This is a genomic window from Nonomuraea fuscirosea (genome assembly GCF_003001935.1).
Classification (GTDB): domain Bacteria; phylum Actinomycetota; class Actinomycetes; order Streptosporangiales; family Streptosporangiaceae; genus Nonomuraea; species Nonomuraea fuscirosea.
The window spans coordinates 113,345-171,015 of record NZ_PVNG01000017.1 but is presented as its reverse complement, the minus strand read 5'-3'; the positions used below and the strand labels follow the sequence as shown (position 1 = coordinate 171,015).

Genomic DNA, 57,671 nt, shown 5'->3' with positions numbered 1-57,671 from the left:
GCCGAACAGGCCGCGGGCGCCGTAGCGGTGGCGATCGGAGTAGGCGGAGAAGGTCACGCCGTCCCTGGTGGCCTCGTACGTGCGGACGAAGCCGAGCCCCCCGCGCGTGCGGCCGTCCCCGCCGGAGCCGGGCAGCAGCGCGAACTCCGTCACCCGGAAGTGGGAGTAGTCGATCTCCAGTGCTTCGACGGGAGCGCTGGAGCAGTTGGAGATGGGATTGTCGAGGCCGTCGGCCCCGTCGCCGGCCGGGCCCGCGCCCCACCCGCCGCCGAGTACCTCCATGACGACCGCGTATTCATGGTTGTCGGGATCGAGGTAACTGAGCGCCGCCGCGCTCGTGGTGTCGTAGCCGGTGGCGACGACCCGGTCGGGCAGGGCCTCCGCGAGCGCCCTGATGACGGCGTCGAAGGCGCGGCTGGCCGGGGTGAGCCTGGCGCGCACCGCGGCGGGCGCGGCCGGGTTGAGAATGGACCCGTACGGGGCGGTGACCGTGATGGGCCGGTTGCAGCCCTCGTTGAAGGGGATGTCCTTGTCGCGCAGCAGGCCCCTGATCGCGCTCTGCACGGAGGAGACCGTGGAGGCGAACGGGCAGTTGACGTTCGCGGGGACCTGCGGGTCTGTTCCGGCGAAGTCGACCTCCAGGTCCGAGCCGCGCACCCGCACCGCGACTCTGACGTGGTGCCGGTCGCCGCCCCAGGTGGAGGCGTCGATGATCTCCTCGGCGGTGTAGTCGCCGTCGGGGATCTCGGCGATGGAGTCGCGTAGCCGCCGCTCGGCGTAGTTCTGCAGTTCGTCCATCACCGCGGCGGTCAGCTCGAAGCCGTGCCTGGTGACCAGCTCCCGCAACCGTTCCGCGGCCACGTTGCTGGCCGCGAACTGCGCGTTGAGGTCGCCGACGACCAGGTCGGGGACGCGGACGTTGAGGCGGAAGAGCTGCTCGACGAAGCCGCCGTGCCAGTCGCGTGAGACGGAGAACGGCCGGCCGGGCAGGCGCAGCCCCTCCTGGAAGATCTCCTTGGCGTTGACGGTCAGGCCGGGTTCGCCGCCGCCGATGTCCACGTGATGGGCGACGCTGGCGCCGAACCCGGCCAGCCTGCCCTGGTGGAAGATCGGCGTGAACAGGTAGATGTCCTGCAGGTGCTGGCCGCCGCGGAAGGGGTCGTTGTAGAGGATCGCGTCGTCGTCGGTGAGGGTGGCCGGGTCGATCTCGGCCAGCACGGCGGCGATCGCGTGGGAGATGCCCGCGGCCATGATGGGGATGGCCTCGGCCTGGCTGACCACGTTCCCGCGCGGGTCCACGAGCGCCACCGCGAAGTCGCGGGCTTCACGGACCACGGAGGAGAAGGCGGCGCGCCGCAGGTTCGCGGCCATCTCGCGGGGAACGGCCGCCAGGGCGGTGCCGACGATGTTCAGGGTCACGGGGTCGACGGGCATGTCAGGCTCCTCGAGTCAGCCGGAGGTTGGTGGCTTCGTCCACGGTGGCGGCCCAGCCGGGCGGCACGTAGGTGGTGGAGGTGTCCTCCTCGACCACCGCCGGTCCCTCGACGCTGAAGCCGGGCGGCAACGAGGCGCGCCACACGAAGGCGCACACGCGCTCCTCGCCGCCGATGACGACCGGCAGGGCCTCGTGCCGCTCGCCGGGTTCCACCGCGACGGCGGGCAGGCTCGTGTCGGTACGCGGCACCCGCAACGTCAGCCGGTAGGTCACTACCTGCACGGCTTTGTCCGGAGTGCTGTGCCCGTAGCGCTGCGCGTGCGTCTCGTGGAACAGCCGAGCCGCCTCCTGCGGGCTCACGCCGGACGGCACCGGCAGGGTGAGCTCGAATCCCTGCCCTCGGTAGCGCAGGTCCAGCTCCTGCTCGACGACCACGCCCTCCGGGCCCACACCCTGCTCGGCCAGTTCGGCCATGCCGTCGGCGAGCAGCTCGCCGAACACCTCGGCCAGCTCGCCGGGTGCCAGTCCGTCCAGCTCGTCGACCCGCGTCACCGCGAACCGGCGCTGGAAGTCGGAGCTGAGCAGGCCGTAGGCGGACATGAGGCCGGCGTGCGGGGGGACCAGCACGGTGGTGATGCCTAGTTCGTCGGCGACCGCCGCGGCGTGCAGCGGGCCGGCGCCGCCGTAGGCGACGAGGGTGTGCTCGCGCGGGTCGTGCCCGCGTTCGGTGGAGACCAGGCGGATGGCGCCGGCCATGGCGACGTTCGCGATGCGGAAGATGTCCTCGGCGAGCTGGCCGGGCGTCCGTCCGAGCTCTGCCGCTACGACACCCAGCGACGAGAGCGCGGCCTCGCGGTCCAGGGTGTGCCGGCCGCCGAGGAAGTGGCCGGGGCGGATCAGGCCGCGCACCACGTTCGCGTCGGTCACCGTCGGTTCGGTGCCGCCACGGCCGTAGCAGGCGGGTCCCGGATCCGCTCCCGCGCTGCGCGGTCCCACCTGGAGCATGCCGCCGGGGTCGAGCGCCGCGATGCTGCCGCCTCCGGCGCCCACGGTGGCGATGTCCACCATCGACAGCTTGACCGGGATTCTGTCGATCATCGACTCGGTGGTGATCTGTGGCCTGCCGCCGGTCACCAGGCAGACGTCCGTGCTGGTGCCGCCCATGTCCATGGTGACGATGTCGTCGATCCCGGCCGCCGTGGCGACCGCCACCGCCCCCGCCACGCCGGCCGCCGGGCCGGACAGCAGGACGTGGATCGGACGTCGCCGCACGTAAGCGGCAGGCACGACACCGCCGTTGGACTGCATCATCGACAGCTCGCCCATGCCGCGCTCGGCCAGGGAACGTTCCAGGCGGCTGAGGTAGCCGTCGACGGTCGGCTTGACGAAGGCGTCCACCGTGGTGCTGCTGGCCCGCTCGTACTCGCGGAACTCGGCCACGACCTCGCTGGACAGCGACACGTCGAGCGCGGGTGCGATCTCGGAGACGATCTCGCGTACGCGCTGCTCGTTGGCCGGGTTGCGGTAGCTGTGCAGGAAGCACACCGCGATCGAGGTGACGCCGAGCGCCGCCAGCTCGGCGACCGCGTCACGTACCGCCCGCTCGTCGAGCGCGATGAGCGGCTTGCCGCCGGCGTCCAGTCTCTCGGGCACCTCGCGTACCAGCTCGCGGCGCACCAGGGGGCGCGGCTTGCGGTAGTGCAGGTCGTACATGACGTCGCGGTCGTGCCGCTGCAGTTCGAGCACGTCACGGAAGCCCTGGGTGACGATGAGGCCCAGGCGCGGGCCCTTGCGTTCGAGCACGGCGTTGGTCGCCACAGTGGACCCGTGCAACAGCGGCGCGCCCCGCAGATCGACGGCCTGGAGAGCGCCGATCGCCTCCAGCACCGCGAGCGAGGGGTCGGAAGGAGTGGAGAACACCTTCCCCGTCGCCGCGAGCCGCCCGGAATCGTCCAGCAACACCAGGTCCGTGAAGGTGCCGCCGCACTCCACCCCGAGTCTCATCGCGTTCCTCTCTCTTGGATGGAGAAAAGGTGACACGGACCACCATCTGCGGCAATACGTCATTTACCCTATGGAGATGCCGCACCGACCGAGCTATGAGGAGGCGTCCGACTGCCCGCCGGGCATGGCGCGCGTCTCCGCCGACGGCCAGGTCGAGCGCCTTGACCACGCCGGACCCGACCTGCGCGGCCGGCCGCTGCTGGCACGGGCCGCCACGGCACTGCTGCGGTCGGGCCGGGACGCGGTCACGTTTGTCGCGATCGAGCCGGGCACCGGCTCTCCGGCCGCCGAGAGCGGTGAGGTCTGGTCACACGTCTGCATGACGGTCACCCGGGAGACGGGCGACGTCGTGGTCACGGCGGCGCAGGTGAGGCCGCCGTACGGGCTGACGCCGCGCGAGCTGGACGTGCTGACGCTGCTGGCGGGCGGCCTGACGAACACCGCGGTCGCCCGGTACCTCGGCACCAGCCCGCGCACGGTGTCCAAGCAGGTGGAGAGCGTGCTGGCCAAGCTCGGGCAGGCGACGCGCAGCGGCGTGGCCGCCTTCGCCGTGGATCACGGGCTGCTCAGGCTGCCCGTTCCCGGCCCGTGCCCCGAGCTGACGGCGCTGGCCGTGGGCGCGGTCGACCGGCTGATGCGCGAGCCCGGGCCGCTGCCCCGGTTCGCCACCGCCGGTGTCGCGCCGCGCAGATCCCCGACGCCCTACGAGATCGGACTGCTGCTGCCGCTGGTGGGAGCGTCGAGCCAGGACGGCGAGCAGATGCGGCGCGGCGCCGAACTGGCCGTCGAGGAGCTGAACGCGCGCGGCGGCGTCGCGGGCAGGCCGCTGCGCACGTACGTGAGCGCGGTGGACTCGCTCGACGCGGACTCGGCCGCCGCGGGGCTGGCGGAGCTGGCGGCCAGGCAGGTGCCGGCCATCGTCGGCGGCTACCTGCTGACCGACGAGCGCGCCTCCTACGAGCTCGCGGCCGACTACGGCGCTCCGTACCTGAACATCGGCACCAGCGACCTGCAGGCCGAGTGGGTGCGGGACGAACCGGGCAGATTCGGGCGGATCTTCCAGACCGGCCCCACCCGCGGCAACTACGGCAAGGGCTTCGCGCGCTTCCTGCGCGGAATGCGGCTGCGCAGGCGCAGCGTCGGGTTCGTGGAGACGACGATGCCCGACACCCAGACCTTCAGCGAGGAGACCGTCCGGCTGGTCGAGCGGGCGGGGCTGAGCATCGACTTCCTCATCCGGATGGAGCCGCCGTACGACGACTGGAGCCGGGTGCTGCGGACGATCCGCGAGCACGCACCGGGCTCGGTGATGGTCACCCACCACCTGCCGGAGCAGGCGGCGGCGTTCCAGCGCGCGTTCGCGGAAGAGCCCGCGCCGACGCTGGTCTACATGGTGTACACGCCTGCCGTGCCCCAGTACCTGGAACTCGCGGGCCAGGCGGCCGAGGGCGTGGTCTGGGCGACCGTCACCGGCCGGTACGGGGACAGCCGCGGGCGCGCGTTCGCCGAGCGCTTCGCCAGGCGGTACGGAACGGCGCCCGGCAGGTCGGCGGCCAGCGTGGCCTACGACCAGATCAACCTGCTGGCTCTGGCCTGGTCGGCGCACGGACGCCCGCACGACTTCGGGCGCGTGGCCCGCAATCTACGCACCATGGTCTACCGGGGAGTGAACGGCGCCTACGACCTCGACAGGGGCGGGCAGACCAGCGCGGCCTTTCCCGACGAGATTCCCGACCCCTCGCTCGGACAGGCTCATCTGGTCTTCCAGATCCAGGACGGGCGGCATCGGGTCATCGCGCCGACACCGTACGCGGAGTCGACGTTCCGCCTCCCGCCGTGGATGCGCGCCGGCTAGCTTCTCGCGCCTTTCCGCGCGGGACCACCGGGCCCCGCGAGAACAACATGAAGCCGAAATCGAACTTTCGGCGCGGTCACCGCATCTTGCTGTCCGGGAAGGTTGGGCCGATCCCGCTGCCGGGACGGTCGTGCCTGATCAGGACCACGGGAACAGCCGCGAAATGAGGTCGTAGTGAACCAGCCCATGGCTGACGTACGGGACATGTTCATGGTGCACACGATGATGCGCCGGGAGTTCGGGCTTCTTCCCCAGCTCGTACGCGAGGTGACCGCGGGCGACACGCATCGCTCGACGGTGGTGGGGAGGCATGCCGCGCTGATGTGTGTCGTCCTGCATCTGCACCATGAGGGAGAGGACCTCATTCTCTGGCCGCTTCTGCTGGAGCGCGGTGGTGCGCAGGCCTCGATCTTCGTGCCGAAGGTGGAGGATCAGCACCACGGGATCGAGGCCGCCCTTGAGGAGGTGAAGGAGCTGTTGCCGGCGTGGACGGCCACGGCTCACAACGGTGAACGTCTCGCTGAGGCCTTCGAGGTGCTGCGCGACCGGCTGCAGGAGCACATGGCCGTGGAGGAAGAGGAGATCCTTCCGCTGGCCGCGAAAGTCGTCACCGCCGCGGAATGGGCCCAGCTCGGTGAGCACAGCCTGTCGAACAGCCCCAAGAAGGACCTGCCCCTCGTGTTCGGCATGGGCATGTACGAGGGTGATCCCGACGTGGTCAAGGAGGTGCTCTCTCATGCGCCGCCGGCGGCCCGGCTCATCATGCCGCTGCTGGCCCCGCGCCTGTACGCTCGCCATGCCAAGCGCCTCTACGGCACCGCCACCCCGCCCCGTGCGGGTCGGCTGTGAGGCCGCCGCAGAGCGGGCGGGGTGGCGGTGCCGTACGTCCGCGGGCAAGAGGACCTTGGTCACCATCGCGTCAGGCCGCTGCTCACCGGACGGCCGTCCACCTGCCTCCCTTGAGGACCAGCACCGCCGCCGCGGCGAGCGTCCAGGCGGCGATCACGGCCAGGTCGGCCCACGGCCATGGCCGGCCGACCGGGTCCAGCACGGCGAGCAGCGTGTGGGAGAGGTGCTTGAGCGGGAAGAGGTCGCCGATGGTGCTCAGCACTCCGGGCAGCTCTCCGCCCATGACGAACACGTCGGAGACGAAGGCCAGCGGCAGGAAGGTGCCGAGGGTGAGTGCGCCGACGGTCTGCTGTTTGCGGACGAACGCCACCACCAGCGCGCCGAGCACCGTGAAGCACGCGACCCCGGCGACGATCGCGCCGAGCATTCCGGCGATCATGGCGGGCTCGATCCGCACCCCGAAGCCGAGGATGACCGCGATGACGACAGCGACCGCGGCCATGATGACCGCGACCGAAGGCTGGTCGAAGTACGACCCGTGGACGGGGAACAGCTGCCAGCCGAGGTTGGAGATCGCGTGAAAGAGCGTCACGGCGAAGACACTCCTGCCGGTGTTGTCGTACAGCAACACCATGATGACCCGCGCCGCCACGGTAGCCAGTGACCACCAGGCGATCCACGACAGGGCCCGGTGCGCCTGGAGCAGGGCGGGCCAGTGCCAGACGGCCCACACCACGCCCACGATGAGGGCCGTTCTCAGCGCGCCGCACCGTTCCCGCAGCGCATCGACGGCGTAGGCGGACCAGCCGAGCTCCTCGCACAAGGCGCTCATGAAGAACGCGGCCGCCATCGCCAGTACCGGCACCAGAGCGATCCGCAGGACCGGCACCTCGATCCCGATCAGCCGAAGGCGGATGAACGAGGCCACCAGCACGGCCGGGTACAGCAGCAGGATGGGAACGTACCAGCCCCTGTGCTCGATCCTGTGGAAGTCAAAAGATCGCCGCAGCAACGCTCCCACGCCGGCCCCGCCACCGCGCCGATACTCGAGGATCACCGCGGCGGCGACCGGGCAGACCGCCGCGAGCGCGGTCAGTGGCAGGCCGGGCAGGATCTGGGTCCCGGCCACCGTTCCGAGGACCAGGAACGGGACGGTGAGCAGAAAGACCAGAGCGAAGAACGCCACGCTACGCACGACTCGCGGCTCCTTCACGCCGACAGGAAGGAGGAAGCCGCCGGCGGTCACGCCGGAAGGAACCGAGACCACGGGAACCGACATCACGTCCTTGGCCTTCATCCTCGTGGCCTTCGGGAGCAGGAACGGATCGAGGAGTGGGCGATGACGAGACTACGACACCCGCCGGGGCCGAGGACAGCGTGGCGGCCCAGAGCCCTGGCTCCGGGAAGGGCCGCGGAGCCGTCAAGCCACGGGCACGCGGCTCCGCGCGAGATCCGGGACGCGTAGCCGCATGAGCGAGACGCCTATGCCGTAGGTGACGAACCAGCCTTCCGGCACAATTTCGATGACGCGGCACGACGCCCGCCGCTCGCTGGGCGGCATGCGGGCCAGCTTCCTCCCGACAGCGCCGCCCTCCAGGCTGCCCGCCGGGTGCACGACCGCTGTCCCGTGGAAGCTGACGGTAGCGGGCGGGATGGGCACGAGGAGCGACATGAGCCCGCCCCTCCGTATCGGCACCGTCACCGAGACCTGCCCGCCGATCCCGATGTGCCGGGCCTTCCAGCTGTCGGCCGCCACGACCACGTACATCCGGTGATCGGCGATCATGTAGAGGACGCCGCTGGAGCGCGGCCTCCCCTCCGGGGTGACGTGCCCGACGACCGCGAACGACGCTCTGCCCAACTCCCGCCACACCTCCTCGCTGGTCAGCCTTGGAGCGAGGCCCCAGCCGTCCGCTCCGGCAGCATCTCGAGGCTCGACGGCTGTGGACATGACGCACTCCTCTCACTCTCGGCACGCCGTTACGGGAGCCGTACGTAGCCGTGGCGGGACTTCCACACGAAGTACTTCTCGAACATGAGCTTCGCGAGATGCGACTGCGGCCTCGGGATCATGACGCCGAACTTGCGCGGCGGCAGCATCCGGTCGGCCAGGATCATCACCCCGTTGGCGCCGGCGTCCATGACGCAGACGGCTAGGATGGCGGTGGTCCAGGGCACCTGCACCGCGGCGGCGACCCCGACCGGGTAGACCTCGGGGTAGGCGAGGGACTGGTAGGTGTCTCGTACCGGCACGAACCCCTTGTCATCGGCCAGACCGGGCACCGCGGCCACCACGTCCTGGCCGGTGAAGGGCGGCACGATCATCGCGTACGCATAGTGCAGATCCTGCCCGTCGGCCAGTCGCAGCTTGCCCGGCGCGCGCTCCTGCATCGCCACCCCGGTGACGGTCTGGATGCCTTCTTTCTTGCAGAACATCCTCAGCAGCTTCTCGCCGCCCGGCAGTCCGCCGATGCCGGACTGTCCCAGAAAGGGCTCGGCGGTCACGTACGTGAGCGGCGCCCGCCCGCGCAGCCCCGCTTTCTTCACCTGGTAGGCGGTGTCGAACAGAAACTCGTACGCGGCGCCGAAGCACCCCGCCCCCTGCGTGGCCCCGATCACCACGGGGCCGGGATCGTCGAGGAACCGGCGCCATTCCTCCCCCGGCCTGATGGCGTCCTCCAGCGTGGTGATCGTGTACACCCCGTCGGCGGACTCGAACCCGGGCAGGACGTCGAAGGTGTTGCGGTAGCCCGTGGCGATGACCAGGTAGTCGTAGTTGTGGACGCCCTTGGTCGTGTGCACGACCCGCGCCTGCGGGTCGATCACCGTGGCCGCCGCGTGCACGAACTCCACCCCGTGCATCCCGAAGGTCGGCGCCAGCGGGAAGGTGATGTCGGCCGGGGATCTCCTGCCGAACGGCAGCCAGATGAGCGACGGGTTGAACAGGAAACGTTCAGCGGCCGACACGACGGTGACGTCCACGTCCCCCTCCAACTCGTGCTTGACGCCGAGCGCGGCGTTGAGCCCGCCGAAGTTCCCGCCCAGGACCAGCACTTCCTTCCGCATGACTCGCCTGCTTCCAGCGTGGCAAGCGACGCAGAGCCGCGGATGAGGCGAAGGTCCTTCATGGGCGCGCGTTGGTCCTCACTCTCAGGAGGACTTCCTCACGCGAACGGGCACCGTCAGGTGCCCGTTCGGCTTTTGTAGAGCCTCGTCCGAGAGGACGCCGGCGATGTCGACGGTTTCGCTTGTAAGGGTCACCGTGCAGGTGCCGTGTGGGTGGTCTTGTCGTAGCCGACCTGCAGGCGGAAGACGTCGAACGGCTTACGAAGAAAAGGGTGCGAGCGCAGGATGCGCCGCACGGTCGCCTCGCCGACCTGGAACCCAAGCCGCACCAGCTCCCCGTGCACCCGTCGATGGCCCCATCCGGGATCGGCGCACGATCAGGTCCCGAAGCTCCTGAGTCGTTCCTGGACGCACGAGCCGACAAAGACAGACAAGACACAGGCCCGCCGGAGGATCACCGGGCCTGCTGGGTCCGGTGGTTCATGCCCGGTCGGCAGGGTGATCAGCCGGGCTCTCTGGGCGTCCCCGACTGCGGCGCCCGCCGGGCGTCCGGCGTCGTCATGTGTCCGAGGTCGTGGGGACGTATTGCTGGACCGGGAAGGTCGGCAGCGACGGTCCTGGCAGGCCGCTCCACCGCAGCAGGCCGTGGCGCCGCAGTTCGAGGACCATGTCCGTCGCCACGTCGCGGTCCAGGCCGCAGCGGTCGGCGATCTCGCCCAGGCTGGTCGCGCCGTCGGCGTAATCGAGCAGGCGCAGTTCCATGACGCTGATCCGCCGCGGCACACGCCCCGAGTGTGTGGCCTCGGAGGTGAGGAACGCCTCGTCCGCCAGCAATGACCCGCTGGCGGCCAGGTCGATGCTCAGGCGCATCTCGCCTCGCTCGCGTACGGGGCGCAGGGCGGTGAAGTCGGGCGCCGCGAACTCGTACGCGCCGACGAACAGCCGGTCGAGACGGGAGCCGAAAAGGCAGTCGAGCGCCTCTTCCGGGCGTTCCACCAGCGGCATCCCGCGCAGGTTGAAGGAGGTGTTGAGCACCAGCGGAAGGCCGGTCGCGTCCTCGAAGTGCTCGATCAGCTCGCGCAGGCCGCCCGGCAGGTCCGCGTCCACGGTCTGGATGCGGCAGGTACCGTCCACGTGCACGACCTCAGAGATCGTCGCGCACTGGGCGGGCAGGACCGGGCACACCGTCAACATGAACGGCGCGTCCGGGGCGGGCATGTCGAACCACTTGTGGGCGTGCTCGGCCAGTGCGGAGGCCGCGAAGGGGCGGAAGGACTCGCGGAACTTGACCCGGGCGTTGAGCCGGTCCTTCATCCCGGCGATTCCCGGATGGCAGAGAATGGAGCGCGCGCCGAGGGCGCGGGGGCCGAACTCGGCGCGGTCCTGGAACCAGCCCACGATCTCGCCACGCGCGATGGCCTCGGCCGCGGCGTGGGCGGCGGCACTCAGGTCGTCGTGCCGGTGCACGGGATGCCGCCAGCTCTCCGCCAGGCGCGGGATCCGGTCAGGAGTGTTGCCGGGACCGGTCAGCCGCGGCGGCCCCAGGAAAACGTCCCTGAGCGGGGGCCCGGGGCGCTGCGGCGTACGCGCGCTTTCCTGGATGAGATGGTGGTAGGCGTACAGGGCGGCTCCGACCGCGTTGCCGTCGTCGGTGGCGGCCGGGTAGACGAACAGCCGCTCGACCTCCGTCTCCCTGGCGATGCGGGTGTTGAGCAGCGAGTTGAGGAAACACCCTCCGGACAGCACCAGCGACCTGGTCCCGGCGAGGTCCATGCTCTGCCTCGTCAGATACAGGCACGCCTCCTCGAACTCGGACTGGATCTGGGCAGCCAGGTTCTTGTGGAAGTCCTGCAGCGGCGCGTCGGGTGCGCGCGGGATCAGCCGTAGTCCGTCCTCCCTCCTGGCTGCCAGGCCGAGCTCGACCAGCGAGTCCACGGCCCCGTCGAACGAGATGCCGTCCGGCCCGGTACGGATGAACAGGTCCTCGTCCGACAGACGCCGCCCGTAGGAGGACAGTCCCATGGTCTTACCGGCGTCGTCGTAGGTGGTGCCCGACTCGTTGAACCCGAGCGCGAGCGTGACCACCCGGTACAGCTCCCCGATCCCGCTGAGCGGCTCCGGTATCCAGATCCTGCCGTTCTTGCGGTGGCCGGCGATGCGGTCGAGGTCGCGTACGTGCCGCAGCACCGTACGCGGGACATCCCCGGCACCGAAGACGAATACGCTCTCGCGTTCCCGCCCGGGCCGCATCAGCGAGCCGTAAGCGTCGACGACCACCGCCACGGCCTCGTCGAACCCGGAGGAGTGGAACGCCGCGGCGGCGTGCGCCAGGTGGTGGCCGGGATGGGGCAGGGCCAGCTGCCGCTCCGCGGGGACCAGCAGGCCGAGCACGCTGGCCAGGCGCCGCTCGTCCTCCTCGTCCCTGGATTCCGTGGATGTGGCGATCCAGTAGTCCACGTCGTGCGGGGCCAGACCGGCCGCGGCCACCAGCTCGCCCGTGAGGTCGGCCATGGCCGGCGCGTACGACGACAGCGGCACGGTTCCCCGCTTCACCCTGGTCGTGCGCTCCAGAGCGAGGGCGGAGACTACCCGCCCGTCCTCGACAAGACACACGCTGCTGTCATGGCTGAGATTGATGCCGATGATCCGTGTGGGCATGCGCTGCTACCGAACCAATCCGTCGTGACGTCCCTGCGTCTCATCGAGGGGTGCCGCCTCCTCCATCGCCCTGCGCAGGCTGAGTGGGCGCATATCGGTCCAGACCTCGTCGATGTGGGCCAGGCACTCCGCCCGGGTTCCTCGCGTGCCGTCCGCGTGCCAGCCGGCGGGCACCTCCGCGCCGACGCGCCAGATGGAGTACTGCTCCTCGTCGTTGACGACGACGAGGTACTGCTGCTCGTCGTCCTGTGTGTCGTTCACCTTCGCTCCTGATCGGTCGACTGTGGGAGGAAATCCGCTATCTCGAGGCCGCGCCCTTCCTTCCGAGCGGCGGCCCGTACGAAGCGCGCCAGGACCATGTCGAGGGCACCGAGCCCGAACGGCGAGAAGACCGTGACCTTGGCCGGGTCGCGCCGGTACGCCCCGCCCGCCCGCAGGAGGGCGCCGATCGACGCGCCGACGAACCGGCGATCCCCGCTCAGCTGCTCCGCGAGGTGTAGCGAGGTCAGCTCTCGGCAGACGTGGTCGGGGTCGTCCACCACGTTCTGCGCGGCGAGGATGGCCTCGGGCGTGAGGTCGCGCAGCGACAGGTGCAGGATGAGGCTGCCGGGCCGGCAGGCGGCCGTGTCCAGGTGGGGTTCCGACACCGTCGTCGCGATCGAGATCAGCGTGCCGGCGGCGAGCGCGCCCGCCGCGTCGGCCGCCACGGTCACGCGGGTGCCAGGCACGATCTCCGCGCAGCGGCGGGCGAACGCCGCGGCCCGCTCCCGGTCGAGGTCGTAGAGGGTCACCTCGGGCCAGTGCGGCCGTAGCGCCGTGAGGAAGCGCAGTACCTCCTCGTTGATGACGCCGCAACCGACGAGGGACAGATGACGGGGGAACTCGCCGCCCAGCAGCACCCGCGCGGCGAGGGCCGCGCTCGCCGCCGTACGCTTGGCCGAGATCAGGGACCCCTCGATCAACGCTTCGGGACGTCCCGTCTCGGTCGAGTTCAGCACGATCGCCGCGTGGGCGCGGGGTAAGCCCTTGCCGATGTTCCCCGGAAACGAGGAGACCCACTTGACCCCCGCCACCTGCTCGTCGTCCCCGACGAAGGCCGGAAGGGCGATGATGCGTTCCCTGCGGCTCTCGGGAAAGCGCAGGAACGCCGAGTGCGGTACGGCGGTGCGCCCCTCGTCGTGCAGGCGGTAAGCGTGATCGACGAGATCGACCAGCTCGGCTTCGCGGCCGGTCAGGATCGTTTCGACGTCCTCATGGCGAATGATGATCACGGACGCCGCCTTCCAGTTCGTCGGGTGGGAACAACTCATGCTCGGCGTCGCCGAAGTTGCGCCGAACCCAGGAGGCGGAGTAGATCGTGTCGAGATAACGGTCGCCGCCGTCGGGGAAGACACAGACGCAGTTGGCTCCGGCCGGGATCCGGTCGCTCATGCGCTGGAGCGCGGCGACCGTCGCCCCGGAGGAACCGCCGGCCAGGATCGCCTCCTGCCACATGAGCCGGTGGCAGGCGACAACGCACTCCAGGTCGGACACGTGCACGACCCCGTCGGCGTCCTCCGGCTCCAGCAAGGCCGGACGGACCGAGGCTCCGTATCCTGGAATGAGCCGGGAGGAACTGGAATCGCCGTCGAAGATGGCGCTGCCCATCGCGTCCACTGCCACGATCGTGGTGGACAGGCCGTGCTCCCGCACGTAGGTCACGCATCCGTGCAGAGTGCCGCAGGAGCTGGTGGCGCAGAAGAGGTAGTCCACGCGGCCATCCAGTGCCGTGGCGATCTCGTGCATCGTCCGCTCGTGCGCCTTGGCGTTGAGCGGGTTGGCGTACTGGTTCGGCCAGTACGCCCCCGGCAGGTTCCCGACGATCTCCTTGACCCGGCGGATCCGGGCGGGCAGGTACTCGCCGGTGCGGTCATCGGGCTCGGTGACGATCTCGACGTGGGCCCGGAAGGCGCGCAGGATGGCCACGTTCTGCTCAGTGGTCCTGGGATCGACCACGCAGACGAAGGGCAGCCGGTAGTAGCGGCAGATCTGCGCGATCCCGATCGCGAGGTTTCCTGAGCTGGACTCCACCACCACCGAGCGGTCCGGCGCGAGCTCGCCGCTCTCGATCTTGCCCAGCAACATGCTGAGCGCGGCGCGGTCCTTGACGCTGCCGCCCGGGTTGAACCATTCCGCCTTCGCGAAGACCTGCGCGTCCAGCTCGGGGAACAGCCGCTCCAGCCGCACGAGCGGGGTATCGCCGATGGTGTCCAGAATGCCGCGCGCGATCACGCCTGGTCCCCTTTCTCCGCCGTTCGCGCGAGCAGTTCGGCGGTGCGGCGGCGCAGGTCGCGGCCGGTGCCGAGCAGCATCGAGTCGACGATCGCGCGGCGGTAGAACAGCTGCGCGTCACAGCGTTCCGTGAGGCCGTACGAGCCGTGGATCTGGATCGCCTCCGCGGCCGTCTCCACGGCGAGCTCGGCGGCCAGCATCAGCGCCTGGCAGGCGGGCAACTCGATGTCGGCGACCGCGTCGGCCTCGGCGCAGGTCCGGTGGACGAGCGTACGGACCGCCTCCACGCGCGCGGCGAGTGAGGCCAGGCGGAAGGCCGGGGCCTGGAGCTTGGCGAGCGGCCCGCCGAAGACGCGGCGGCGGCGGGCGTAGTCCGCGCTGAGGTCGAGGGCCCCGAGGGCCAGGCCGGTCAGGTAGCCGGCTCGGCGTAGCCGGGCCCTGGCCAGCGCCACCCGCCAGAGTTCCGCCCATCCCTCGGCCGGTACGCCGCCGCCGGGAAGCTCCGAGGCGTTCTCGAAGCGGACCTCGTACAGGTCGCCGCGGCCGAGGTCGTCCTGCCTGCGCAGGGTGACGCCCGGCTGGTCGCGCGGCACGAGGACCACGGCGAGCCGGCCGCCGTCGCCGGTGCCCACCGCCAGCAGATGATCGACGCCGGCCGCGTACGACACGAAGCGCCGTACGCCGCTCACCTTGCCCGCGGTCTCGTCGATCTCCAGCGGCCCGGGGGCGTCGGCGTCGTGCGCGAGCGCCGCCACGGCGATCGTCACGTCTCCGGCGGCCAGGCCGGGCAGCAGGCCGGCGGGCACGTACGCGCCGATGATGTCGGCGGCCAGCGCCATGTCGAAGTACGGGCTCTGGTACAGCGCGTTGCCCATCAGCTCGTGCAACCGCGCCTTGGCCAGCAGTCCCCGGCCGTCGCCTGACGACTCCGTTCCAGGCGGCATGCCGGGGTCCTGCGAAGGCGCGCCGGCACCTCCGGAAAGCACGCCGAGGCCCGCGAGCCCGCGCCAGACCGCCGCACTGACGGCCGCGTCGTCCACGTCGATCGGCTCGGCGCGGCCCCGTGCTCGCTCCCCCAGCCGCCTGATCAGCGGCGCCACCTCGGCGTCGAACAGGTCCGCCTCGTCCGCTGCCGCCCGCGCCGTCGTCACAGCAGCTCCAGGGCGGAGGTCGCGATGATGTACAGCATGACCTCGGAGGTGCCCGAACCCAGCCGGTACGTGGGCGCGTACCGGCAGGCAGCCTCGACGAGGCCCAGATCAGGGGCGTCCGGGTCCCAGGAGCTGAGCAGGCCGGGCAGGCCGGTGGCGTCAAGGCAGAACCGGATCACGTCACGGGCCTGTTCGGTGACGTACCACTTCGCCATGGCCGCCGTCGCCGGATCCTGGCGGCCGTTGCCGATCTCGGTGATGACCCTCCAGGCGAGCGCGTGGGCGGCGCGCAGGTGCGCGTCCAGCTCCGCGTGCCGGGCGGCGAGCACGGGATCGCTCAGGAGGTCCTCCGTGACGACCGAGTCCAGCCAGCGGCGGATCTTGGCGTGGAAGTCGATGCCGGTACGCTCCAGGACCAGCATCTCGTTCAGCAGCCGCCATCCGTCATCGACGGAGCCGACCACGTCGGACTCGGTCAGCCGGATCCCATCGAAGGCAACCTCGTGGAAGCGGTCGTTGGTCATGTTCTCGATCGTCCTGACCGTGACGCCAGGCGAGTCCAGCGGAACCAGGAACAGCGTGATCCCGTGGTAGGGCACGGGACCCTCCGACGTACGTGCCGCGCACAGGCCGACGTCGCTGAACTGCGTCTTCTGGTTGTAGATCTTGGTGCCGTGCAGCCGCCAGCCGTCGCCGTCGGGCTCCGCCCGCGTGGTGAGCCGTGACAGGTCGGAGCCGCAACCGGGCTCGGTGAACAACACGGTCGCGATCCGCTCGCCGCTCGCGATAGAGGGGAGGATCCGCCGCCGCTGGTCCTCGGTACCGACGTGGAGGAGGAACATCCCGACGATGTCGACGCTGAGCACGTGGGCGTCGTCCGGCACGCCGGCCAGGCACATCTCCTCGGTCACGATCGCGGCCTCCGCCACGCCGCGGCCAGCGCCGCCGTACCGTTCCGGCCAGTTCGGCGCGAGCCAGCCGCGCTCTCCCAGCCACTGGTACACCTCCAACGGACCCGCCTCCCGGTCGGGTGGACAGCGCCTGATCGTCTCCACGGACCGCCGCACCTTGTCGGATCTCAGGAAGGCGCGTACGTCGGCGCGGAAGGCGCGTTGGCCCTCCGTCAGCGTGGTGTCCGGGATATACGTGTGCCGCATGGGACTCCCATCACAGGTCTCGGTCGATCTGCGCGCGCAGGGCGTCGGCGAGCGACTCCACCTGCGGGGAACGCATCATGCTGTAGTGATCGCCGGGCACGCGGTGGCGCACCACGTCCCCGGACGTCCATGCGGACCAGCCCCGTACGCCGTCCCCGACGCCCGCGAGGGCCGCCTGGAACACGTCGATGCGGCCGTCGTAGCGGTCGGGACGCCACAGGGCCCAGGCCGTGAGCAGAGCCTCGAACACCGCCGCCCGGGCCCGTATGAAGTCCGCCGCCTCGGGCGGCGACACCCCCGCGTCGGCGAGCCGGCGCAACACCAGCGGCATACGCGAGGCGGGCGGCAGGGCGCGCAGCTCAGCGGCCCCGACGAGGGGCTGGGGCGCCCCCACCGTGAGCGCGACGTTCTCGGCGAAACGGGCGAGCGCCTCGGCCTTGTCCGGCGCCGACTCGATCTCGGGCGGCGGCGGGGCATCGATCAGGGCGAGCAGCGCCACGGGCTCGCCAAGGGCGCGCATGCGCGTGGCCACCGCGTGGGCGAATCCGCCCCCCACGGACCAGCCGGCGAGGTGGTAGGGACCGTGCGGCTGGACGGTCCGTATCGCCTCCCGGTACCTCTCGGCCATGGCCGGCACGCTCGTCAGCGGCGCCCCGCCGTCCAGGCCGACCGCGTCGACGCCATAAGAGGGCTGGTCGTCCCCCAGGTGGCGCGCGAGCGCGAGGTAGGGCACCGACGAACCGCCGCTCGGGTGCACCAGGAACAGCGCGGGACGCCTACCCCTGCCGTGCAGCGGGGTGAGAATGTCCCGTGATCGCGTGCCTTCCCCCCTTGGCCGTCTTCCGGGCGCGGCCGTCACGTTCCTGTGCTCCATCAGCGGCCCTCGCCGTCGTGCCCGTCCTGCGGCGGTTCCAGGACCTCGGCAAGGCCCGCGATCGTGGGGTGGGAGAACAGGTCCCGCAGCTCCACGTCCACGTGGAAGTCCTCGCGGACCCTGGCCGCGATCTGCGCGAACTTCAGGGAGTTGCCGCCCAGCGCGAAGAAGTCGTCCTCGACCCCGGGTTTCTCGACGCCCAGGACCTCCGCCCACGCCTGCGCCAGCCGCGCCTCGATGGGCGTACGCGGGGCGATCCACGCGGCGGCCGGGGCACCCGGGTCCGGAACGGGCAGCCGGGCGCGGTCGACCTTGCCGTTGACGTTCCTCGGAAAGGAGTCGAGCATCTCGAACGCGGCCGGCACCATGTACGGCGGCAGCCGGCGCGACAGGTGCCCGCGCAGCTCCGCGACGTCCGGCACACTTCCCGGCGTGGCTCCCGGCCCGGGGACCACGTAGGCCACCAGCCGCGGCCCGTCCCCATCCGTGCAGGCCGTCACGAGGGCCTGCTCGACCTGCGGATGCTCCCGGAGCAGCGTCTCGATCTCCCCTGGCTCGATGCGCAGACCCCGGATCTTGATCTGTGAGTCGGCCCGTCCGTGGAACATGAGGGTGCCGTCCTCACCCCTGCGAGCCAGGTCGCCGGTGCGGTACATGCGCGATCCCGGCGCGCCGAAGGGGTCGGGCAGGAAGCTCTCGGCGGTCAGGGCCGCGCGGCCGTGGTAGCCGCGGGCGACGCAGTCGCCGCCGATGTACAGCTCACCGGTCACGCCGGGCGGAACCACATTCCCCGACCGGTCCAGGACGTACGCGGCGCAGCCGGCCATCGGCAGCCCGATCGGCGGCATCGCGTCCAGCCGCCCGTCTGGGCACAGATGGTCGACGCAGGCTACCGTCGCCTCCGTCGGGCCGTAGCCGTTGTGGAACTCGCGCCCCGGGACGTTCCACCGGTTGACGAGCTCTCCGGGGAACGGCTCCATCCCGACGAACAGGGCCCGCAGCTCGGGCAGGGCGCCGGGATCCAGCTCGGCGAGCACGCTGGGCGGCAGGTCCGTGACCGTGACGCGTTCCGCCCGCATCAGCTCGGTGAGCGCGGCGGGATCGTGGAGCGTGACCGCGGGGGCCTGGACCAGGGTCGCGCCGGCCGCGAACGCGCCGTAGAAGTCGAACGCGCTGGTGTCGAAGGCCGGGTTGGCGAACTGCAGCAGCCGGTCGGCCGGCGTCAGGCGGAACATCTCCAGGACCGCGAGCGTGAAGTTCACGATCTGGCGGTGCTCCACCACCACCCCCTTCGGCCGGCCGGTGGATCCTGAGGTGTAGATGAGGTAGGCGGCGTGGCGCGGGCCCGCCGTGGCGGGGAGCCGGTCGTCCGGCAACTCGTCCAGCGCCTGGCGTACCGACGGCTCGTCGAGCACGACGGCCCGTACGTCGCCGGGCAGCAGCCCCGTCAGGCGCCGGGACGTGAGCACCGTCCGGCAGCCGGCGTCGCGCAGCACATACGCGATGCGATCGACGGGGTGCTGCGGATCGAGCGGCAGGTACGCGCCGCCCGCCTTCATGATCCCCAGCAGGGCGGCAGGCAGGTCGGGTCCGCGGTCGAGCAGCACGCCGACCACCGACTCCGGCCCGACGGCCCCGTCGGAAGAGCGGAGCAGGTGGGCGAGCCGGTTGGCGTGGCGGTCGAGCTCTCCGTACGTGGTGGTCTTGCCGAGGAACCGGCAGGCGGACCGCCCGGAGTCCGCGTCGGCCTGCCGCTCGAACAACTCGTGCAGGCAGCGGTCCGCGACGCCCGGTCGCGCGGGTGACCTGCTCTGCTCGATCGTCGCGGCCAGTTCGCCGGGGGTCAGCAGTTCCAGGCGGCCGAGCCGGACACCGGGATCCGCCACGACCTGGTGCAGCACGTGGACGTACTGATCGAGCAGTCGCCGGATCCGGCCGGGGTCGAACAGCTCGGTGGAGAACTCGGCCCACAGCTCCAGCCCGTCGCCGGGGAACTCGGTGACGTGCACGGCCAGGTCGAAGCGGGCCGTGCCGATCTGGACCGGTTCGGAGCGGATGGTCAGGCCGCCCACCGCGGCCTCGGCCTGCGACTCGTGCTGCAGCGTGAAGCTGACCTGGAACAACGGGTTGCGGCTGGCGTCCCGGCTGGGGGCCAGCTCGTCCACGAGCCGGTTGAAGGTGACGTCCTGGTTGAGGTGGGCGCCGAGCACGACGTCGCGCGTGCGGGCGATCAGCTCGCTGAGCGTCGGGTCGCTCGCGGTGCTGGTACGCAGCACGAGGGTGTTGGCGAAGAAGCCGATCAGCGGCTCGATCTCCGCTGTGGTCCGGCCTGAGAAGATCGACCCGACCACGATGTCGTCCTGCCCGGTGTGGCGTGACAGCAGCGCGGTGAACGCGGCCAGCGTCACTGTGAGCATGGTCGCCTGCTCGGCCCGCGCCAACCGCCCCAGCCCGAGCCGCAGCTCCTCCGGCAGGTGAAGAGTGATCGTCTGGCCGCGGAAACTCCATTCGGCCGGGCGGGGCCGGTCCGTGGGCAGGTCGAGGGTGGGCAAGCCGGCCAGCCTCTCCCGCCAGTAGTCGAGCTGGCGGGAGAGGTACGCGCTGGACTGCTGCTCGCGCTGCCAGACGGCGTAGTCGGCGTACTGGACGTCGATCGCGGGCAGGCCGGCGGTCGACCCGGTGAGGACGGCCTCATAGCAGGCGACGCACTCCCGCATGAAGATCCCGCCGGACCAGCCGTCGGTCGCGATGTGGTGGATGGAGATCCCGAGCAGGTGGTCGTCGGCGGCGATCCTGATGAGCCGGGTGCGCAGCAGCGGCCCGCGCGCCAGGTCGAAGCTCATCCGTACGAGGTCGGTCAGCTCGTCGCGTGCGCGCTCGTACCGGACTTCCTCCGGGAACCCCGTGACGTCCACGAGGGGCACGTCGACGGCTTCCGGGGGCGGGTCGATGATCTGGTAGGGGACGCCCCGTTCCGCGTCGTAGCGAGTACGCAGCGACTCGTGCCTGGCGACGACCATGGTGAGCGCCCGGCCGAGCACGTTCGCGTCGATGACGCCTCGTACGCGCAGCGCGAACGGCGAGTTGTAGACCGGGCGGTTGGAAAACCACTGGTCGAGGAACCACAGCCGCTGCTGGGCGAAGGACAGCGGCAGCGGCCGGTCCCGGGGGACCGGCCGGATCGCGACCCGGTCCTGCTCCGCCCTGCGGGCACGCAGATTCAGCAGGGCCTGCCTGGCCTGCGCGAGCTCGTGCGACGCGGAACGCCGCTCGCGAGGTTGCAGCGGGATGGCCTGCCCAGGCACTGAGTTCGTCATAGGCTTCCCTGGGGTGTCAGCGCAAATTGCGGATCACCGCCATATCCTTCTGCGTCGCCCGGCGAATGGAACGTCGGGACTTTCCCCGACGTCACCCGGCCGGCCCGATGCGAGCGCCGGGGTTCGCCCGCTCAGCTCACCTTGTGGAGCTGGTCTCCCGTGTGGCCGTAGCGACCTATCAGGGCCGCCACCTGCGCCCGCGAGCAGACGCCGAGCTTCTTGAAGATCCGCGCGAGGTATGTCTCGACTGTCTTGTGGCTCAGGTCGAGCGCCCGCGCGATCTGCTGGTTCGTACGACCGTCGCTGACGAGCATGGCGATCTCCAGCTCCCGCCCGCTGAGCTGCCGCAACTGGTTCACCACCGCAATGTCGCCCGGATCCCGCAGGGACGAGCCGGGATCCGGTTCCGGCCCGTCGGCCTGCCGGGAGAGCAGGTCGTTCAGCTGGGCCGAGAACGAGGCGGTCAGGAAGAGCAGGCCGCACCGCTCGGACAGGGCGAGCCCGCGTTCGAGGTGCCCGCGCGCCGCCTGGTACCGCATCAGCGACAGCTCCGCCCCGCCGAGCCAGCGCAGCAGTTCGAGATGGCGCACGATCTCGTCGTCGGACAGGGAGTCGGCCTGCCTGGCCGCTTGGTCCACGCGGGTCTCCATGCCGCCCGTGACGCCCTGCCTGACGTCCGCGGCGGCGAGCAACGCCAGCAGGTGGGCGCCGAGCGCGGGATCCGACGGCGGGGCGGGCCTGGGGGCCGCGGCTTCGCGCGCCCGGTCCGGCGCGCCGTCGCGGTCCAACTCCGCGGCGAGGAGCTCCATCCGCAGCCGCAGGCGGTGATCATCGGCGTCGGCGGAAAGCCCGTTCAGGGCCGCGCGCAGCCGGCCGGTGGCCTCGGCGTGCCGTCCGAGCAGCCGCAGCCCGCGGGCCTGCCACTCCACGGCCTCGGCCCACACGCCGGCAGCCCGGTCGCCGTGAGCGCACGCGGCGCCCAGATACGTGACACCGTCCGCGTACGAGCCGGTCATCACCAGCGCCTCACCGAGCACCAGCAGCAGGCCGGCGGGCGCCTCGGCCGCGGGCTCCAGCGACTGCAGCGCGGCCCGCGCCCACGCGACGGTGCGCGCCGGCCGGGACCAGACGCAGGCCCGCGCGGCGTCCAAGAGGATCCGAGCGCCGGCCTCGTCGCCGGCGGCGATGGTGTGCACCAGATGCGGAGCGAGGACCGTGGGTGGCGCCCCGTCGGCCTGCAGGACGGCGGCCGCCCGGCTGTGGCCGCCGATCCGCCAGCCCGCGCCGGCCGACCGGTAGGCCGCGCCGCGCAGGAAGGGGTCGCGGAACCGGAAGCTGAGCAGCGTGCCCTCAGCACGCAGCACGTCGTCGCCGACCAGCTCGTCCAGCGCCGCCCACACCTCCGGCTCGGAAAGCTCGGCCACCGCCCTGAGCAGATCCATCCGGAACGGGTCGCCGGTGACGGCCAGCGCCTGTGCGACGAGCGTGCCGAGGGGCGACAGTGCGCGGATGTCCCGAAAATAGCGGGACATGACAGCCACGGGAAGCTCCCTCGCCGGCTCCTCGTCCGGGTACGGCGCCGCGCCGGCCAGCACCAGCGCCTCAAGCGTCCCCGGATTCCCCCCGGCCGCGCGGACGATGCCCCGCCGGCGAAATTCGTTCAGCGAGCCGGGCAGGAGGGCGAGCGCCTCCCGCTCCTCCAGGGGAGCCGGCTCGATGCGGCGGACCACGCCCGCCGCATCGCCGGCGGCGAGCAGTTCCCGCAGCATCCGGTCGGCCTGGCGCGGCCGGTGCGCGACCACCAGCATGAGGCCGGCACTCGGCGGCCGGCCGGCCAGTTGGCGCAGCAGTTCCAGCGAGGCGTCGTCGGTGCGGTGCGCGTCGTCGATGATGACCACGAGGCCGTTGCCGCCCACCTCCAGGCATAATGCCCCCAGCAGGCCGCGGACGGCGTGGAAGGCGTGGTACAGCTCCTTGAACTCCCTGGGGTCGGCGCCCGGCGCGGCGGTGGCCAGGGCGGGGAACGTACCGGCCAGCCAGCGTACGTGCTCGTACGAGAAGCCGGCGACCAGGCCATCGCCGCAGAAGGCGAGTATGTCGTCGAGCGCATCGGCGAACGCGCCGAAAGGCAGGTCACGAGGTGCGGTCCCGGAGATGTTGGAGACCACTGTCCAGCCGTGGTCGCGGGCGTACCCGGTGATCTCGCCGAGCAGGCGGGTCTTGCCCACGCCCGCCTCCCCGCTGACCTCTATCACCCGCACGCCGGTGGCCGTGCCGTCGAGTACGGCGGCCAGATCGGCGTCCACGCGCCCGTCCAGGAAGAGTTTCGTCGCACTGCCTACAGGGTTGGTGCTCACCGTTGCACGCTACGGCCAGGGTGGCTCAGATCCGCTTCACGGCGCCTTCATGCCCTCACGCGCCGTCGAGCAGGCCGGTGACCTGCTCGTCGGTCAGGTCGCTTACCTGGTGCAGCAGCGAGCGCAGTTCTTCCGGGTCGGCCCGCTCTGCCTGGAAGACGGGCAGCGCGCCCGCGAGCCTCTCGATCGTCAGCCCGTTGACGAGTAACTCCTCGATGGGGAGGCGCACCCCGAAGACGCCGTGAATCCTGGCCATGATCCGGGTGGCGAGCAGGGAGTCGCCGCCCAGGTCGAAGAAGTCGTCGGTCACCGACACGGCCGTCAGGCCCAACACCTCCTCCCAGATGCCGGCGAGCCTGCGCTCGATCACGGTGCGCGGCGGCGTGGGCGGGGCGTCGCGCATCGGCAACGCGACCCCGCCGGCCAGCCGGGTACGGTCCAGCTTGCCGTTGGCCCCCAAGGGCAACTCGGCGTGCCGGACGAAGGCCGTGGGCACCATGGCGGCCGGCAGGCGCCGCGCGAGGAACTCCCTCAGGTGCGCGCCCTCGGGCAGCGGCCGGGCCGCGGCGGGCACGACGTGCGCCACGAGCCGCGGGCGGCCCTCCCGCGCCCCCTCCACGAGCACGGCGCAGGCGCTCAGGCCGGGATGGGCGAGCAGGGCGTTCTCGACCTCGCCCGGCTCTATCCGTACGCCCCGGATCTTGACCTGGTCGTCAAGCCTGCCGAGGAACTCCAGGCGCCCGTCGCCCAGCCAGCGGGCGCGATCCCCCGTGCGGTACAGCCTTCCCCCTGGGGTGAGCCGGTCGGGTACGAAGCACTCCGCGGTCAGCCCCGGGCGGCCGTGGTAGCCGCGGGCGACGGCCGGTCCGCCTATGTGCAGCTCGCCCGGGACGTAGGGAGGGACCGGGTGCCCATACGGGTCGAGGACGTACAGCCGCGCTCCCGGGACGGCTCGCCCGATGGGCACCCTGGTGCGTACGGTGTCGTCCGAGGTGACCCTGTGCGCGGTCACGTCGATGGCGGCCTCGGTGGGACCGTACAGATTGTGCAGTTCCACGCCGGGCAGCGTGCGGTGGAAGCGCGCGACCAGCGCGGGCGGCAACTCCTCCCCGCTGCAGATCACATGGCGCAGCGTGGCGGCGCACCCGGCGGCGGCCGGCTCGTCGAGGAAGGCGCGCAACATGGACGGGACGAAATGGCACACCGACACCGCCTGCTCCCGGATGGTGCGTGCCAGGTAGTCCGGGTTCCGGTGGCCGCCAGGACGCGCCAGCTGGACCGTCGCCCCGGCCATGAGCGGCCAGAACAGCTCCCACCCCGACACGTCGAAACCGACGGGCGTCTTGTGCAGCACGACCTCGCCAGACCGCAGCGGGTACGCCTCCTGCATCCAGGCCAGCCGGCCCGCCAGGCTCCCATGGCTGGTCATCACCCCTTTCGGCCGGCCGGTCGAGCCAGAGGTGTAGAGGACGTTCGCCAGATTCGCCATGTTCGCCGGGCGTGCCGCGGGCGGCGCGACGGCGGCGGGGGCAGCGGGGCCGGGGTCCTCATCGAGGAACAGCACGGCGAGCCCTTCGTGCGCGCCCGGAGCCGTGTCCCGCGTCGTGAGGAGCGCGCACGCGCCCGTATCGGAGAGCTGGAAAGCCAGCCGCTCGGGCGGATACGAGGGATCCAGGGGCAGGTAGGCGCCGCCGGCCTTCAGAACGGCGAGCAGCGCCACCAGGAGAGCCGGCGATCTCGGCAGGCACACCGCGACGAGCGCGTCCGGGCCGCATCCGAGCGAGCGCAGGCGCGGGACGAGCCGGTCGGCGCGGGTCATCAGCTCGCGGTACGTGAGCACGCCGTCGTCCGAGCGCACCGCGACGCGGTCCGGGCATGCCTCCGCCTGCTTCTCGACCAGCTCGTGGATCATTCCGGGGGGCTCCGGCGCGCTGCGCGCGCCGCTGAACTCGTCCAGGATTCGGTGGAGTGCGGGCTCGCCGAGCAGGGGGAGGTCGCGTACCGGCAGGTCCGGGTTCTCGACCGCCGCTGTGACAGCCGCGGTCAGCCCGTCGAGCAGCGTGGCGATCATGGTTTCGTCGAAGAGATGGGTCGCGTAGACGGCGTGACCCGCGAGTGTTCCGTCCGGACGTTCGGTGAGATGCAGCGCGAGCTCGGCCTGCGCGCCCGGGGAGGGCAGTTCGACGGGGTCGGCACACACCCCACCCGCCTCCCAGGGTTGGAGCGGGAAGGTCTGGAAGGTCAGGAGCACACGGACGAGCTGCCCGCGGTCCCTTGACGGCATACCGCCCGCGGCCCGCAGGATCCGCTCGAAACGCAGATCCTGGTGCGCGTACGCGGTGAGGCAGGTGTCGCGTGCCCGGTCCAGCAATCGGGCGAATGTGGGATCGCCCGAGGTGTCGATGCGCAGCGGCAGCGTGTTGACGTACGAGCCGACGAGTTCTGACATTTCCGGATGTGGGCGGCCGGCCACAGGGGCGCCGACCACCAAATCGTCCTGCCCGCTCCAGCGGCTCAGCACAGCGGACAACGCCGCCAGCAGGAACATGAACGGCGTGACCCGCTGTTCGGCCGCCCGCGCCCGCAGCCGTGCCGCCAGGGACTCGTCCAGCTCGAACGGCAGCCAGGCCCCGGCCCACGAGGGCGTGCGCGGCCTCGGCGCGTGCGCCGGCAACTCGACGGCCCGCGCGCCGGCGAGCCGGTCCCGCCAGAACGCCTCGTGCGCCTCGGTGTCCCCGTCCGCGGGCACAAGACGTGCGGCCGACAGCCCGGGAAGGGGCCTTCCTTCGGCCAGCGCGCCGTAGTACTCCCCCAGCCGCCGTACGAGCAGGCCGAGCGACCAGCCGTCCACGGCGATGTGATGAGCGGCCACACCCAGGCGCCAGTCGTCGTCCGCGAGCCGGATCGCCATCATCCGCAACAGCGGCCCCTCAGCGAGATCGAACGGCTCCGCCCCGAGGTCGCGGATCAACTCGTCGGCCCTGGCGGCGCCCTCCGCCGCACCGGTCAGATCCACCGTCGGAAGGTCGAGATCCCCGACCGGCCTCACGGTGACCTCCAAGCCGCCCTCGGGAGTGGCCGCGAAGACCGAGCGGAGCGCTTCGTGCCGTTCGACCAGGACACCGAGCGAGGCCCGCAACAGCCCGGCATCGAGCGGCCCCCGCAGCCGCAGAACCGCAAGGACGTGATACGCCCCACCGGCGCCGAGCTGGTCGAGCGACCAGATCCACTCCTGCGCGGGTGAGGGGCGCACCGGCCCCGACCCGCCGCCCGAAGCCGCGCCCGCCCGCTCCGGCGCTCCGCCGCGCCGCATCCGCCCGGTGTCGGCGCGGCCATCGTCGATGGCCTGCTGGAGTTCCTTCGTGGACATTCCGTTCAGCAGGCGGTCCAGGGGCATCCGGACGCCCGATGCCTCCACCTGCGCCGACAGGCGGGCGGCGCGCAATGAGTCGAGGCCAAGGCCGACGAGCGGCCGGTCCACGTCCAGTTCGGCAGCGGGCAGGTCGATCGCCGCGGCGACCAGCTCGGTCACCGGCGTCACCGTCCGCGCCACCTGGCCGGAAGGGGCGGGCCGATCGTTGGCGAGGATGCCGAGCGAGCCCGCCAGCCACCGTGCGCGGCACTCGCTCCGCCGGACCTTGCCGCTGGTCGTGCGCGGTATCTTGCCTGCGCGGACCAGCGCCACATCCCTCAGGTCCAGCCCGTGCTCCAGGGCCAACGCCGCGCGGATCGCGCGGATCACCGCCGCACCGTCGGACGCCTGGAAGCCGCCCGTGACCTCGTGAACGAGCACCACGCGCTCCTCGACTCCGTCGTCCACGGAGAAGGCCGCCGCTCTGCCCTGCCGCAGCAGAGGGTGCGCGGCGGACGCCGTCTCCTCGACGTCCTGCGGATGATGGTTGCGTCCGCGGATCACCATGAGATCCTTGGCCCGGCCGGTGATGTACAGCTCGCCGTCGTGCTGGAACCCCAGGTCGCCGGTACGCAGGAACGCCCGCTCCCCCTCTCCCGCGAGCCGCGCCAGGAACGCCCGCTCGGTCTCGGCGGGGCGCCGCCAGTACCCGGCCGCGACGGTGGAGCCGCCGACCCACACCTCACCGACCTCACCGTCGGCGCAGGCGCGGCCCGCCGAGTCCACGACGACGACCAGGTCATCGCTGCGGCTGCTCCCGCACCCCGTCAGCACCACCTTCCGCCTGCCGCCGTCCCTGCCGCTGTCCCCGTTTCCCGGCCGGTCCGCCATCACCGCACGGCCGCGTTCCAGCTCCTCGCGGTCGACCTCGATCACCTTCGGCCCAGTCCCGGGGACGGCGCCGCCGGTGACGAACAGGGTCGCCTCGGCCAGGCCGTAGCAGGGATAGAACGACGTGGCGCGGAACCCGCTGCTCCCGAACGCGCGCGCGAACCCGTCGAGCGTGGACGCGCGTACCGGTTCCGCGCCGACCAGTGCGTGCCGCCACGCGCTGAGGTCAAGGCTCTCTCGTTCCTCCGCGCCGATCCTGCGCAGACATTCGAGGTAGGCGAAATCGGGCGCCGCGGAGATCGTGGCTTGCTTCCTGCTCATGACCTCCAACCAGCGGTAGGGCGAGCGGAGGAACGACATCGGCGACATGAGCGTGCAGGGAAAGCCGCTGTAGATCGGCTGCAGGATCCCGCCGATCAACCCCATGTCGTGGTACGGCGGCAACCAGCTCACGCCCCGGCTGTCCGCGCCCAGGCCGAGCGCGTGTGCCAGGGACCCGGCGTTCGCCATCAGGTTGCCGTGCCGCACCATCACCCCCTTCGGCCGCCCGGTTGAGCCGGAGGTGTACTGCAGCAGCGCCAGATCGTCTCGGGCGGGGTGCGCGCCGTCCCACGCGTCCGCGTACGAGCCGGACAGGGCGTCCGTGGCCAGCCAGCGCAGCGATGGCGCGAGGTCCAGGAGCGGCGCGGTCACGGCGAGCCCCGCGGCGTCGGTGAGCACGAGCGCCGCCCCTGCGTCGGCGGCGATCGCCTGGAGCCGTTCCAGCCCCCGCCCACCGACCGGCGGGTAGACCGGGACGGCGACGAGACCCGCGTAGAGGCAACCGAAAAAGCCCGCGACGTAGTCCAGGCCCGGCGGATACACGAGCAGCGCTCGCTCACCGGGCCCGGCGTGCTCGGCCAGGAGCGCCGCGAGGGCGCGGGCCCGCCGGTCGAGCCCGGCGTAGTCGATCGCCTCCTCCTTCCCGTCGTCGAACTCCAGCGCGACGTCCCCGGGCGCGGCGGCGGCCCGCGCCCGCAGGAGTGTGACAAGCGTGCCGTTCGCGTCTGCCGGCAATTCTCTCTCCCGTTCGATCAGCGGTACGTCGACAGCAGGCGGTGCACGCAGTCGGCCCCGAAGCGCACCGCCTCAACCGGTACGCGTTCGTCGGCCGCGTGCATCGTGTCCTGGTAGCGACTGCCGGGCGACGTCAGCAGCGGCAGCCACCCGTAGCAGGCGATGCCCAGCCCGGCGAAAAGGCGCGCGTCCGTGGAGGCGGGGGTCATCATGGGCAGCGGCACGCCGTCCGGGTCCTTCTCGCGCAACACCGAGACGAGCGAGTCGTAGAAGGTGCCGAACACCGGCTGAGCCGACCGCCGCCCTTCCAGCAGCACCTCGATCTCGGGCTCGGGGCCGATCAGCGTCCGCAGCTCGGCGAGGTAGTCGTCCGCGCTCCACTCGCCGGGCAGAATCCGGCCGTCGATGTCGACCGTGATCTCGGTGGGCAGCATGTTGATCTTGTCGCTGGTACGCACGATGGTGGCGTTGGCGGTGTTCCTGATCACCGAGTCGAGATAGACGGCGTCCGCCTCGGGGAGCAGGTCGTACGGCACTTCCGCCGCCGGGTCGTGGATCAGCGCCTTCATGCGGCCGGCCAGCGGCCCGTCGGAGAAGGCGGCGAGCTCGGCGGCCATCCGCTCGAACGCCGGGGTCACGTGGGCGGGCAACCGGCCGGTCTGGAGCGCGCCGAGCATGCGGGTCAGCGCGGCCATGGCCGTGCCTGACCAGCCCTGCCTGGAGGCGTGGCCGCCCCGGCCGCGTAGCGTGGCCCGCATCCAGCAGGCCCGCTTCTCGGCCACGACGACGGGATGCCATCGCCGCCCTCCGGCACCGAAGATCGCCCCGCCGTCCTCGCCGATCGCGTAACGGACGCCGTCGAACAGCTCGGCGTGGTGATCGACGAGGTAACGGGCACCCATCTCGCTTCCCGTCTCCTCGTCGGGCGACACCGCGACCAGTACGTCCCCGGCCGGGTCCTCGCCGTCCGCGCGCAGCCGCGTCAGGGCGCTGAGCATCATGGCCAGGCCGCCCTTCATGTCTATGGCGCCCCGCCCCCAGACGTGCCCGTCGGAAAGACGGCCCTCGAACGGCGGGACCGTCCAGTCCTGGCCCTCGACCGGCACGACGTCGGCGTGAGCGTGCAACAGCAGGGGCGGCGCCAGTCCCCGCCCGGGAATCCTGGCCACGAGGTTGGGACGGTCCTGGTCGCGGGCGAGGAGCCGTACGTCGATGCCCGCGTCGCGAAGCAGGTCGGCGACGTAGGCGACGCAGGGGCCCTCCTCCCCGGGTGGGTTCACACTGCGAAAACGGATGAGCCGCTGCAGAAGGAGTACGGGGTCGGCCGGTACGGCGTTCATCGGGCGGGAGCCTCCTGGGCGGGTTCGGCCGCCGAAGCGTTCGTCGGGCGGGCGGGGCCGGCCGGTGACGCGTTCACCGGAGGTCTGTGGAGTCGGTGAGGGCGATGCGGGTGCCGGCGGTACCGGCCAGCGCCTGCCGTACGGCGTCGCCGGAGCGGCCGTCGGCGATGAGCACCTCCGGTACGCCGCCCTCGAGCGCCTGCCTGGACGCCAGGAGCTTGACGGTCATGCCGCCGCCCACCGCCGGGTCCGCGACCCCCCGGGGCGGGAGCCGGTAGTCCCTGCGTACGCTCCGCTCGTCGTACGGGTCGGCCAGCACTCCGGGCGCGGCTGTCAGCAGGACCAACCGCTCGGCACGCAGGGACACCGCCAGGGCGGCGGCCACCCGGTCGGCGTTGACGTTGACGGGCGCGCCGTCCTCGCCCAGCGCCGGTGGAGAGACGACCGGCAGCAGCCCGGCGTCGAGCAGGAGCCGCGGCAGCGTGGGATCCACTCGGGTCAGCCGGCCGCTGTGGTCGTCGCGCACCACGACCTCGCGCCCGTCCACCACCGCGCGCACCGTGGTGCTGCGGCGGGCCCGCAGCAGCCCCGCGTCGAGGCCGGTGAGCCCAGCGGCAGGCACGCCGAGCCGCCCGAACTCGGCGACCAGCGCCGGCTTGACCCGGCCCGCCAGGGCCAGGACGAGCACTTCGAGCGCGGCGGCGTCGGTGTGGCGGCTGACCTCGCCGCCGGGGCCGGTGAGCTCGCGCAGGCGCACGCCGAGCCTGCCCGCCAGCGCCGTGGTCTCGGCGGAGGCGCCGTGAACGAGGACAGGACGGCGACCGGCCGCCGACTCGGCCGCGACGGCGGCGCACACGGCCGCCGGATCGACCCCTGCGGCGCCACCGCATTTGACCACGGTGATCCCGTCTGACATGACCGCCCCCGGACTCTAGATCGGATGGAGACCCGCGAACGCCAGGCCGAGCCGTTCCGGCCAGCCCATGCGGATGTTCAGGCACTGCACGCCGGTGCCCGCACTGCCCTTCATCAGGTTGTCCAGCGCGGCCACGGCGACGACGCGGCGCCCGTCCGGTGTGACGGAGAAGCCGACGTCGCAGAAGTTCGAGCCGATGAGGATCTTGGGCTCAGGCAGCCGGTACAGCCCACGGCGCTGCGCGATGACGCGGACGAACGGCTCGTCGGCGTAGGCGTCCCGGTACAGGCGGCGGATCTCTACCTCGCTCAGCGGCCTGCGTAGCGGGACGTGGCACACCACCTGCGCTCCACGTACGGCCTCGACGCCGGTCGCGGTCATCCGCACGGCGAGTCCGCTGGCCTGGCACACCTCGGCCTCGTGCCGGTGCCCGTGCGGGGCGAACACGCGCAGCGCCCCGCTGCGTTCCGCGTGCAGGTTGAGGCGTTCGGCCGCGGCACCCGACCCGCTGGAGCCGATGCGGCAGTCCACGATCACGTCGCCGTCCACAAGGTCGTCCGCCGCGAACGGCCGCAACGCGATGAGCGTCGCGATCACCATGCAGCCGGGGACGCTGACGAGGCGGGCCGTGCGCAGCGCCGCCCGGTTGTCCTCCGGATGCCCGCTGACGAACGAGCCCAGCAGCTCAGGGGCGGTGTGCGCGGTGCCGTAGTAGCGCTCGAAGACGGCCGGGTCACGCAGCCGGTAGGCGGGGCTGAGGTCGATCAGGCACTCGTTGCGCTTCGCCAGGTCGGCGCCGACCTTGATCGCCGTCTGCAGCTCGGCCGCGAGGAAGACGACGTCGAAGCCGCCCATCTCCTCCGGCGAGCGGAAGCGGAGGCCGGTCAGGCCCCGCAGGTTGGGGTGCACCGTGCCCACTGGGCGCCCGGCGTACCGGGTAGAGGTGGCCGCGGCGATCTCAACCTGCGGATGCCCGAGCAGCAGTCGCAGCAACTCGCCCCCGACGTAGCCGGAGGCGCCGAAGACGGCGACCCGGAGCCGATCGGCAGCCACGCTACTCGCCCCAGTCCTCGTCGACCTCCGGCGCCAGCGCCAGCGTCATGGGACTCAGGCCGATCACCTCTAGCTCGGAACGACAGTCGGGGCATTCGACGATCTCGAACTGCCGGGTCGAGGAGTCGATCTCGACATCCCCCTCGCACGCCGGGCAGCGCACCTCGGACACACCGACATCCGACATAGACGGCTCCCTCCGATCGGAGCGTGCTTGAGCACGCCTGATCAGGATCGTCCGAACCGCCGCCGGCCTGAAGTCGGGACAATCCCCTACCCACTCCGGTCACCGCGCGAGGGCGGTCGTCCCCACCGCGCGCCGGGTGCTCTCCAGCGCCCGCACGTGGTCGGCCACCAGCTCGCGGGTCCGCGAGCGCATCGAGCCCGCGGCGGCGGCCGGGTCGGGCCGTGCGGCGCCCGCGATGATCCGGACGGCGGACCAGTGGTGTGCCACCCGCTCGACGAGGCGGGCGGACTCCAGCAGGCGGGGCTCGCCGAGTACGCGGCCGGCGTGGGCGAGCCACTCGGCGTGCAGCCCGGCCACGGCCAGGGCGGGACCGGCCACCACGAACGTCTCGTCGATCGCGCCCGTGCTGCCCTCGGCCAGCTCGCCGGCGATGTCGAGGAGGAAGCGCTCCTGCCCCGCCAGACCGGCGTACCGGCCGGCGGGCTCGGCGGCGTGCAGGGCGGCGGCGTTGCGTTCGATGGCCAGGCGGACGAAGTCGCGGTCGAAGGCGGGGATCTCTCCGGTCACCTCGGCCTCCAGCCAGCGGTTGCCGATGGGTTGCCCGGTGAAGAACAGATCCCGGTCGTGCACGACGGGGTTGCCCGAGTCGCGGGCCGCCGCGAGGGCGGGCAGCGGCAGCGGACCACGGTATCGGGGCGGCACGGAGTCGATCACGAGCGCGATGTCGAGCTCGTCGTCGAAGCCGTACACGGTGATCAGGTGGTTGGTGTGCACATCGCCGAAGGCCGGGCGGAACGGCAGGTGGTAGTTGTCCGCCGAGACGGCCACCGGCTGCCCGGCGGCGACGGCGTCCCTGACCTCCAGCCACCCGGCCGTGGCGTCCGCCGGCGAGTGCCAGCGCGAGGTGAGCGGGTGGTAGGGAGCCAGCGCGGCCAGCAGGTCGTCCTCGCCTCCCGGAAAGTAGTACTCCTCGCGGCGCAGCCGTTCAGGGCGATGGTCGAAGCTCCAGGCGGCTCCGAGCACCTCGACCGGGTTCAGCCCGCGGTGCTGGAGCAACACGGCCATCGCGACGTGCAGGCACCCGGTGAGGTCGTGCCGCCAGTGCCGGATCCCCGGTAGCTCGACCCTCACATTTCCTCCTCGGTCAGCAGGGTCAGGGCGAAGATGTGCATCGCCGGATTCTCCGGCAGGGTGACGGCCGCGACGTCGCCGGGGATCGTCACGGGCACCCGCTGCCGCCAGATCGCCGGTGCCATCCCGCTCTGCGCGTGCCGCTGATACAGCAGGTACGGCGTACGAAAGGCGAGCACGTCGCCGAACCTGGGCGGCGTCTCCGGCCAGAAGTCGGACACCCGCAGCCACTGCGCACGCGTCGCGCCGTCCGCGTAGTGCACGCTCAACGTGTCCTCCGTACGCCGCTCGGCTGCGGCCAGAAAGCAGAGCCAGTCCACCCGCCCGACCGGCAGCTCGATCCGCTGCCCCCGGCAGCGCAGGTTGTCGGGGTGGCGCCCGTCGGCCGCGGGGAAGCAGAACGGGACGCCGCCGACGTCCACGATCTCCCCTCGTGGCAGGTCCTCGGCGGGGAAGGTGTTCCGCCAGATGTTGAAGGCCCCGTCACCGGGCCGCCGGGTGAACTCGATGCCCACGCAGTCGGCGTACGACCCCAGGTCAACTGTCCGGAATATCCCTGATGGGCGCCGATGGACCGTGGCCCAAGTGCTTTCATGCGACATGTGAACCTCCTCGATGCGAACACGCAGCAGCCCGCCACGCCCCGTTGGCACGTGGCGGAGATCTCCTGGCCGGGGAGCGCGGATCTGGACACCATGGCCGCGATCACCCGTGCGGCATTCGCCGACGGCGACATGCTGCCCGGCCTGCCCGCTGCGGACGGCGCCTCCGACACCGCCGAGAGCATCGAGGCGGACCTGCGCGCAGGCATCCGGCTCTGGATGGCGCACTCGGGCGACGGCCGGCCGCTCGGCTACGTGCGCGCCATCCCGCGCGACTCCTCGTTGTGGCAGATCCGCCGCCTGGCCATCCGCCAGGACATGCAGGGGCGAGGCGTGGGCCGCGAGCTGGTGCTCGGGCTGGAGCGGGCGGCACGCTCGGAGGGCGTCGCGAACGTGGTCGTCTGGGCGCTGGTGGAGCGGGGCATCGCGCCCCTGTACGCTCGCCTCGGATACCGCACGACAGGGCACCTCGCCAGTCCGGGCAAGCCCCTTTCCGAGGCGGTCATGGAGGTGCGGGCGGGCGTCCCGCGCCCGGCGCTGGCCTATCCGTGGGGCACGCAGCCGAAGCTGGCGGCGGGCCGCCCGGTCATCGCCTGGTTCGCCGTCGAGGGCGGCACCGCGGCGGTGCTCGGCGAGGCGGAGCCCGGCTCCCGGGCCACCGTGCGGGCCCTCGCCCGGCACGCCGCGGACCTGGGTGCCCGCCCGGCACGCTTCTTGGGCGCCGACTGCTGGGAGGACGGCGAGACGCCCGACGTCGAAGGGGTGAGCGCGCGCCTGGCGTCGTCCGCCGACCGTGGCGGCGATCGGCTGCTGCTCTTCGACCGCCCCTCCCTTGACGTGGAGGCATACACCTGTCCCCGGGCCGGCGAGCCTGAGCTGCTGGCCCTGTGGCGTACCCCGGTCGGCCGGCGCGGCTGATCCCGTCACCGACCCGCCCGCACACCCAACAGCTCCAGCACCGCCGCGGCGATCCGCTCCACCGACACTCCTGCCTCGTTGAGCAGGTGCAGCTCGTCACCCACCCGGTCGTTGTAGGCGTCGGGCACGCCGATGCGGCGCACCGGACACGGATGTTCCTCCGCGACCACCTCGCACACCGCGCCGCCGAGGCCGCCGACGAGCACGTGGTCCTCGACCGTCACGATGGCGCCCGTCTCCCGCGCGGCCTGGACCAGGGCCCCCCTGTCCAGGGGCTTGACCGTGTGCATATCGAGCAGCCGGGCCCGTACGCCCCGCCCCGCGAGCAGTTCCACCGCCTCGATCCCCATGAGCACCGGGTACGGCCCCGTCGCGACGATCGTCACGTCGTCGCCGTCACGTAGCCGCAGGGCCCGGCCGACCTCGAAGTCGCACGGCCCCCGGTGCACGAGCGGCGTGGGCGCGCGGCCCAGCCGCAGGAACACCGGACCGGCCAGCTCGTGCGCGGCGCGCAGCGCGAGATCGGCCTCAACGGCGTCGGCTGGGACGAGCACGGTCAGGTTGGGCATCGTCCGCATGAGGGCGACGTCCTCCACCGCGTGGTGGGTGGGACCGTAGTGCCCGGCGGACAGGCCGCCGTGCGTCACCACGATCCGCACCGGCAGGTTGTTGCCGGCCACGTCGATCTTGATCTGCTCGCAGGCCCGCGCCGCCGCGAAGCTGCTGAGCGTATGGACGAAGGGACGCAACCCGGCGGCGGCCAGGCCGGCCGCCATGCTGATCATGTTCGCCTCGGCGATGCCGACGTTGACGTACTGGCGTGGCAGCTCGGCGAACAGGTCCTCCAGCCCGCCGGTATCGGAGTCGACGCAGATCACCCGCGGGTCGGCCGCGGCCAGCTCCAGCAGCGTACGCCGGCAGACGTCACGGGCCGCGCCCCCATAGGTCTCCTCCCATGCCTGTGTCGCGGTCATCGTGACCTCCTGGCCCGGTTGCGTAGCCCCGCGGAGGCCCGCGCGTAGAGCTGGGGGCTGAGCTTGACGTAGTGGCTCTTCTTGCGATCTTCGAAGATGGGCACGCCGCTCCCTTTGACCGTGTTCGCGATCACGACGGTGGGCCGGTCCGCCGCAGGGGGCGGCGCTCCGAGCACGCCGGGCAACGCGTCCAGGTCGTGCCCGTCCACCTCGCGTACCGACCAGCCGAACGCCCGCCACCTGTCGGGCAGCGGCTCCAGGCCGACACAATCCTCGGTGCGCCCGCTGATCTGCCAGCGGTTGCGGTCCACGACGGCGATCAGGTTGTCCAGCCGGAGCTGGGCGGCCACCATCGCGGCCTCCCACACGGACCCCTCTTGCAACTCCCCGTCGCCCATCAGGACGAAGGCCCGGCCGAGCCGCCCGCCGCGTTTGGCGGCCAGCGCCACGCCCGTGGCGAGCGAGAGCCCGTGACCGAGCGAGCCGGTGGGGAAGTCGACGCCGCCGAGCCGGCGCAGCGGGTGCCCGGCGAGCCGGCTGCCCGGCGCGCCGTAGGTGTCGCACTCCGCCTCCGGGATGAGCCCGTACTCGGCGAAGACGGCGTACAGGGCGGCGCTGGCGTGGCCCTTGCTGAGGACGAACCAGTCGCGGGGGTCGGTCCGCAGCACCTCTCCGTACAGGACGGTGAGCAGGTCCGCGGCAGACAGGCTGCCACCCACGTGCGTGCCGTGCTCGCCCGCCCCGATCTTGAGTATGCGCTCGCGTACGCGCAGGGCGCGCTCGGTCAGAGAGCCGCTCATGAGATCGCCTGCCGATCGTCCATCGCCCTGGCCGCCGCGGCCAGCTCGTCGCGGTGCTCCCACACCTTCTCGAAGGCGTCGGCGCACCGGCGCAGCACCGATCCCGCGGCCGGGTTGAGATGCCAGCGCTGCAACGTCAGCGAGTCCTCGATCACGGCGAGCGTACGCGGATAGTCCTCCGGCCGGTACGGCGCCGAACAGGCCCCCGGCAGCCGCCACGGATACCCGCCGGCGAAGCCGTCCCTGCTCCGGAAGGCCGGCTGCTCCGGCAGCGGCAGCGTCTGGTATCGCATCACGGGTACGCCCTCGGCGCGCAGCGCCCGCTCGGCCACCGCGCGCAGGGCGCCGGGCGCCAGGTCGGGATGGTCCAGCGCCGCCGGGTCGAGCCTGAAGCGAATGATGTGCCAGGCGTGCGTGCGGTCGGGCGGGCAACTCGGCGGGACGAATCCCGGCAGCTCGCGGAGCCGGCCGAGCAACGACTCCACGTTCCGCTCGCGTGCCCGCCGGTACTCCTCCAGCCGCGCGAGCTGGCACCGGGTGAAGGCCGCCTGCACGGCGCTGATCTTGGCGTTGCCCGCCAGAACGTGCGACAGGTAGTCGCGCCGGCGCCGCCCCTGCAGGTCCTCGCCGAACTGCCGGTAACGCAGCAGCCGCCGGTGCAGGTCCGCGTCACCGGTGGTCACCAGGCCGCCTTCACCGCAGGTGGGCAGGTTCTTGACCACGTTGAGGCTGAAGGTCGCGACGTCGCCGAGGGCACCCGTCCGGCGTCCCCTGTAGGTCGCCCCGTGGGCCTGCGCGGCGTCCTCGATCAGCACCAGGCCGCGTTCGGCGGCGAGCGCGCGCAGGGCGTCCATCTCGCAGGGCAGGCCGTGCAGGTGAACGGCCAGGATCGCCTGGGTACGCGGGGTGACCGCGGCCCGCGTCGCCTCCGGGTCCATCGTGAACGTGACGGGATCGACGTCCACGAACACCGGGACCGCCAGGCGGTGCACCGCCGCGACCGCGCCGGCGATGAACGACAGCGCGGGCATGAGCACCTCCGCGCCGGCCTCGATCCCGGCTGCGGCCAGCGCCAGCTCGATCGCCGCGGTGCCGTTGACCACGGCCGCGCAGTGGGGGGCGCCGACGTACTCGGCCCACTCCCGTTCGAGCGCCTGCACCTCGCCCGCCTGCTGGTTGGAGGTGAAGCGACCGCTGTCGAGCACGTCCACGACCGCCGCGCGCTCGGCGTCGGTGACGACGGGCCAGCCGACGTGCTCCTCGCTCGCCAGTTCCGCGGGCACCGCCCGCGGTCCACCGAACATCGCCAGCCCGCTCATCTGCCACCCCGTCCCGGCAGGGACGGAGCCGACGCCTCTGCCCATACGGCGGCCACGGCCGGGGTCATCGCGACCACTCGCAGGCCGGGCCGCTCCGGCAGGCGCACCTGGACCAGGCGTTCCGTGCGGGTCACCGGGAGGCGGGTGGCCGGCTCTCCCGCCGCTGTGCGCAGCCACTCGGGGTCCACGGCGTTCTCGTAGTGCAGCCAGACCACCTCGTCGACCTCCTCGCCCGGCTCGGCGCCGTCCAGCAGCAGGTGCAGCCAGTCGTACCGGCCTGCCGGAGCGGGGACGAGCTGGCCCTCGCACCTCAGCCCCGAGGGGATCTCGTCAACGGGCATCCGTCCTCCAAACGCAGTCGGTGTCATCGCTAGTCAAGCCGTTCGAGCACGTGGTCGACGTAGCGGCCGACCAGTCCCGTCCCCAGCACCTCGATCGCGCCGTGGAACTCGGGCGTGTGGTTGACCTCGTTGACGAAACGGTTGCCGTCGCGGTCCTCGATCACGTCGATGCCGAGCACTCCGTCGCCGATCGCCTCCGCGGTGGCGCCGAGCAGCTTCACCAGGTCGTCGTCGAGCGGGCAGACCTGGGTGTGGCCGCCTCGCGCGGTGTTCGTCCGCCATTGCGAGGAGACCTTGTAGATCGCGCCGACGACCTCGCCGCCCAGCACGTACGCCTTGATGTCGCGGCCGGGCTTGTCGATGTACTCCTGCACGTAGGTGATCTGGTTCGCCGGGCCGGGCAGCGCCTCCCGGTGCTCCAGTACGGCCTCGGCGGCGTCCCTGCCGCCCAGGCGCGCCGCGAGCCGTCCCCAGGAGCCGGTCAGCGGCTTGACCACGGCCGGGTAGCCGAAGCCGTCGAGCGCTTCCAGCGCCGCGCCCGGGGTGAGCGTGACCATGCAGCGGGGCACCGGCAGCCGCGCCTCGCGCAGGGCGAGGGTGGTCAGGAGCTTGTCCCCGCAGAGCGCGACCACCTTGGAGTCGTTGACCACGCGCAGGCCCGCGTGCTCAAGCAGGCGGGAGGCGTACAGATTCCTGGTGTGGGAGATCTCGCGGCTCAGCGCGCCCCGGTAGCGACCGTCCAGCCGTTCCATGCCGAACGCCGCGGTGCGCGTGTCGAGCACCTCCACGGGGATCCCGCGCCGCTCCAGCTCACCGAGCAGCAGCTTCTCCTCCACGCGTATCCGCGAGACCAGCACGACGATCGGCCGCATGGCGATCAGTCCTTCCTCGCTCAGGCCGGACCGCCAGCGCGGCGGAGATCTCCGGCAGCGCCGCGGCCAGCACGTCCACGGCGAACAGGTACTCGCCGAGCACGATGTGCTCGGTCTCGGTGTGGTCGAGGCGCGAGTCCCCGGGACCGTAGGCCGCCATCGGCACCTGCCACGCCGGGGCGAGGACGTTCATGTCCGAGGTGCCGAGCTTGACCTTGGCTCCCGGCACGCGCCCCTCGCGGCGGATCGCGGCGCTCAGCGCCCTGACCACCGGATCGGTCCTCCCGGTACGCACGGCCGGGACGTGCTCGAGCACCTTCACGGTGGTGCCGTCCGACAGGCCGCGCAGCCATTCGAGGAACTCCGGCGCGTCGAACCCCTCGGGTACGCGGCAGTCGAGCTCGGCGCGGGCCGAGGCGAGGTCGCCCTCCAGCCGCACGAGCACGGGGACGGCGCGCTCGAACAGCGGGCCTTGCGCCGGGTGGTTCCCGGCGAGCCGTTCGCGCACGGCCCGTACCAGATCGACCGTCACCTCGACGGCCTTCTCCTCGGGGCTGGTGGCGTGCGACGGCGGCCGACGCACCAGGCACTCGACGCGCAGCAGGCCCTTGTAGCCGATCGCGACCGCGCCCGCGCTGCTCGGCTCGCCGATCACCAGCGCGTCCGGCGGCGCCGAGCGCAGGAGGTGCCGCGCACCGCGGGACGACCCCTCCTCCTCGACCGCGCCGACCACGACGACGCGGGCGCCCGCCTCGGCCGCGGCACGCGAACCCGCGTGCACCATGGCCGCGAGCGGGCCCTTGGCGTCCACCGTGCCGCGCCCATAGAGCCGGTCGCCGACCTGCCGTACGGGCGGCGATCCCGGGACCGTGTCCAGGTGACCCACGAGCATGATCACGGGACCGTGGCAGGCGCCGATCTCCCCCACGGCATTGCCCGCCCCGTCGATCCGGGCGGCGTACCCGAGCTCGGTCATACGGCCGGCCAGATAGCGCGCGAGCGCGGCCTCCTGCCCGGTGACGGAGGGGATCTCCACCATCCGGCGCAAGGTGTCGAGGGCGTCGTCAGTCGACATTTAGATCGACCAGCAGGGTGTCGCGCACGGCGTCGGGGCCGGCGGACACCGTGGCCGTCACCTCGTGCGTGAGCGCGTCGTCGTCCACGATCAGCGAGTCGAGCGCCGTGGCGAGCGTGTGGCGTACGGTCGGCCGCCCTTCCCGGTAGATCACCGAGTGCCCGCCCTCGCAGTCGCGCCGGTCGATCAGGTGCATGCCGACGTAGTCGTGCCCGTCGCGGTGGCGGCCCTCGGGGGTCGCCTGCCCGGGGGCGCCGGCCTTGGCGACCACCCGTATCATGTGCAGGCCCACGATCCACCGGTCGGCGGGCGTCAGTGTGGTGGCCAGCGCCAGGTCCACCGCGACCAGGCTCGTGAGCGCGGGGCTCAGCAGCGTCTCGTCCGGGATCGGCGCGAACGTCCTGGGCCGGCCACCGTAGTCGGGGATGTGCTCGGCGTCCTGCCGAAACGGCACGTGCGGGAGCGCGGTGAACCGGTAGCTCCCGGCCTTCGCCTCCGCCAGCAGCCTGCCGTACCGGCGGAGCCTGTACTGTCCGCCGCCGGGCAGGACCGGGTCGAGCTCCAGATCGTCCCACAGGCGGCGGAACCGCTCGAACTCGGCCGGCGGTACCAGCTTGCCGAGCTCTCGGTGGGACATCATCGCGAACGCCTCCGCGCCGAGCTCGGCGGCCCACCTGGCCGTGTCGGCGGCGATCGGCTCGCTCACTGTTACCTCTGCCACGTGACCTCCGACGTCATGTCGTCTCTCTCCGTTGCCGTGGTGCCCGGTCGATCGGCCTGACGGCCTGTCCTGCGTGCCGGGCCTGGTCCAGGTACTCCGCCACTCCCGCAACGGTCGGGCTGCTCAGCAGCACGCCCAGGGGGAGGTCCACGCCGAAGGCGGCCCGGATGCGCGCGACGATGCGCGCGGCCAGGAGCGAGTGGCCACCGAGGTCGTAGAAATCGTCGTGCACACCGACGCGCCGCACCGAGAGCACCGCCCGCCAGAGGCCGGCGACGGCGCGTTCGGTGTCCGTGCGCGGCTCGCCGTCCGCCGTCCACTCGCCCTGGCGGTGCTCGTCCGGAGGTGGCAGCGCGGACCTGTCCAGCTTGCCGTTCGGGCCGACCGGCCACCGGGGCAGGACGACGACGGTCTCGGGGACCATGACCTCGGCGAGTCTCTCGCGCAGGTAGTTCCGCAGCTCCGGTGCCAGGAGCTTCCGGGCTGCGGCGCGCACGGGGGCGGTCGCGTACGACTCCCACTGCCGCTCGCCGCCCGCCGGCATGGTGACGACCGTTCCGGCGTCGGCGAGGACGACGTCGAACTCGCCGGCCGCCACGGGGATGAGCTTCGCAGTGCGGCCGAGGCGCGCGCCGAGATCCAGCAGTTCCGCGAGCGCTTCCCCCAGCCGCTCGGTTTCTCGCGTACGGCGCAGGCCGGCCAGCGTGCGGGGGCCGCCGGGGTCGGACAGCAGACGCGCGGCCCGCACCTCATCCATGATCGCCGCGTCGGGGACGCCACGCACCACGACCGGCCCGCCGACCGCGGCGTCCAGCGCGCCTTCCCCCCAGTCCAGCTCGCCGGGCACGGCGGCGGGCTCTCTGACGGGTCCCGTTCGGAGCACGACGTCGAAGATGGCGCCCACCGGCGCCGGGAGCGGCCTGGCCAGGACCTCGGCCGAGGCCAGCTCCGGGATCCGCTCGACCAGGGCGGGGAAGAACGCCGGGTCCAGCGCGAGCCCCTCCTCGGCCGCGACGCGCCGGACCAGCGCCTGCCTGGCGATCTCGCACGGTGTGTCTGGCTTCATGACGCGCAGCAGCTCGGCGGTCCACGCCACTTCCCGCATCGGGAGGCTGCGCAGGCCGCCGAGGAACACCTGGCCGCCCGGCCGCAACAGCCGGGCGGCGCCTGCCACGACTCGTACGAGGTGGTCCAGATCGGGGAAGCCGCCGATCACCGAGTCGATGATCACGGTGTCGAAGTGGTCCGCGGGAAGGCCGGAGAAGTCGTCGGCGGGCCGGCGCGGCAGCGTCGTCACCTTCCCGCCCAGGCGGTCCTCGATCCCGGGCAGGTCGGATCCGCCGATGAGGTGGTAGGAGTCGCACTGTGGCGCCAGGCTGAGCGGTAGAGCCGCGTCGGCGCAGCCGATCTGCAGCACCCGCGACGGGCGCAGGCCCATGACGCGGCGGACGGTCTCGCCGGCGTGCCCGACTGCCTCGGTTTCGGGGCGTTCCTCGCGAGGGGCGGCGGCCAGGTCCTCCTCGCGCATGGTCACGTACGCGGCCAGCCCGACGTCCCCGCCGCCATCGCGGGCGACCACGACCGCCTTGTCGACCTTGGGGTGAGCGGCGAGGACCGCCTCGACCTCCGCGGGTTCGACCCGGTGTCCGCGGATCTTCACCTGGTCGTCGAGCCGCCCCAGAAAGTCGATCGTGCCGTCGGGGAGCCGCCGGACGCGGTCGCCGGTCCTGTACAGTCTGCCGCCCGTGCCGAAGGGATCCGGCCCGAACCGTTCCGCGGTCAGCGCGGGCCGCGCGTGGTAGCCGCGGGCGACGGGTGCGCCGCCGATGTACAACTCGCCGGGCACGCCGTCCGGCACGGGCTCCAGGTGAGGGTCCAGCACGTACAGGAGCGCACCGGGGACGGGCCGGCCGATCGGGATCCGCGTGGCGGGCGGCGGCAGGGGCACGGGGTGGGCCGTGACGTCAATGGCCGCTTCGGTGGGGCCGTACAGGTTGAACAGTTCGGTGTCCGGCAGCCTTTCGTGAAAGCGGCGTGCCAGGTCGGGCGGCAGCACCTCGCCGCCGCACAACACCCGGCGCAGGGACCCGCACTCCGCGACGCCCGGCTCCTCCAGGAAGGCGCCCAGCAGCGACGGTACGAAGTTCGCCGTACCGACCCGCTCCGCCGCCACGAGCCCGGCCAGGTACGCGGGGTCCCGATGCCCGCCCTGCGCGGCGATGACCACCCGCGCGCCCGAGGCCAGGCCGAGCGCCCACTCCCCGACCGACACGTCGAAGCCGATGGGCGTCTTGTACAGAACCGCCTCGTCCGGCCCCGGCCCGTACGCCTCCCGCATCGCCCGGATCCGGTTGACCAGAGCGCGATGCTCGTTGACCACACCCTTGGGCCTCCCGGTCGAGCCAGAGGTGTAGATCACGTACGCCGCCGAGCGCGAATCGACCCGCGTACCCGGCCGCGCCCCGGCGAGGCCCGCCGCCCGCGGCGCCAGGTCGTCCAGCAGGATCGTCCGCCCGGCATCGCCGCACGGCAGCCCGGCCCTGGTCACCACCACGCGCGGAGCGCTGTCACGCACCATGAACGCCAGCCGCGCGGCGGGCAGCGCCGGATCGAGCGGAACGTAGGCCGCCCCCGCCTTGAGCACGCCCAGCAGCACGGCCAGTTGCTCCGCCGAACGGGGCAGGCAGACACCGACCGTGTCCTCGTGCCGCACCCCCGACTCCCGCAGCAGGTGAGCCAGCCGGTTCGCCCATTCGTCCAGCTCCCGGTACGTCAGCCTGGCCCCGTCGTCCACGGCCGCGACGGCGTCGGGCCGGCGGTCCACCGAGTCCTCGAAGAGCCGGTGCAGGCAGCCGTCCGCCGCGGCGAGGCCCGTGCCCGCGCGATCGAGGCGCAGCTGCCGCTCCCTCTCGGACCGGTCCATCAGCGGGAGCCGCCCGATGCTCCGGTCCGGCTCGGCGACGGCGGCGGTGACGATCGTCCGCCACGCCTCGGCCAGGCGGCGGACGCCGGCCTCGTCGTAGCGGTCCACCGGGTACTCGACCAGGCCGTGCAGGGCTCCCGCATGGTCAGGGGTGAACTCCAGGCGCAGGTCGAACTTGGCCGTGTCGGTGTAGAGGGGCGCGACCTCGACGTCCAGGTCCGGCAGGCGGAGCTTCGGGTGCGGGGTCTCGTACACGACGAGCGTCTGCCCGAACAGGGGCGTGCGCGCCGCCGGGTCACGGTCGGGGTTGACCTCGTCCACCACTCGCTCGAAGGGCGCGTCCTGATTGGCGTAGCCGTCCAGGCACGCCTGCCGCACGCGGCGCAGGGCCTCGCGGAACGACGGCTCCCCCGACAGGTCGAGTCGCAGCGGCAGCGTGTTCGTGAAGGGCCCGACCAGGTCGGCGATCTCGGCGCGGTTGCGGCCCGCGATCGACGCGCCGATCACGAGGTCGTCCTGCCCGCTCCACCGGTGCAGCAACACGGCGAACGCGGTGAGCAGGACCATGTAGAGCGTCGCGCGCTCGCCGTCGCCGAACGCGCGCAGCCGGCCCGCCAGGTCCGAGTGCACGTCGAACGGCACCGACGCGCCGCGTTCCGATCGCTCCGTACCGGGCGCGGCATCGCCGGGCAGCTCGACGGGCCGGGAGCCGGCGAGCAGCTCGCACCAGTGGTCCAGTTGCCCGCGCAGCCACGGGCCGTCCAGCTGCCCGGCCTGCCAGATCGCGAAATCGGCGTACTGGAGCGAGAGCTCGGCGAGCGGGGACTCCGCTCCTGCGCGGAACGCCTCGTACAAGGCCGTCAGCTCGCGGAACATGACCCCGAGCGACCAGCCGTCGGCGGCGATGTGATGGACGCACAGGACGAGGGCGTGCTCGCGGGGCGCCGTGCGTACGAGCAGCGTGCGCACCATGAGGTCGTGGGTGAGGTCGAAGGGCTGGTGCGCCGCCGCGTGGCAACGCGCGGCCATGGCCGCCTCGCGTTCCGCCTCCGGCACGCAGGACAGGTCGACGAGCGGCAGCTCGACCGGGTCCGCGGGCTCCACCCGCGCCCATGGCTCCCCGTCGTCCTGGTGGAAGGTCGTGCGCAGTGTCTCGTGCCGGCGGACTATCTCGTCAACGCTCCGGCTCAGGGCCGGCACATCGAGTGCGCCGTCGAAGCGGACGAGCCCGGCCACGTTGTACTGCGCGGAGCCGGGGTCGAGCTGGTGAATGAACCAGAGCCTGCGCTGGGCGAAGGAGAGGGGCAGGCGGGCCCGGTCCGCGGCCGATGGGGCGATCCGCCGGTCGGCGGGTGCCACGTGGTGCCGGTCCAGGAGCTGGTCGAGCAGCTTCCTGCGGTCACCGGTCAGGCGTGCGGACCGCATGATCAGTATCACTCCCCTGCGGATCGACCGGCTCGCGGATGGCGAGTCGTTTCACGGTCGCATCGCCCGTCTGAAGGCGAGTAGTCAGGAAGATTCCCGACATTTCACAGCCGAATGGCGGTCCTAGGCTGCCGGTGATCGGCGCCGTTCCGCCGGACGGGCGCGTTCCCGGCCCGATCGAGCCAGGCCAGGCCCGCCCCTTTGGAGGAGAGCGTGGGAGCAGCGTGAGTACGTCGTGGACACGAAGCCGGTGATCCTCGCCCTGTGGAGCCTGCCGCGGAGCAGGTCCACCGCCTTCTTCCGGATGATGGCCCAACGCGGCGACTTCCTCGCCGTTCACGAACCGTTCTCCAACCTCGCCGAGTTCGGCTCCGCCGAGGTGGCGGGCCGGCGGGTGCGCACGCCGCGCGCCCTGCTGAGCACGCTCAGGTCCGCGGCCGAGGAGCGCCCGGTGTTCTTCAAGGACACGACGGACGAGCGCTACCCCGCGGTGCTCGACGACCGTGACTTCCTGTGTACGGGTGCGCGGCACACGTTCCTGATCCGGCACCCGCGCGAGACCATCCGCTCCTATCACGCGCTCAACCCGGAGGTACGGCGCCACCAGATCGGCGTCGAGGCCCTGCACGAGATCTTCACCGCGGTCGGGCGGCTGACCGGCAAGGTCCCCGTCGTGATCGACTCGGCCGACCTCGTGGCTGCGCCCGAGGCGCTGGTCCGCGCGTACTGCGCACGGGTGTCGATCCCCTTCGACCCGCGAGCGCTCACCTGGGAGGCCGGCGACCGGCCTGAATGGCGGCCGACCCGGCGCTGGCACGCGGACGTCGCCCGCAGCACCGGCTTCCGCCAGGCTTCGACTGTCTACGACCTCGACGTCGACCGCGACCCGGTACTGAGCGGCCACCTGCGGCATCACCTGCCCTTCTACGAGGAACTGCATCGCCACCGCCTGCGCGTGTGTGAGGAGAAGCCATGAAGCACCCAGCGAGATGCCTGATCTCGCTCGACGACCTGACCGACGCGGACCTGCACGCGATCGTCGAGGCGGGCACCCGCCTGTCCGCCGGGCTCGACCGTCCGGGCGACCCGTTGGAGGGCCAGGTCGTCGGCATCTACTTCCGCAGGACGTCCACACGGACCAGGACCGCCTTCTCCTCCGGGGCGCTACGCCTGGGCGCGCGGATCGTCTCCTTCGGCGCCGACGACCTCCAGACGAACACCGGCGAGAGTGTCGGGGACACCGGACGGGTGCTGTCACGGATGCTCGACGCGATCGTCTGCAGGACGGCCGGCGATCCGGCCGAGCTGCGCGGCTGGGCCATGGAAGGCGGGATGTCCGTGGTGAACGCGATGAGCGCCGACGAGCACCCGACCCAGGCGCTGGCGGATCTGACCACGCTGTCACGGGTGTTCGGCCGCGTGCAGGGCCTGCGGCTGCTGTACATCGGCGAGGGGAACAACACAGCCGCCGCGCTCGCCCTCGCGCTGTCCCGTTACCCGCTGGTCACGCTGGAACTGCGCACCCCGCCCGGCTACGGGCTGACGGACGACGTACGCGGGCGAGTCGCCGCCCACTGCGAGCGGAGCGGGGCGACCGTGGTGGAACGGCACGATATGGCAGACCTGCCCATCGGCTGCGACGTGGTCTACACCACCCGCTGGCAGACGACCGGCACGTCCAAGCCCGACCCGGACTGGCGGCGGGACTTCGCGCCCTTCCAGGTCACTGAGGCGCTCTGGAAGGACAGCCCCGGCGCGCTCTTCATGCACGACCTGCCCGCCCACCGGGGCGAGGAGGTCACGGCGGACGTGCTCGACGGCCCGCACAGCATCGCCTTCGACCAGGCTGAGAACAAGCTGCACAGCGCGATGGCGCTACTGAGGTGGTGCCGCTCATGAACGGTTTCCCTGAGAGCGAGCACACGCTCCCGTACGTGGTGCAGGCGGCGGACGAGGGCGACCCCGTCGCCGGCCTGGTGGCGGCCGACAGGGCACGGCTGCGCGCGCTGCTCACCCGCCACGGCGCGCTGCTGCTGCGCGGCTTCTCCGTCGGCGGGTCCGACGGCCTGGAACGCGCGGTGCGCGAGCTGTCCGGCGAGCCGCTGCCCTACACCGAACGCTCCTCGCCACGCAGCACGATCAAGGGCCAGATCTACACGTCCACGGACTACCCGCCGGACCAGGAGATCTTCCTGCACAACGAGAACTCCTACCAGACGTCCTGGCCGACGGTGCTGTACTTCCACTGCGTGCGCCCGCCCGCCACCCTGGGCGCAACGCCGCTCGCGGACGTGCGACGGGTACACGCCGAGCTCGACCCGGCGGTGCGCGAGGAGTTCGCCCGCCGCCACTGGATGTACATACGCAACTTCCACGAGGGCTTCGGCACGGCCTGGCAGTACGTCTTCTCGACTGACGACCGGCTGGCCGTGGCGGACTACTGCCGCGCGCACGACGTGGAGTTCTCCTGGTCGGATGCCGGGGGGCTGCGTACGAAGGCTGTCAGGCGGGCGATCCACACGCACCCGGTGACCGGCGAGCCGGTGTGGTTCAACCACGTCGCCATGTTCCACCACACCACTCTCCCGCCCGAGGTCCAGGAAGGGCTGCTGGCCCTGTTCGCCGAGGAGGACCTGCCGAGCACCGCCTGCTACGGCGACGGGGGCCGGATCCCCGACGAGGTGATGGACCACATCCGCGGCTGCTACCGGAAGGCGACGACCCGCTTCGACTGGCACGAGGACGACCTGCTCGTGGTCGAGAACATGCTGGTCGCGCACGGTCGCGAGCCTTTCACGGGGCCGCGTCGCATCGCGGTGGCGATGGCCGAGCCCTCCAGCCCGGACGAACAGCGAGGAGGCGATATCCGATGACCTTCACGGCCGAGCGGATACGCGCGGATTATCCCGCGTTGTCGGGCGAGACGGCCTGGCTGGACGGCGCCGCGGGCACCCAGGTGCCGCGGTCGGTGATGGAGGCGATAGCCGACGTCTACCGCGACGGGCTGGGCAACGTCAACGGGGTCTTCCCCGCCAGCCACCGATGCGAGCGGATCGTGGACGAATGCCGGGACGCGATCGCCGACCTCACCGGGGGCGAGCCGGACGGCGTGGTGCTCGGCGCGAACATGACCACGCTGACCTACCGCTTCGCCGCGACACTAGCCCGAACCTGGCGGCCCGGCGACGAGATCATCCTGACCCGGCTCGACCACGACGCCAACGTGCGGCCGTGGGCGCAGGCGGCCGAACGCACGGGCGCAGCGGTGCGCTGGGCGGACATCGACGTGCCGTCCGGCGAGCTGCCCGTAGAACGCTTCGACAACCTGCTGCGGGAACGGACCCGGCTGGTCGCGATCACGGCCGCGAGCAACGTGCTCGGCACGATCCCCGACGTGGCGGCGATCGCAAAGAGCGCTCACGAGGTCGGCGCGCTGGTCTACGTGGACGGGGTGCACGCCACTCCGCACATGCCGGTGGACGTGCGCGCACTCGGCTCCGACTTCTACGCCACCAGCGCCTACAAATGGTCGGGGCCGCACGTCGGCGCGGTCGTCGCGGCGCCCGACCTGCTGGCCACGCTGGCTCCCGACAAACTCGCGCCCGCGCCCGACCGGGTGCCCGACCGCTTCGAGACCGGCACCCCGCCCTTCGCCGACCTGGCCGGGGTGACCGCCGCGGTGGATCACCTGTCCCGGCTCGACCCGATGGCGACGGGCACCCGCCGCGAGCGGATCCTCACCTCGATGGCCGCCGTCGAGGCCTACGAGCAGGCCGAGCTCACCCACCTCCTCGACGGGCTGGCCGCCATCCCGCACGTGCGGCTCGTCGGGTCGCCGCGACGGCGCACCGCGACGGCGTACTTCACGGTGGCGGGCCGCGCGCCGCGGGACGTGGCCAGGGAGCTGGCCAGGCACGGCCTCAACGTGTGGAGCGGCCACAGCTACGCCTGGGAGCCGACGGGCGCGCTCGGCCTCCGCGACGCGGGTGGCGCCGTACGCGCGGGCCTGGTGCACTACAACGTCCGCGCGGAGGTGGAGCGGCTGCTCGCTGTGGTGGCCGCCCTCGGCCCCGGCGATGGCCCCCGCGGCGGCCCAGGCGGCGGCGCGTCATGAGCGGCGAGACCGCTCCGCTCGGCGAGGAGCTGCTGAGCATGCTGGCGGCCCTGTCGCCGGAGCGCCGCCAGCTACTCAGCATGAAGCTAACCCAGGCGAGCCGCGACGACCGGCCGATTCCCCGTCTGCCACGCCGCCCCGGGGAGAACGCCCTGCCCGCCGCGCACGGCCAGCAGCGGCTCCACTTCCTGCACAGGCTGGACCCGGACTCGGCCGCGTACCTGGTGCCGGCCGCGCTGCGGCTGCGCGGAACGGTCGTACCCGACGTACTGCGCGCCTCGCTCGACGCTCTCGTGGCGCGGCACGAGGTGCTGCGCACGGGCTTCAGGTACGACGCCGTAGAAGGAGTGGTACAGGTCGTACGCGCCGCACAGGACATCGAGACCGTCCTGATCTGCGGCGAGGCACCGCCGGACCGGATCGACCACCTTGTCACCGAGTTCGCCCGGAGGCCGTTCGACCTGGCCGAGCCACCGCTGCTCCGCGCCGCCCTCTGGCGGGTACGGGAACCGGGCGAGTCGTACGTGCTGGCGGTGTGCGCCCACCACATCGTCGTGGACGGATGGTCCCTGCGCATCCTGGTCGAGGAGCTCGCCGAGCTCTACCGGGCGGGCGTCGCCGGCCGATCGCCGAACCTGCCGGAACTCACCATCCAGTACGCCGACCACGCGGCCTGGCAGCGAGAGCAGCTGGACGGCGCCTCGCTCGCGGGGCACCTGGAGTACTGGCGGCGGGAGCTGCTCGCCGCGCCTCCGGTCGAGCTGCCCGCGACCCGGCCGAGGCCGAAGACCTGGTCGTTCGCCGGCGACGGGGTGGCCTTCCACCTGCCTCCGGACCTGACGGTGCGCCTGCGCGACGTCGGCCGCGCCGAGGACGCGACCCTGTTCCTGGTCCTGCTGACCGGGCTCGCCGTCGTGCTGCACCGCTGGACCGGACAGTCCGATCTGCTGGTGGGGACCCCGGTCGCGGGCCGGTCGCGCCCGGAGGTGGAGCGCTTGGTCGGGTTCTTCGTCAACACCCTCCCGCTCCGCGTCCGGCTGGTGCCGGAGGAGACGTTCTCGGGCCTGCTCCGGAAGGTGCGGGCGGGTTACCTGGAGGCAACCGCGCACCAGGAAGTGCCGTTCGAGCTGATCGTCCGCGAGAGCGGCGCCGACCGGCGGGGCGAGCGCTCGCCACTCATCCAGGTGCTGCTGGCGCTGGACACCGCCAGACCGGCGGGCCTGGACCTGCCGGGCATCGAGGCGGAACTCGTGGACCTCGCTCCGGCGGGGGCTCCGCTCGACCTCAGCGTGTCCCTCGCGCCCACGGCGGACGGCGGCCTGTCGGGGTGGGTCATCTACGCCACGGACCTGTTCGACCGTCAAGCGGCGGAGCGGTTCTCCCGGCATCTGCGCACGCTCTTCGAGTCGGTCGCCCGGGACGTCGCCGCCGCGGTCCCGGCGCTGCCGTCGATGCCGGATGCGGAGCGCCGCTGGCTTTCCGAAAGGGGTCGCGCATCCGGGGACCCGACGCCGGACTCGGTACTCGACCTGTTCGACGCCCAGGTCCTCACCTCGCCCGACGCCGTCGCCGCGGTGTGCGACGTGTCGGGCGAAGCGGTGTCGTACCGGCAGCTCGACGAGCGCGCCGAGCGGCTCGCGCAGTGGCTTCGCGACCGGGGCGTGGGGAACGAGGACCGGGTGGGCGTCTGCCTGGACCGCGGCCTCGACCTCGTCGTCGCGCTCCTCGGCGTGCTCAAGTCGGGGGGGACGTACCTCCCGCTGGATCCCGGGCTGCCCGGCTCGCGCCTGCACTGGCTCGCGCTCGACACCCGGCCCGTGCTGACCCTGTGCTCGGACGCGTACGCGGACCGGATCCCGGGCGAGACGGCACGGATTCCGGACGCCGTCGCGCGCGGCGGTTCCGGCGCCCGGTCCGCGACACCCGACCCGCGCGGCGCCGCGTACGTCGTTCACACCTCCGGCTCGACGGGCACGCCCAAGGGCGTCGTGGTCCCGCATCAGGCCCTGGCCAACCGGATCCGGCGGATGGGCGCGGACCTCGGCTACTCCGCCGGCGACGTCGTGCTCTTCAAGACGCCCATCTGCTTCGACCCGTCGATCGCGGCGGTCCTCACCCCGCTGACGACGGGCGGCACGATCGTGATCGCCGCGCCCGGCCGACACGGTGACCCCGCCTATCTCCGCGCGATCATCGAGCGGCACGGGGTCACCGCGTGCGACTTCGTCCCGTCGATGCTGCGGGCCGTCCTCGCCGACCAGGACGCGGCAAGCGCGCTGCGCAGCCTGCGGGTGATCCCGTGCGGGGGCGAGGAGCTGGCTCCCGACCTGGCCGAACAGGCGCTCCGGCTGCTCCCGCGAGCCCAGCTGTACAACCTGTACGGCCCCACCGAGGCGACCATCGACGTCTCCTTCCACCGTGTCACGGCACCGGTGCAGGCGCCGCCGCCCATCGGCGCTCCCATCGGCGGCAACGAGCTCTACGTCCTGGATGCCACGGGCGCGCTCGCACCGATCGGGGTGCCGGGCGAGCTGCACATCGGAGGGATGCAACTGGCGCGCGGCTACCTCGGGCGGCCAGGGCTGACGGCGGACCGGTTCGTTCCGCACCCGTTCCGTCCCGGGCAGCGGCTGTACCGCACGGGCGACCGGGTGTGGTGGCGGCCCGAGGGCGTCCTCGCGTACCTGGGCCGGCTCGACCGGCAAGTCAAGATCAACGGCCATCGCGTCGAACCGGCCGAGGTCGAGGCCGCGCTCCGCGCCCATCCGGAGGTCGTCGAGGCCGCCGCCATCCCGCGTGCCGGGGCTCGCGGCGAGCCGCGGCTGGCCGCGTACGTCACGCCGCCGGTCGATCCCGGCTCGCTGCGCGCCCATCTCGCCGAGCGGTTGCCCGCCGCGTGGATCCCGTCCTTCTTCACCGGGTTGGACGCGCTCCCGCACAACGCCTCGGGGAAGGTCGATCACGCCCGGCTGCCGGAACCGGTACCGGCCGGGCTCGGTCCGTCCGTTCCGCCCGTGGACGCGCTCGAAGAGGTCCTCGCGGCGGTCTGGGCCGAGGCGCTGGCCGTGGACGGCGTCGGCAGGGACGACGACTTCTTCTCGCTGGGCGGCCATTCGCTGCTCGCCACGACGATCGCGGCGCAACTCGGGGACCTGTTCAGGTTCGAGCCGCCGCTGCGGTTCTTCGTCGAGACGCCCACCGTCGCGGGCCTGGCGGCCCTGATGCGCGAGCAGGGCGAACAGCACGGGATCGACGCCGACCGGGTCGCCGAGCTGATCGCGCAGGTCGAGGCGATGTCCGACGACGAGGTCGAGGGAGAGCTTCTCAGATGAGGCGGACCGGGGGTACGGCAAGGCGCCGCGTGATCGAGGCGGTCGCCGCGCTGTGTGTGTCCGGCGCCCTGCTCGCGTTCCTGGCCTCGGGGCTGGGGCCGGTCCCCCCGCTCGGCCAGGCGCTCGACCCGGGTACGGGCGTCTGGGCGTCCGCGGAGGACGCGGCCGGCGTACGTTCGGAGACGTTGCGCCTGCCCGGGCTGCGCGGCCCGGTCACCGTGTCGTTCTCCCCCGCGGGTGTCCCCACGGTGGCGGCGGGCTCCGACGGCGACCTGTTCGAGGCACTCGGATACACGCACGCGCGCTTCCGGCTGACGCAGATGGACCTCCAGCGCAGGCTCGGGTCGGGCCGGATGGCAGAACTCGTCGGGCCCGCCGGGGTGGAATCGGACAAGTTCCAGCTCCAGCTCGGGCTGCTGCGGACCGCCGAGGCCCAGTGGGCGGCCACGCCGCACGACTCCGAATCCGCGGTGGCGCTCCTGGCGTATGCCCGGGGCGTGAATGCGTGGATCGGCCAGGCGCGGGCCGCCCACCGCCGGCCGGCGCTGTTCTCCTTGACCGGCGTGCACCCCGCGGACTGGACGCCGGTCGACAGCCTCGTCGTCCAAGGGGTGCTCACCGAGAACACGAGCTTCACGACCGGGCCGCTCGCCCTTTCGATCCTTCAGCGGTCACTGGGCGAGCGGCATACCCGCGAATGGTTCCCGGTCCTGCCGCCGAACGCACAGCGCCCTTACGACCCGGGACCGTACGAGAAGGCCGTCTCCAAGCCCGCCGCGGCAGGACGGGCGCCCGCGGTACGCGACGACGGCGCGACCGCCGCGACCGCCGACCGTACGGCGCTGGCCTGGATCGCCGCCCAGGCGGGGGGATCGGCCGGCTCCCAGCGAAACAGCAACGCCTGGGCGGTGAACGGCCCCCTGGCGGCCGGCGGCCGGGCCATGCTCGCGGGGGATCCGCACCTGCCGCACACGCTGCCGTCGTACTGGTTCCAGGCGGCGCTGCGTTCGCCCGGCTACTCCGTCACCGGCTTCACACTGCCGGGCATGCCCGCCGTCCTCATCGGCCGCAACGAGCACATCTCGTGGACGGTGACCAACGCGCAGACGCAGTCCACCTTCTACTACCGGGAGGTGACCGATCCGCACAGGCCCGGCGAGTACTACTGGCGCGGCGCGTGGCGGCGGATGGAGCGGCTGACGTACGCGATACCGGTACGCGGCGGGGCCCCGGTCCGCCTGACGGTCGACCTCACCGTGCACGGCCCGGTCATGACACAGCTCGGCCAGACCATGTCCGTCTACTGGACCGGCGCTACCGGCTCACCCAGCCTGACGGCGATACTGTCCGTGGCCAGGGCCCGCGACTTCGATGGCTTCACCGCGGCGCTGCGCGACTGGCACTCGCCCGCGCAGAACTTCGTCTACGCCGACGACGCGGGCAACATCGGCGCTGTCGCCGCCGGCCACTTCCCCATCGTGGCATCGGGCGAACCGTGGCTGCCCCTGCCGGGCACCGGCGCGGCCGACGTGACGGGCATGGTGCCGTACGAGGCGGCGCCCAGGGTGTACAACCCGCCCGACCACATGGTGGTCTCGGCGAACGACCGCCCTGTGGGGGCCGGCTACCCGTACTACCTCGGCCCGAGCACCGGCTTCGACCCCGGCTACCGCACGCGCAGGATCCGCGACTATCTGGGCTCGCGCCGCGCGATGACCAAGGACGACTTCACGGCCCTGCAGCACGACGTGACGGACGGCCTGGCCATCCGCATCGTGCCCCGGCTCCTGGACGCCCTGCGCGATGACCGCCTCACCCCCGCGGAGCGGGAGGCGCGCGCCCAGCTCGCGGCCTGGCAGGGCGCCATGGACCCCGACTCCGGCGCCGCGGCCGTGTGGTGGACGTTCTGGAACGCCTACCTCACGGCCGTGTTCCAGCCGTGGTGGACGGCGGGCAAGGTGCCGGTGCACCTTGATCCGGGCCGACTCGCGATCTCCGCCTCACAGACCACCCTGTCGGGCAGCCTCGAATCATGGACCCTGCGCGACCAGGACAACGCTGCCTTCACTCCTCCCCGAGGGCGTGCGCGTACCGCCCGCGAGGTCATGCGTGCCGCGTTCCACCGCGCGATCGCCGATCTCAGCGCCCGGTTGGGCCCCTCGCCGCAGTCATGGGCCTGGGGGCGGGTGCACAGCGTGTCGTTCCCCTCGCTGACGGGGGCGCCCGGGCTCGGGTACGGCCCGCTGCCGGCCGGCGGCGACCCGCAGACCGTGAACGCGGCCGGCGGCGACATGAGCTCCGTCTTCGGGCCCAGCATGCGCATGGTGGTCAACTGGGTCGGCGAGTCGCGCAGCGACGACGCGACGGCGTATCCGGGCGGGCAGAGCGAGAACCCGGGGTCCCCCTGGTACCGGAACCTGCTGGCCGAATGGTTGTCAGGGCGTTACCGGCCGCTGCCGGTCCCCGGTGCCGGTTCGTCGCCCGTCACCTGGACCCTGAGCGCGGGACGGGAGGACGGATGACGGAGCTCGCGACCCCGGTGGGCGCCGGCGCGCAGGCGCCCCGCGCCTTCGCCGTGACCGGGCAGCGGGCGGTCGCGTGGGCCTGCACGGTGGTGGCGGGTGTGGCCGCCGTGTGGGCGGGATCGCTGCTCGGGTGGTGGTGGTCGCCGTTCGCCTGCGGGCTCGTCGTGGGGTTCGCGGCACGGCCGCTGCGGTGCCGCCGCCGCTCGGCGATCGCCGCCGCCGCGCTGATCGCGCTCGCCGGCTGGGGGCTGCCGCTGCTGTGGCGGGTGCTGGACGGGGAGCCGGTCGGTGCCGCCGCGCGTACGGCGGCGGCTCTCGCCGGGCTGCCGCCGGCTCCCGTCCTCGTCGTGTCCGCCACCATGCTGACGGCCGTGTGCCAGAGCCTCGCCGGCGCCTGGCTCGGCTGGGCACTGGGAGTCGATCGTCCTCCGGCCGATCAGGGTGAATCGAACGCTCAAGCCGATCAGGACGGCTCCACCGCTCCAGGCGATCCAAGTGAGGCGTGATCGGCGTCGCCGAGCTGGGTGGCGAGGTGCTCGATCGTGTGCTCCCCCAGCATGGCCTTCAACGGCAGCGGTAGGCCCAGCTCCGCCGCCCGCTGGAACACGGTGACCGCGCGGATCGAGTTCCCGCCGATTTCGTAGAAGTCGTCGCGCACGCCGACGTCGCTCCTGCCCAGGACGTCGCGCCAGATCTCCGTCAGAGCCCGTTCGACCGGCGTGCGGGGGGCGAGCGGCGTGCGGGAGGGCCGCAGCTCCACTCCCTGCGCCGTCAGCAGGGCGGCGCGGTCCACCTTCCCGTTCTGCGACAGGGGAAGCGCGGGAAGCACGAGGAACGCCTCCGGTATCGCCGCGGCGGGCAGGCGCGCCCGCAGGAACGCGCGCAGCTCGCCGAGCGCCGGCGGCGCAGCTTCGCAGGCGAGGTAGGCGACCAGCCGGGCCGTCGAGTCCACGACCACGGCGGCCCTGGCGACGCCCTCGTACGCGCCGAGAACCGCCTCGACCTCGCCCGGCTCGATCCGGTGCCCGCGCACCTTGACCTGCTCGTCCATCCGGCCGAGGAACTCCAGCACCCCGCCGGCCAGCCAGCGCACCCGGTCACCGGTTCGGTAGAGCCTGCCGTTCCGGCCGAACGGGTCGGGGACGAACCGCTCGGCGGTCAGCCCGGGCGACCCGGCGTAGCCGCGGGCGAGCTGGATCCCGCCTATGTACAGCTCGCCCGGCAGGCCGTACGGGAGCAGCTCAGCGTGCTCGTCCAGGACGTAAAGCCGCACGCCGGGGCGGGGGCCACCGATCGGCGTGTGCCACCGCGAGTCCGACGGATCGGCGCGATGGGAGGTGACGTCGATCGCCGCCTCGGTGGGCCCGTACTCGTTGGACAGGGTGGTGCCGGGCAACGTGCGGAAGTGGCGTTCGGTGACCTCCCGCGTGAGGTCCTCCCCGCCGCACTTGAGATGCCGCAGCACCCCCGCGCAGCCGGCGACGCGGGGCTCGGCCAGCAGCGCGTGCAGCATCGAGGGCGTGAAGTGGGCGGCCGTCACGCGGTGGCGCGTGACGAAGCCGGCCAGCCGCGCCGGGTCGTGCCGCTCCTCCTCGCCTACGACGACGACCTTCGCGCCGCTGATCAGCGGCGCGATCCACTCCGCTCCGAAGGCGTCGGCCCCGATGCTCAGCGTGCTCAGCAGCCCGTCGCCGGGTCCCAGCGGGCAGGTCTCCTGCCCACGCAGCACGCGGTTCACGATGGCCGCATGCGGCACCATGACCCCCTTCGGCCTGCCGGTCGAGCCGGAGGTGTAGATGACGTACGCCAGGTTCTCCGGCCGGGCCAGGTTAGGCGGCCTGGTCGACGGCCCCTTCAGCGCCTCCAGGGAGACGACCCGTCCGGCGCTGGCCACGGAGGCCGGTCCCGGGCCCGCGACGAGGACGATGCCGGGCCGCGCGTCCTCCAGGAAGAGTGCCAGTCTGGCCGGCGGCTGCTCAGGGTCCAACGGCACGTAGGCGGCCCCAGCCTTCAGCACGGCGACCAGTGCGACGATCAGCGGGACCGACCGGGGCAGGCAGACCCCGACGAGAGACTCCGGTCCGACGCCCTGCTCACGCAGCCACCACGCCATCCGGTTCGCCCTCTCCTCCAGCTCCCGGAAGGTGATCTGGCCCTCCCCCCCGACCACGGCCACCTCGTCCGGCCACGCGTCCGCGGCCGCCTCGATGAGCTGGTGCAGGCACCGCGGGCTGTACGGGCTCACAGCCGCGCCGCTGACCTCGTTCACCAGCCGGGCACGCGAGGCCGCCCCGGCGAGCGGGACGCGGGCCACGACGGCGTCGGGATCGGCCGTGCCCCCGGCCAGCATCAGCGTCCAGGCGTCGAGCAGCGCCGCGACCTCCGCCTCGTCCCAGAGGTCCGCCGCGTAGGTCGCCTGCCCCCGCAGCGTGCCGTCGCCGGACTCGGTCAGGTTGATCCCCAGCTCCAGCCAGGTGTGACCGGGCGGCAGCTCGAACGGCTCCGCGGTCAGGCCCGGCACCTGCCAGCCGACCTCGGGCAGGTTCTGCAGCGCGAACATCACCCGGCCGGGATCCGAACGCCCCGCCCCGGCCTGCTCCAGGATCTTCTCGTACGGCAGGTCCTGATGGGCGTAGGCGTCCAGGCACGTGCGCCGGAGCTGCCGTAGCAGCGTACGGAAGGACATCCGGGGGTCGAGCCGGACCCGGATCGGCAGCGTGTTGACGAAGAACCCGATCAGGCCGTCCAGTTCGACCTGGCTGCGACCCGCGGTCACCGTACCGACCAAGAGGTCGTCCTGGGCATACCAC

General features: G+C 72.4%; 41 protein-coding genes (2 of these 41 running past the window's edge). 10 read left to right on the top strand and 31 right to left on the bottom strand.

Going from position 1 to position 57,671, the window contains the following annotated elements:
- Both B0I32_RS35070 and B0I32_RS35065 read right to left on the bottom strand, forming a co-directional pair.
- Positions 1 to 1,434, bottom strand: partial view of a hydantoinase B/oxoprolinase family protein gene (locus tag B0I32_RS35070; protein ID WP_106247122.1) — the 5' portion only. The gene continues 216 nt to the left of window position 1, outside the view; only the first 1,434 of its 1,650 coding nucleotides appear in the window; it begins with the start codon at positions 1,432 to 1,434; its stop codon lies off the left edge, out of view.
- 1 nt (position 1,435) lies between these two features.
- Complete coding sequence (locus B0I32_RS35065) at positions 1,436 to 3,439, bottom strand: hydantoinase/oxoprolinase family protein (RefSeq protein ID WP_181308116.1); 2,004 nt, start codon at positions 3,437 to 3,439, stop codon at positions 1,436 to 1,438.
- Between the two features lie 76 nt (positions 3,440 to 3,515).
- Between B0I32_RS35065 and B0I32_RS35060 the strand changes: the two genes are divergently transcribed.
- Both B0I32_RS35060 and B0I32_RS35055 read left to right on the top strand, forming a co-directional pair.
- Positions 3,516 to 5,294, top strand: a complete 1,779-nt coding sequence (locus tag B0I32_RS35060) for an ABC transporter substrate-binding protein (protein ID WP_181308114.1) — start codon at positions 3,516 to 3,518, stop codon at positions 5,292 to 5,294.
- A gap of 186 nt (positions 5,295 to 5,480) precedes the next feature.
- Positions 5,481 to 6,143 carry a hemerythrin domain-containing protein gene (locus tag B0I32_RS35055; RefSeq protein WP_106247275.1) on the top strand — a complete coding sequence of 221 codons (663 nt, stop codon included), beginning with the start codon at positions 5,481 to 5,483 and terminating at the stop codon, positions 6,141 to 6,143.
- 82 nt (positions 6,144 to 6,225) lie between these two features.
- On the opposite strand, the gene B0I32_RS35050 is transcribed toward B0I32_RS35055, so the two are convergent.
- The 20 genes from B0I32_RS35050 to B0I32_RS34960 all read right to left on the bottom strand — a co-directional run bounded on the left by B0I32_RS35050 (position 6,226) and on the right by B0I32_RS34960 (position 33,435).
- Entirely contained in the window at positions 6,226 to 7,338 is a 1,113-nt protein-coding gene (locus B0I32_RS35050; RefSeq protein WP_181308112.1) for a CPBP family intramembrane glutamic endopeptidase, read from the bottom strand.
- Positions 7,339 to 7,563: 225 nt separating this feature from the next.
- Positions 7,564 to 8,094, bottom strand: coding sequence for a pyridoxamine 5'-phosphate oxidase family protein (locus B0I32_RS35045; protein ID WP_106247116.1), 531 nt, complete (start codon positions 8,092 to 8,094; stop codon positions 7,564 to 7,566).
- A 29-nt stretch (positions 8,095 to 8,123) separates the two neighbouring features.
- Positions 8,124 to 9,209, bottom strand: coding sequence for an NAD(P)/FAD-dependent oxidoreductase (locus B0I32_RS35040; protein ID WP_106247114.1), 1,086 nt, complete (start codon positions 9,207 to 9,209; stop codon positions 8,124 to 8,126).
- Between the two features lie 191 nt (positions 9,210 to 9,400).
- A complete protein-coding gene (locus B0I32_RS58055; protein ID WP_181308110.1) occupies positions 9,401 to 9,538 on the bottom strand; it encodes a hypothetical protein in 138 nt (45 codons plus the stop codon).
- 229 nt (positions 9,539 to 9,767) lie between these two features.
- Positions 9,768 to 11,867, bottom strand: coding sequence for a carbamoyltransferase C-terminal domain-containing protein (locus B0I32_RS35035; RefSeq protein ID WP_106247113.1), 2,100 nt, complete (start codon positions 11,865 to 11,867; stop codon positions 9,768 to 9,770).
- A gap of 6 nt (positions 11,868 to 11,873) precedes the next feature.
- Positions 11,874 to 12,128, bottom strand: coding sequence for an MbtH family protein (locus tag B0I32_RS35030; protein WP_106247111.1), 255 nt, complete (start codon positions 12,126 to 12,128; stop codon positions 11,874 to 11,876).
- Complete coding sequence (gene sbnB / locus B0I32_RS35025) at positions 12,125 to 13,138, bottom strand: 2,3-diaminopropionate biosynthesis protein SbnB (protein WP_106247109.1); 1,014 nt, start codon at positions 13,136 to 13,138, stop codon at positions 12,125 to 12,127. Before sbnB ends, B0I32_RS35030 begins: the two co-directional genes overlap by 4 nt.
- The gene (gene sbnA, locus B0I32_RS35020) at positions 13,119 to 14,138 is read right to left on the bottom strand and encodes a 2,3-diaminopropionate biosynthesis protein SbnA (RefSeq protein ID WP_106247108.1); all 1,020 of its coding nucleotides are present in this window, start codon (positions 14,136 to 14,138) and stop codon (positions 13,119 to 13,121) included. Before sbnA ends, sbnB begins: the two co-directional genes overlap by 20 nt.
- Positions 14,135 to 15,289, bottom strand: a complete 1,155-nt coding sequence (locus B0I32_RS35015) for an acyl-CoA dehydrogenase family protein (RefSeq protein ID WP_106247107.1) — start codon at positions 15,287 to 15,289, stop codon at positions 14,135 to 14,137. The genes sbnA and B0I32_RS35015 overlap by 4 nt, the downstream gene beginning before the upstream one ends.
- Positions 15,286 to 16,446: an acyl-CoA dehydrogenase family protein gene (locus B0I32_RS35010; protein WP_106247105.1), complete on the bottom strand. Its 1,161-nt coding sequence runs from the start codon at positions 16,444 to 16,446 to the stop codon at positions 15,286 to 15,288. Before B0I32_RS35010 ends, B0I32_RS35015 begins: the two co-directional genes overlap by 4 nt.
- A 10-nt stretch (positions 16,447 to 16,456) precedes the next feature.
- Positions 16,457 to 17,320 carry a thioesterase domain-containing protein gene (locus B0I32_RS35005; RefSeq protein ID WP_106247104.1) on the bottom strand — a complete coding sequence of 288 codons (864 nt, stop codon included), beginning with the start codon at positions 17,318 to 17,320 and terminating at the stop codon, positions 16,457 to 16,459.
- Positions 17,320 to 20,637, bottom strand: coding sequence for a non-ribosomal peptide synthetase (locus B0I32_RS35000; RefSeq protein ID WP_106247102.1), 3,318 nt, complete (start codon positions 20,635 to 20,637; stop codon positions 17,320 to 17,322). Before B0I32_RS35000 ends, B0I32_RS35005 begins: the two co-directional genes overlap by 1 nt.
- A gap of 131 nt (positions 20,638 to 20,768) precedes the next feature.
- On the bottom strand, positions 20,769 to 22,994 hold the full coding sequence (locus B0I32_RS34995; RefSeq protein ID WP_106247101.1) for a helix-turn-helix transcriptional regulator: 2,226 nt from the start codon (positions 22,992 to 22,994) through the stop codon (positions 20,769 to 20,771).
- 55 nt (positions 22,995 to 23,049) lie between these two features.
- On the bottom strand, positions 23,050 to 28,293 hold the full coding sequence (locus B0I32_RS34990; protein ID WP_106247099.1) for a non-ribosomal peptide synthetase: 5,244 nt from the start codon (positions 28,291 to 28,293) through the stop codon (positions 23,050 to 23,052).
- 17 nt (positions 28,294 to 28,310) lie between these two features.
- Positions 28,311 to 29,633: a M20/M25/M40 family metallo-hydrolase gene (locus B0I32_RS34985; RefSeq protein ID WP_106247098.1), complete on the bottom strand. Its 1,323-nt coding sequence runs from the start codon at positions 29,631 to 29,633 to the stop codon at positions 28,311 to 28,313.
- 73 nt (positions 29,634 to 29,706) lie between these two features.
- Entirely contained in the window at positions 29,707 to 30,549 is an 843-nt protein-coding gene (locus B0I32_RS34980) for a [LysW]-aminoadipate kinase (RefSeq protein WP_106247096.1), read from the bottom strand.
- A gap of 15 nt (positions 30,550 to 30,564) precedes the next feature.
- Positions 30,565 to 31,602: an N-acetyl-gamma-glutamyl-phosphate reductase gene (gene argC, locus B0I32_RS34975; protein ID WP_106247095.1), complete on the bottom strand. Its 1,038-nt coding sequence runs from the start codon at positions 31,600 to 31,602 to the stop codon at positions 30,565 to 30,567.
- Between the two features lies 1 nt (position 31,603).
- Entirely contained in the window at positions 31,604 to 31,789 is a 186-nt protein-coding gene (locus tag B0I32_RS34970; protein WP_106247093.1) for a lysine biosynthesis protein LysW, read from the bottom strand.
- 99 nt (positions 31,790 to 31,888) lie between these two features.
- On the bottom strand, positions 31,889 to 32,920 hold the full coding sequence (locus tag B0I32_RS34965; protein ID WP_106247091.1) for a BtrH N-terminal domain-containing protein: 1,032 nt from the start codon (positions 32,918 to 32,920) through the stop codon (positions 31,889 to 31,891).
- On the bottom strand, positions 32,917 to 33,435 hold the full coding sequence (locus B0I32_RS34960) for a hypothetical protein (protein WP_219912156.1): 519 nt from the start codon (positions 33,433 to 33,435) through the stop codon (positions 32,917 to 32,919). Before B0I32_RS34960 ends, B0I32_RS34965 begins: the two co-directional genes overlap by 4 nt.
- 87 nt (positions 33,436 to 33,522) lie before the next feature.
- Between B0I32_RS34960 and B0I32_RS34955 the strand changes: the two genes are divergently transcribed.
- Entirely contained in the window at positions 33,523 to 34,440 is a 918-nt protein-coding gene (locus tag B0I32_RS34955) for a GNAT family N-acetyltransferase (protein WP_181308106.1), read from the top strand.
- 5 nt (positions 34,441 to 34,445) lie between these two features.
- On the opposite strand, the gene B0I32_RS34950 is transcribed toward B0I32_RS34955, so the two are convergent.
- Genes B0I32_RS34950 through B0I32_RS34915 form a run of 8 tightly spaced genes read right to left on the bottom strand, consistent with a single transcriptional unit; the run spans position 34,446 to position 44,890 of the window.
- Positions 34,446 to 35,414 carry a transketolase family protein gene (locus B0I32_RS34950; protein WP_106247086.1) on the bottom strand — a complete coding sequence of 323 codons (969 nt, stop codon included), beginning with the start codon at positions 35,412 to 35,414 and terminating at the stop codon, positions 34,446 to 34,448.
- Positions 35,411 to 36,214 (bottom strand): transketolase, encoded by an 804-nt coding sequence (locus B0I32_RS34945; protein ID WP_106247084.1) that lies wholly within the window; start codon positions 36,212 to 36,214, stop codon positions 35,411 to 35,413. Before B0I32_RS34945 ends, B0I32_RS34950 begins: the two co-directional genes overlap by 4 nt.
- Complete coding sequence (locus B0I32_RS34940; protein WP_106247083.1) at positions 36,211 to 37,533, bottom strand: DegT/DnrJ/EryC1/StrS family aminotransferase; 1,323 nt, start codon at positions 37,531 to 37,533, stop codon at positions 36,211 to 36,213. Before B0I32_RS34940 ends, B0I32_RS34945 begins: the two co-directional genes overlap by 4 nt.
- On the bottom strand, positions 37,530 to 37,874 hold the full coding sequence (locus B0I32_RS34935) for a hypothetical protein (RefSeq protein ID WP_106247081.1): 345 nt from the start codon (positions 37,872 to 37,874) through the stop codon (positions 37,530 to 37,532). The genes B0I32_RS34940 and B0I32_RS34935 overlap by 4 nt, the downstream gene beginning before the upstream one ends.
- A 29-nt stretch (positions 37,875 to 37,903) precedes the next feature.
- Positions 37,904 to 38,746 (bottom strand): lysine biosynthesis protein LysX, encoded by an 843-nt coding sequence (lysX, locus tag B0I32_RS34930; RefSeq protein ID WP_219912155.1) that lies wholly within the window; start codon positions 38,744 to 38,746, stop codon positions 37,904 to 37,906.
- The gene (locus tag B0I32_RS34925) at positions 38,685 to 39,821 is read right to left on the bottom strand and encodes a M20/M25/M40 family metallo-hydrolase (RefSeq protein ID WP_106247080.1); all 1,137 of its coding nucleotides are present in this window, start codon (positions 39,819 to 39,821) and stop codon (positions 38,685 to 38,687) included. Before B0I32_RS34925 ends, lysX begins: the two co-directional genes overlap by 62 nt.
- Positions 39,811 to 40,542 (bottom strand): 2OG-Fe dioxygenase family protein, encoded by a 732-nt coding sequence (locus B0I32_RS34920; RefSeq protein WP_146178421.1) that lies wholly within the window; start codon positions 40,540 to 40,542, stop codon positions 39,811 to 39,813. Before B0I32_RS34920 ends, B0I32_RS34925 begins: the two co-directional genes overlap by 11 nt.
- A 13-nt stretch (positions 40,543 to 40,555) precedes the next feature.
- The gene (locus tag B0I32_RS34915) at positions 40,556 to 44,890 is read right to left on the bottom strand and encodes a non-ribosomal peptide synthetase (protein ID WP_146178420.1); all 4,335 of its coding nucleotides are present in this window, start codon (positions 44,888 to 44,890) and stop codon (positions 40,556 to 40,558) included.
- A gap of 235 nt (positions 44,891 to 45,125) precedes the next feature.
- On the opposite strand from B0I32_RS34915, the gene B0I32_RS34910 reads away from it, so the two are divergent.
- From B0I32_RS34910 to B0I32_RS34880, 7 genes are read left to right on the top strand one after another with little or no spacing between them, the layout of a single operon-like run.
- The gene (locus B0I32_RS34910) at positions 45,126 to 45,866 is read left to right on the top strand and encodes a sulfotransferase-like domain-containing protein (protein WP_219912154.1); all 741 of its coding nucleotides are present in this window, start codon (positions 45,126 to 45,128) and stop codon (positions 45,864 to 45,866) included.
- Positions 45,863 to 46,789, top strand: a complete 927-nt coding sequence (locus B0I32_RS34905) for an ornithine carbamoyltransferase (protein ID WP_106247075.1) — start codon at positions 45,863 to 45,865, stop codon at positions 46,787 to 46,789. The genes B0I32_RS34910 and B0I32_RS34905 overlap by 4 nt, the downstream gene beginning before the upstream one ends.
- On the top strand, positions 46,786 to 47,763 hold the full coding sequence (locus tag B0I32_RS34900) for a TauD/TfdA family dioxygenase (RefSeq protein ID WP_106247271.1): 978 nt from the start codon (positions 46,786 to 46,788) through the stop codon (positions 47,761 to 47,763). Before B0I32_RS34905 ends, B0I32_RS34900 begins: the two co-directional genes overlap by 4 nt.
- Positions 47,760 to 49,004 carry a cysteine desulfurase-like protein gene (locus B0I32_RS34895; RefSeq protein ID WP_106247074.1) on the top strand — a complete coding sequence of 415 codons (1,245 nt, stop codon included), beginning with the start codon at positions 47,760 to 47,762 and terminating at the stop codon, positions 49,002 to 49,004. The genes B0I32_RS34900 and B0I32_RS34895 overlap by 4 nt, the downstream gene beginning before the upstream one ends.
- A complete protein-coding gene (locus tag B0I32_RS34890) occupies positions 49,001 to 52,336 on the top strand; it encodes a non-ribosomal peptide synthetase (protein WP_219912153.1) in 3,336 nt (1,111 codons plus the stop codon). The genes B0I32_RS34895 and B0I32_RS34890 overlap by 4 nt, the downstream gene beginning before the upstream one ends.
- Positions 52,337 to 52,365: 29 nt before the next feature.
- Positions 52,366 to 54,858, top strand: coding sequence for a penicillin acylase family protein (locus B0I32_RS34885; RefSeq protein ID WP_106247072.1), 2,493 nt, complete (start codon positions 52,366 to 52,368; stop codon positions 54,856 to 54,858).
- Positions 54,855 to 55,367, top strand: a complete 513-nt coding sequence (locus tag B0I32_RS34880; RefSeq protein ID WP_106247070.1) for a hypothetical protein — start codon at positions 54,855 to 54,857, stop codon at positions 55,365 to 55,367. The genes B0I32_RS34885 and B0I32_RS34880 overlap by 4 nt, the downstream gene beginning before the upstream one ends.
- On the opposite strand, the gene B0I32_RS34875 is transcribed toward B0I32_RS34880, so the two are convergent.
- On the bottom strand, positions 55,325 to 57,671 hold the 3' portion of the coding sequence (locus B0I32_RS34875; RefSeq protein WP_106247069.1) for a non-ribosomal peptide synthetase. Its footprint extends 827 nt past the window's final position; the window shows 2,347 of its 3,174 coding nt (coding positions 828–3,174); the start codon falls outside the window, past its right edge; it ends in the stop codon at positions 55,325 to 55,327. The two genes, B0I32_RS34880 and B0I32_RS34875, sit on opposite strands and share 43 nt — an antisense overlap.

Excerpts from the sequence above, each read along its gene's own strand:
- B0I32_RS35010 (WP_106247105.1), bottom strand. The coding sequence starts at position 16,446 with ATGCGGCACACGTATATCCCGGACACCACGCTGACGGAGGGCCAACGC.
- B0I32_RS34890 (WP_219912153.1), top strand. The coding sequence starts at position 49,001 with ATGAGCGGCGAGACCGCTCCGCTCGGCGAGGAGCTGCTGAGCATGCTG.
- B0I32_RS34900 (WP_106247271.1), top strand. The coding sequence starts at position 46,786 with ATGAACGGTTTCCCTGAGAGCGAGCACACGCTCCCGTACGTGGTGCAG.
- B0I32_RS35045 (WP_106247116.1), bottom strand. The coding sequence starts at position 8,094 with ATGTCCACAGCCGTCGAGCCTCGAGATGCTGCCGGAGCGGACGGCTGG.
- B0I32_RS35060 (WP_181308114.1), top strand. The coding sequence starts at position 3,516 with ATGCCGCACCGACCGAGCTATGAGGAGGCGTCCGACTGCCCGCCGGGC.
- B0I32_RS34925 (WP_106247080.1), bottom strand. The coding sequence starts at position 39,821 with ATGTCGACTGACGACGCCCTCGACACCTTGCGCCGGATGGTGGAGATC.
- B0I32_RS34905 (WP_106247075.1), top strand. The coding sequence starts at position 45,863 with ATGAAGCACCCAGCGAGATGCCTGATCTCGCTCGACGACCTGACCGAC.
- B0I32_RS35065 (WP_181308116.1), bottom strand. The coding sequence starts at position 3,439 with ATGAGACTCGGGGTGGAGTGCGGCGGCACCTTCACGGACCTGGTGTTG.
- B0I32_RS34940 (WP_106247083.1), bottom strand. The coding sequence starts at position 37,533 with ATGAGCGGGCTGGCGATGTTCGGTGGACCGCGGGCGGTGCCCGCGGAA.
- B0I32_RS35040 (WP_106247114.1), bottom strand. The coding sequence starts at position 9,209 with ATGCGGAAGGAAGTGCTGGTCCTGGGCGGGAACTTCGGCGGGCTCAAC.
- B0I32_RS35000 (WP_106247102.1), bottom strand. The coding sequence starts at position 20,637 with ATGACGAACTCAGTGCCTGGGCAGGCCATCCCGCTGCAACCTCGCGAG.
- lysX (WP_219912155.1), bottom strand. The coding sequence starts at position 38,746 with ATGCGGCCGATCGTCGTGCTGGTCTCGCGGATACGCGTGGAGGAGAAG.
- B0I32_RS34895 (WP_106247074.1), top strand. The coding sequence starts at position 47,760 with ATGACCTTCACGGCCGAGCGGATACGCGCGGATTATCCCGCGTTGTCG.
- B0I32_RS34945 (WP_106247084.1), bottom strand. The coding sequence starts at position 36,214 with ATGAGCGGCTCTCTGACCGAGCGCGCCCTGCGCGTACGCGAGCGCATA.
- B0I32_RS34935 (WP_106247081.1), bottom strand. The coding sequence starts at position 37,874 with ATGCCCGTTGACGAGATCCCCTCGGGGCTGAGGTGCGAGGGCCAGCTC.
- B0I32_RS35035 (WP_106247113.1), bottom strand. The coding sequence starts at position 11,867 with ATGCCCACACGGATCATCGGCATCAATCTCAGCCATGACAGCAGCGTG.
- B0I32_RS35055 (WP_106247275.1), top strand. The coding sequence starts at position 5,481 with ATGGCTGACGTACGGGACATGTTCATGGTGCACACGATGATGCGCCGG.
- B0I32_RS35005 (WP_106247104.1), bottom strand. The coding sequence starts at position 17,320 with ATGGAGCACAGGAACGTGACGGCCGCGCCCGGAAGACGGCCAAGGGGG.
- B0I32_RS34980 (WP_106247096.1), bottom strand. The coding sequence starts at position 30,549 with ATGTCAGACGGGATCACCGTGGTCAAATGCGGTGGCGCCGCAGGGGTC.
- B0I32_RS34950 (WP_106247086.1), bottom strand. The coding sequence starts at position 35,414 with ATGACCGCGACACAGGCATGGGAGGAGACCTATGGGGGCGCGGCCCGT.
- B0I32_RS34880 (WP_106247070.1), top strand. The coding sequence starts at position 54,855 with ATGACGGAGCTCGCGACCCCGGTGGGCGCCGGCGCGCAGGCGCCCCGC.
- B0I32_RS34970 (WP_106247093.1), bottom strand. The coding sequence starts at position 31,789 with ATGTCGGATGTCGGTGTGTCCGAGGTGCGCTGCCCGGCGTGCGAGGGG.
- B0I32_RS34985 (WP_106247098.1), bottom strand. The coding sequence starts at position 29,633 with ATGAACGCCGTACCGGCCGACCCCGTACTCCTTCTGCAGCGGCTCATC.
- B0I32_RS34915 (WP_146178420.1), bottom strand. The coding sequence starts at position 44,890 with ATGCGGTCCGCACGCCTGACCGGTGACCGCAGGAAGCTGCTCGACCAG.